52 protein-coding genes (2 of these 52 running past the window's edge) are annotated in these 57,671 nt (G+C 60.1%); 11 read left to right on the plus strand and 41 right to left on the minus strand.

What is annotated here, in order from left to right; translation table 11 throughout:
• Together rcsC and gyrA are read right to left on the minus strand one after the other, a co-directional pair.
• Positions 1-1,166, minus strand: partial view of a two-component system sensor histidine kinase RcsC gene (rcsC, locus tag BS626_RS04995; protein ID WP_075181295.1) — the 5' portion only. The gene continues 1,678 nt to the left of window position 1, outside the view; only the first 1,166 of its 2,844 coding nucleotides appear in the window; the start codon lies at positions 1,164-1,166; its stop codon lies off the left edge, out of view.
• 79 nt (positions 1,167-1,245) lie between these two features.
• Complete coding sequence (gyrA, locus tag BS626_RS05000) at positions 1,246-3,882, minus strand: DNA topoisomerase (ATP-hydrolyzing) subunit A (RefSeq protein ID WP_075181296.1); 2,637 nt, start codon at positions 3,880-3,882, stop codon at positions 1,246-1,248.
• Positions 3,883-4,083: 201 nt separating this feature from the next.
• Between gyrA and ubiG the strand changes: the two genes are divergently transcribed.
• The 4 genes from ubiG (at position 4,084) to yfaE (ending at position 9,065) form a co-directional block, all read left to right on the plus strand.
• On the plus strand, positions 4,084-4,809 hold the full coding sequence (ubiG, locus tag BS626_RS05005; protein WP_075181297.1) for a bifunctional 2-polyprenyl-6-hydroxyphenol methylase/3-demethylubiquinol 3-O-methyltransferase UbiG: 726 nt from the start codon (positions 4,084-4,086) through the stop codon (positions 4,807-4,809).
• Positions 4,810-5,318: 509 nt separating this feature from the next.
• The gene (gene nrdA / locus BS626_RS05010) at positions 5,319-7,604 is read left to right on the plus strand and encodes a class 1a ribonucleoside-diphosphate reductase subunit alpha (RefSeq protein ID WP_075181604.1); all 2,286 of its coding nucleotides are present in this window, start codon (positions 5,319-5,321) and stop codon (positions 7,602-7,604) included.
• Between the two features lie 69 nt (positions 7,605-7,673).
• Positions 7,674-8,804 carry a class Ia ribonucleoside-diphosphate reductase subunit beta gene (gene nrdB, locus BS626_RS05015; RefSeq protein WP_075181298.1) on the plus strand — a complete coding sequence of 377 codons (1,131 nt, stop codon included), beginning with the start codon at positions 7,674-7,676 and terminating at the stop codon, positions 8,802-8,804.
• 3 nt (positions 8,805-8,807) lie between these two features.
• Positions 8,808-9,065, plus strand: a complete 258-nt coding sequence (gene yfaE, locus BS626_RS05020; RefSeq protein WP_075181299.1) for a class I ribonucleotide reductase maintenance protein YfaE — start codon at positions 8,808-8,810, stop codon at positions 9,063-9,065.
• Positions 9,066-9,085: 20 nt separating this feature from the next.
• Here yfaE and BS626_RS05025 read toward each other — a convergent pair whose 3' ends face one another.
• Positions 9,086-10,273: a nicotinamide mononucleotide deamidase-related protein YfaY gene (locus BS626_RS05025; RefSeq protein ID WP_075181300.1), complete on the minus strand. Its 1,188-nt coding sequence runs from the start codon at positions 10,271-10,273 to the stop codon at positions 9,086-9,088.
• 156 nt (positions 10,274-10,429) lie between these two features.
• Complete coding sequence (elaB, locus tag BS626_RS05030) at positions 10,430-10,729, minus strand: stress response protein ElaB (RefSeq protein ID WP_075181301.1); 300 nt, start codon at positions 10,727-10,729, stop codon at positions 10,430-10,432.
• A gap of 199 nt (positions 10,730-10,928) precedes the next feature.
• Between elaB and BS626_RS05035 the strand changes: the two genes are divergently transcribed.
• Positions 10,929-12,590 (plus strand): glucan biosynthesis protein D, encoded by a 1,662-nt coding sequence (locus tag BS626_RS05035; protein ID WP_075181302.1) that lies wholly within the window; start codon positions 10,929-10,931, stop codon positions 12,588-12,590.
• On the opposite strand, the gene BS626_RS05040 is transcribed toward BS626_RS05035, so the two are convergent.
• The 17 genes from BS626_RS05040 to lrhA all read right to left on the minus strand — a co-directional run bounded on the left by BS626_RS05040 (position 12,583) and on the right by lrhA (position 32,323).
• Positions 12,583-13,068, minus strand: a complete 486-nt coding sequence (locus BS626_RS05040; protein ID WP_075181303.1) for a GNAT family N-acetyltransferase — start codon at positions 13,066-13,068, stop codon at positions 12,583-12,585. The genes BS626_RS05035 and BS626_RS05040 overlap by 8 nt on opposite strands.
• Before the next feature lie 26 nt (positions 13,069-13,094).
• Positions 13,095-14,213 carry an MFS transporter gene (locus BS626_RS05045; RefSeq protein ID WP_075181304.1) on the minus strand — a complete coding sequence of 373 codons (1,119 nt, stop codon included), beginning with the start codon at positions 14,211-14,213 and terminating at the stop codon, positions 13,095-13,097.
• A complete protein-coding gene (locus tag BS626_RS05050; RefSeq protein WP_075181305.1) occupies positions 14,210-15,574 on the minus strand; it encodes a hypothetical protein in 1,365 nt (454 codons plus the stop codon). Before BS626_RS05050 ends, BS626_RS05045 begins: the two co-directional genes overlap by 4 nt.
• Before the next feature lie 124 nt (positions 15,575-15,698).
• Positions 15,699-17,156 (minus strand): NADH-quinone oxidoreductase subunit NuoN, encoded by a 1,458-nt coding sequence (gene nuoN, locus BS626_RS05055; protein WP_075181306.1) that lies wholly within the window; start codon positions 17,154-17,156, stop codon positions 15,699-15,701.
• A gap of 6 nt (positions 17,157-17,162) precedes the next feature.
• Positions 17,163-18,683 carry an NADH-quinone oxidoreductase subunit M gene (nuoM, locus tag BS626_RS05060; RefSeq protein ID WP_075181307.1) on the minus strand — a complete coding sequence of 507 codons (1,521 nt, stop codon included), beginning with the start codon at positions 18,681-18,683 and terminating at the stop codon, positions 17,163-17,165.
• Between the two features lie 104 nt (positions 18,684-18,787).
• Complete coding sequence (gene nuoL / locus BS626_RS05065) at positions 18,788-20,626, minus strand: NADH-quinone oxidoreductase subunit L (protein ID WP_075181308.1); 1,839 nt, start codon at positions 20,624-20,626, stop codon at positions 18,788-18,790.
• Entirely contained in the window at positions 20,623-20,925 is a 303-nt protein-coding gene (gene nuoK / locus BS626_RS05070) for an NADH-quinone oxidoreductase subunit NuoK (RefSeq protein ID WP_075181309.1), read from the minus strand. Before nuoK ends, nuoL begins: the two co-directional genes overlap by 4 nt.
• Positions 20,922-21,470, minus strand: coding sequence for an NADH-quinone oxidoreductase subunit J (gene nuoJ / locus BS626_RS05075; protein WP_075181310.1), 549 nt, complete (start codon positions 21,468-21,470; stop codon positions 20,922-20,924). The genes nuoK and nuoJ overlap by 4 nt, the downstream gene beginning before the upstream one ends.
• Before the next feature lie 10 nt (positions 21,471-21,480).
• Positions 21,481-22,023, minus strand: a complete 543-nt coding sequence (gene nuoI / locus BS626_RS05080) for an NADH-quinone oxidoreductase subunit NuoI (protein WP_075181311.1) — start codon at positions 22,021-22,023, stop codon at positions 21,481-21,483.
• Positions 22,024-22,036: 13 nt separating this feature from the next.
• On the minus strand, positions 22,037-23,014 hold the full coding sequence (nuoH, locus tag BS626_RS05085) for an NADH-quinone oxidoreductase subunit NuoH (RefSeq protein WP_075181312.1): 978 nt from the start codon (positions 23,012-23,014) through the stop codon (positions 22,037-22,039).
• The gene (nuoG, locus tag BS626_RS05090) at positions 23,011-25,734 is read right to left on the minus strand and encodes an NADH-quinone oxidoreductase subunit NuoG (RefSeq protein WP_075181313.1); all 2,724 of its coding nucleotides are present in this window, start codon (positions 25,732-25,734) and stop codon (positions 23,011-23,013) included. The genes nuoH and nuoG overlap by 4 nt, the downstream gene beginning before the upstream one ends.
• Before the next feature lie 94 nt (positions 25,735-25,828).
• On the minus strand, positions 25,829-27,175 hold the full coding sequence (gene nuoF, locus BS626_RS05095; protein ID WP_075181314.1) for an NADH-quinone oxidoreductase subunit NuoF: 1,347 nt from the start codon (positions 27,173-27,175) through the stop codon (positions 25,829-25,831).
• Positions 27,172-27,687, minus strand: coding sequence for an NADH-quinone oxidoreductase subunit NuoE (gene nuoE, locus BS626_RS05100; protein ID WP_075181315.1), 516 nt, complete (start codon positions 27,685-27,687; stop codon positions 27,172-27,174). Before nuoE ends, nuoF begins: the two co-directional genes overlap by 4 nt.
• A gap of 2 nt (positions 27,688-27,689) precedes the next feature.
• Entirely contained in the window at positions 27,690-29,489 is a 1,800-nt protein-coding gene (gene nuoC, locus BS626_RS05105; protein ID WP_075181316.1) for an NADH-quinone oxidoreductase subunit C/D, read from the minus strand.
• 120 nt (positions 29,490-29,609) lie between these two features.
• Complete coding sequence (locus BS626_RS05110; RefSeq protein WP_075181317.1) at positions 29,610-30,287, minus strand: NADH-quinone oxidoreductase subunit B family protein; 678 nt, start codon at positions 30,285-30,287, stop codon at positions 29,610-29,612.
• A gap of 15 nt (positions 30,288-30,302) precedes the next feature.
• On the minus strand, positions 30,303-30,740 hold the full coding sequence (locus BS626_RS05115) for an NADH-quinone oxidoreductase subunit A (protein ID WP_075181318.1): 438 nt from the start codon (positions 30,738-30,740) through the stop codon (positions 30,303-30,305).
• Positions 30,741-31,399: 659 nt separating this feature from the next.
• Positions 31,400-32,323, minus strand: coding sequence for a transcriptional regulator LrhA (gene lrhA / locus BS626_RS05120; RefSeq protein WP_075181319.1), 924 nt, complete (start codon positions 32,321-32,323; stop codon positions 31,400-31,402).
• Positions 32,324-33,293: 970 nt separating this feature from the next.
• Between lrhA and BS626_RS05125 the strand changes: the two genes are divergently transcribed.
• A complete protein-coding gene (locus BS626_RS05125; RefSeq protein WP_075181320.1) occupies positions 33,294-34,517 on the plus strand; it encodes a pyridoxal phosphate-dependent aminotransferase in 1,224 nt (407 codons plus the stop codon).
• A 110-nt stretch (positions 34,518-34,627) separates the two neighbouring features.
• A complete protein-coding gene (gene yfbR / locus BS626_RS05130) occupies positions 34,628-35,227 on the plus strand; it encodes a 5'-deoxynucleotidase (RefSeq protein WP_075181321.1) in 600 nt (199 codons plus the stop codon).
• A 12-nt stretch (positions 35,228-35,239) separates the two neighbouring features.
• On the opposite strand, the gene BS626_RS05135 is transcribed toward yfbR, so the two are convergent.
• Together BS626_RS05135 and yfbV are read right to left on the minus strand one after the other, a co-directional pair.
• Complete coding sequence (locus BS626_RS05135) at positions 35,240-35,905, minus strand: sugar phosphatase (protein WP_075181322.1); 666 nt, start codon at positions 35,903-35,905, stop codon at positions 35,240-35,242.
• A 108-nt stretch (positions 35,906-36,013) separates the two neighbouring features.
• Entirely contained in the window at positions 36,014-36,469 is a 456-nt protein-coding gene (gene yfbV / locus BS626_RS05140) for a terminus macrodomain insulation protein YfbV (RefSeq protein WP_075181323.1), read from the minus strand.
• 338 nt (positions 36,470-36,807) lie between these two features.
• Between yfbV and ackA the strand changes: the two genes are divergently transcribed.
• A complete protein-coding gene (gene ackA / locus BS626_RS05145; protein ID WP_075181324.1) occupies positions 36,808-38,010 on the plus strand; it encodes an acetate kinase in 1,203 nt (400 codons plus the stop codon).
• A 97-nt stretch (positions 38,011-38,107) separates the two neighbouring features.
• Positions 38,108-40,255, plus strand: coding sequence for a phosphate acetyltransferase (pta, locus tag BS626_RS05150; RefSeq protein ID WP_075181325.1), 2,148 nt, complete (start codon positions 38,108-38,110; stop codon positions 40,253-40,255).
• A 68-nt stretch (positions 40,256-40,323) separates the two neighbouring features.
• On the opposite strand, the gene yfcD is transcribed toward pta, so the two are convergent.
• Together yfcD and BS626_RS05160 are read right to left on the minus strand one after the other, a co-directional pair.
• Complete coding sequence (gene yfcD, locus BS626_RS05155; protein WP_075181326.1) at positions 40,324-40,866, minus strand: NUDIX hydrolase YfcD; 543 nt, start codon at positions 40,864-40,866, stop codon at positions 40,324-40,326.
• A gap of 143 nt (positions 40,867-41,009) precedes the next feature.
• Positions 41,010-41,360: a hypothetical protein gene (locus tag BS626_RS05160; RefSeq protein ID WP_075181327.1), complete on the minus strand. Its 351-nt coding sequence runs from the start codon at positions 41,358-41,360 to the stop codon at positions 41,010-41,012.
• Positions 41,361-41,586: 226 nt separating this feature from the next.
• On the opposite strand from BS626_RS05160, the gene BS626_RS05165 reads away from it, so the two are divergent.
• The gene (locus BS626_RS05165; protein ID WP_075181328.1) at positions 41,587-42,480 is read left to right on the plus strand and encodes a TIGR01777 family oxidoreductase; all 894 of its coding nucleotides are present in this window, start codon (positions 41,587-41,589) and stop codon (positions 42,478-42,480) included.
• Between the two features lie 31 nt (positions 42,481-42,511).
• Here BS626_RS05165 and hisP read toward each other — a convergent pair whose 3' ends face one another.
• From hisP to BS626_RS05240, 15 genes are all read right to left on the minus strand, one after another.
• The gene (hisP, locus tag BS626_RS05170) at positions 42,512-43,285 is read right to left on the minus strand and encodes a histidine ABC transporter ATP-binding protein HisP (RefSeq protein WP_075181329.1); all 774 of its coding nucleotides are present in this window, start codon (positions 43,283-43,285) and stop codon (positions 42,512-42,514) included.
• An 8-nt stretch (positions 43,286-43,293) separates the two neighbouring features.
• The gene (locus tag BS626_RS05175) at positions 43,294-44,010 is read right to left on the minus strand and encodes an ABC transporter permease (RefSeq protein WP_075181330.1); all 717 of its coding nucleotides are present in this window, start codon (positions 44,008-44,010) and stop codon (positions 43,294-43,296) included.
• A complete protein-coding gene (gene hisQ, locus BS626_RS05180; RefSeq protein ID WP_075181331.1) occupies positions 44,007-44,693 on the minus strand; it encodes a histidine ABC transporter permease HisQ in 687 nt (228 codons plus the stop codon). Before hisQ ends, BS626_RS05175 begins: the two co-directional genes overlap by 4 nt.
• A gap of 88 nt (positions 44,694-44,781) precedes the next feature.
• Positions 44,782-45,564, minus strand: a complete 783-nt coding sequence (locus tag BS626_RS05185; RefSeq protein ID WP_075181332.1) for a lysine/arginine/ornithine ABC transporter substrate-binding protein — start codon at positions 45,562-45,564, stop codon at positions 44,782-44,784.
• 269 nt (positions 45,565-45,833) lie between these two features.
• On the minus strand, positions 45,834-46,403 hold the full coding sequence (locus BS626_RS05190; RefSeq protein WP_075181333.1) for a UbiX family flavin prenyltransferase: 570 nt from the start codon (positions 46,401-46,403) through the stop codon (positions 45,834-45,836).
• An 81-nt stretch (positions 46,404-46,484) separates the two neighbouring features.
• Positions 46,485-48,002 carry an amidophosphoribosyltransferase gene (purF, locus tag BS626_RS05195; RefSeq protein WP_075181334.1) on the minus strand — a complete coding sequence of 506 codons (1,518 nt, stop codon included), beginning with the start codon at positions 48,000-48,002 and terminating at the stop codon, positions 46,485-46,487.
• A 36-nt stretch (positions 48,003-48,038) separates the two neighbouring features.
• Complete coding sequence (gene cvpA / locus BS626_RS05200) at positions 48,039-48,524, minus strand: colicin V production protein (protein ID WP_075181335.1); 486 nt, start codon at positions 48,522-48,524, stop codon at positions 48,039-48,041.
• A 193-nt stretch (positions 48,525-48,717) separates the two neighbouring features.
• Positions 48,718-49,422 carry a cell division protein DedD gene (gene dedD, locus BS626_RS05205; protein WP_075181336.1) on the minus strand — a complete coding sequence of 235 codons (705 nt, stop codon included), beginning with the start codon at positions 49,420-49,422 and terminating at the stop codon, positions 48,718-48,720.
• Complete coding sequence (folC, locus tag BS626_RS05210; RefSeq protein WP_075181337.1) at positions 49,412-50,680, minus strand: bifunctional tetrahydrofolate synthase/dihydrofolate synthase; 1,269 nt, start codon at positions 50,678-50,680, stop codon at positions 49,412-49,414. Before folC ends, dedD begins: the two co-directional genes overlap by 11 nt.
• A gap of 59 nt (positions 50,681-50,739) precedes the next feature.
• Positions 50,740-51,654 carry an acetyl-CoA carboxylase, carboxyltransferase subunit beta gene (gene accD / locus BS626_RS05215; protein ID WP_075181338.1) on the minus strand — a complete coding sequence of 305 codons (915 nt, stop codon included), beginning with the start codon at positions 51,652-51,654 and terminating at the stop codon, positions 50,740-50,742.
• 256 nt (positions 51,655-51,910) lie between these two features.
• Complete coding sequence (locus BS626_RS05220; protein ID WP_075181339.1) at positions 51,911-52,570, minus strand: DedA family protein; 660 nt, start codon at positions 52,568-52,570, stop codon at positions 51,911-51,913.
• A gap of 28 nt (positions 52,571-52,598) precedes the next feature.
• The gene (truA, locus tag BS626_RS05225; protein ID WP_075181340.1) at positions 52,599-53,417 is read right to left on the minus strand and encodes a tRNA pseudouridine(38-40) synthase TruA; all 819 of its coding nucleotides are present in this window, start codon (positions 53,415-53,417) and stop codon (positions 52,599-52,601) included.
• The gene (locus tag BS626_RS05230) at positions 53,417-54,427 is read right to left on the minus strand and encodes an aspartate-semialdehyde dehydrogenase (RefSeq protein WP_075181341.1); all 1,011 of its coding nucleotides are present in this window, start codon (positions 54,425-54,427) and stop codon (positions 53,417-53,419) included. The genes truA and BS626_RS05230 overlap by 1 nt, the downstream gene beginning before the upstream one ends.
• Positions 54,428-54,513: 86 nt before the next feature.
• Entirely contained in the window at positions 54,514-55,644 is a 1,131-nt protein-coding gene (pdxB, locus tag BS626_RS05235; RefSeq protein WP_075181342.1) for a 4-phosphoerythronate dehydrogenase PdxB, read from the minus strand.
• A gap of 64 nt (positions 55,645-55,708) precedes the next feature.
• Positions 55,709-56,497: a helix-turn-helix domain-containing protein gene (locus BS626_RS05240; RefSeq protein ID WP_075181343.1), complete on the minus strand. Its 789-nt coding sequence runs from the start codon at positions 56,495-56,497 to the stop codon at positions 55,709-55,711.
• Between the two features lie 92 nt (positions 56,498-56,589).
• Between BS626_RS05240 and BS626_RS05245 the strand changes: the two genes are divergently transcribed.
• The gene (locus BS626_RS05245) at positions 56,590-57,495 is read left to right on the plus strand and encodes a DMT family transporter (protein WP_075181605.1); all 906 of its coding nucleotides are present in this window, start codon (positions 56,590-56,592) and stop codon (positions 57,493-57,495) included.
• On the opposite strand, the gene BS626_RS05250 is transcribed toward BS626_RS05245, so the two are convergent.
• Positions 57,407-57,671: the 3' end of a sensor histidine kinase gene (locus BS626_RS05250; protein ID WP_075181344.1), read on the minus strand. It continues 1,190 nt past the right edge of the window; the window shows 265 of its 1,455 coding nt (coding positions 1,191-1,455); its start codon lies beyond the right edge, outside the window; the stop codon is at positions 57,407-57,409. The genes BS626_RS05245 and BS626_RS05250 overlap by 89 nt on opposite strands.

Below are 57,671 nucleotides of genomic sequence, written 5' to 3' on the forward strand. Positions count from 1 at the left end.
AGGGTGAGATAATTGTGCGCCAGCTCGTTACTGAGAATATTACTGCCATCGCTGGTGCGCAGAATAGAGATACCGACCGGCGCGGAAGCGACGATTTTGCGGTTGAACTGCTCATGCTCTTCCAGCCGGTGGGCATTCTCTTCCGCCGGTAAAAACATCCGCCGCTCAAACAGCCACGCCAGCGAAAACAGCACCACACCGCTGACCAGATTGAGCAGCAGCGCGTTGAGGATCAGTATCTTGAGCTGGTCAAGCAGCACGCGGGTCGGCAGCGTATACACGACGCTGAGCGAGGTGGGCGCCAGCTGGCGTTTCATCACCAGCTGCTGATAGTTATCGACATAGCCGAACCAGGGATTCTCGTCTGGCAGCCCGTCGGTCCAGGGGGCCGGTCCGCGGCTGAGCAGCGTATTGCCGTCGTCGTCAATCAGCGAGACGCTCACCGGCAGGCTGCTGGCACTGAGAAACGCCTCCAGCCGGAGCGGTTGTTCAACCCCCAGCAGCGCGGCCAGCTTTCCGGCGACCCACACCGGCGTCAGCTGGGTTAAACTGCCGCTGCCGGGCTGATTATCGGCCACCACCCACCACTGACTGCGATTGCGCTGCTCTTCGCTGCCGTTGCGGAAAGTCAGCAGATGTTCATGCAGCGCGCTGAGCGCGCTGTCGCGATCCGCCACCGAGCCGCTGAGGTTAAAGTCAGTCATGCACTGGCTATCGCCGCCGATAAAGAATACCCGGCTGATCGCCCGCTCAGCGGAGACATTGTTTTTCCACCAGCGGATAAACGTGTTGAGGGAGGCGAGCGCGCTGCGCCAGCCGTGGCTCATCGCCGTACAGTCGGCCTCGTCAAACAGCGGGGTCAGCGGCGGCGTGGCGGATGGTGCGACCGGGGTGCGCACCGCCGCGCCGTCAGCGCCGCCGGTCAGCCGCTTTTCCGCCATGAACTTCAGTTCGCGCGTGACGTCGGCCGCGTGGCGTACATACCACTGCGCCTGATCGACGCTGGCATTGAATTCCTGCCGCACCTGCGATTCGCGTTCGTGCAGCACGTTAATAATGTAAAAGGTGGTGAGCAAGGCGCCCAGCGTCCACAGCATCAGCGCCAGCGCCCGAAACAGGTATCGCGAGATGCGCAGCGTGGTGCGAAACGATACGAGGTATTTCACGTCAGATCCCGCCGTCTTCTTCTTCGCCGGATAGAAAAAGGGCGGGAGTGCTCCCGCCCATGTGCTTCAGCCTGAGGGATCAGGCGTCGTCGTCTTCCGGCGCCTCATCGTCGCTGTCCACTTCAGGGGCAATATCATCCTCCCCCTCCGCCACGCTACCGTCAATAGCGTCCAGCTCCTCTTCGGCGACCGGCTCGGCGACCCGCTGCAGGCCAACCACGTTTTCCTCTTCCGCGGTGCGGATCAGAATCACCCCCTGGGTGTTGCGGCCCACCACGCTCACTTCTGAGACGCGGGTACGCACCAGCGTGCCGGCATCGGTGATCATCATGATCTGATCGCTGTCGACCACCTGTACCGCGCCAATAACCGGGCCGTTTCGCTCGGTCACCTTGATGGAGATGACCCCCTGGGTGGCACGTGATTTGGTCGGATACTCACTGTTGGCGGTCCGCTTGCCATAGCCGTTTTGCGTGACGGTGAGGATCGCCCCCTCGTCGCGCGGCACGATCAGGGACACCACGCGATCGTGCTCGGCGAGGCGAATACCGCGCACGCCGGAAGCGGTCCGGCCCATGGCGCGCACGGCTTGCTCGCTGAAGCGCACCACTTTACCGGCAGCGGAGAACAGCATTGCCTCATCCTGGCCGTTGGTCAGCGCCACGCCGATCAGCTCGTCGTCATCGCGCAGGTTCACCGCGATGATCCCGGCGCTGCGCGGACGGCTGAACTCCTTCAACGCCGTTTTCTTCACCGTGCCGTTGGCCGTGGCCATAAAGATATTCCAGCCGTCGGCATAGTCGCGCACCGGCAGAATGGCGGTGATGCGCTCGTTGGCCTCCAGCGGCAACAGGTTAACGATCGGACGCCCGCGCGCACCGCGGCTGGCTTCCGGCAGTTGGTAAACCTTCATCCAGTACAGCCGGCCGCGGCTGGAGAAACAGAGGATGGTGTCGTGAGTGTTAGCCACCAGCAGGCGATCGATAAAGTCCTCTTCCTTGATGCGCGCGGCCGATTTGCCTTTGCCGCCGCGACGCTGGGCTTCATAGTCGGTCAGCGGCTGATACTTGACGTAACCCTGGTGCGAGAGGGTCACCACCACGTCTTCCTGGTTGATCAAATCTTCGATATTGATGTCGGCGCTGTTGGCGGTTATCTCGGTGCGGCGGGCATCGCCAAACTGATCGCGCATCGCCTCCAGCTCCTCGCGGATCACTTCCAACAGACGTTCGGCGCTTTCCAGAATGCGAATCAGCTCTGCAATCTGGTCCAGCAGCGCTTTGTACTCCTCGAGCAGCTTTTCATGCTCAAGACCGGTTAGCTTCTGCAGACGTAAATCCAGGATCGCCTGCGCCTGCTGCTCGGTGAGGTAATATTTCCCGTCGCGAATACCAAATTCCGCGTCCAGCCACTCCGGACGGGCGGCATCGTCACCGGCGCGCGCCAGCATGGCGGAAACGTGGCCCAGATCCCAGGCGGCGGCGATCAGCGCGCTTTTCGCTTCGGCCGGGGTCGGCGCGCGGCGAATCAGCTCAATGATCGGATCGATGTTGGCCAGCGCAATCGCCAGCCCCTCAAGAATATGGGCCCGATCGCGTGCTTTGCGCAGTTCAAAAATGGTCCGGCGGGTCACCACTTCGCGGCGGTGACGAACAAAGGCTTCCAGAATCTCTTTCAGCGTCAGGATTTTCGGCTGGCCCTGATGCAGCGCCACCATATTGATCCCGAAAGAGGTCTGCAGCTGGGTCAGGGAGTAGAGGTTGTTCAGCACCACTTCTCCCACCGCATCGCGTTTGATCTCAATCACGATGCGCATGCCGTCTTTGTCAGATTCATCACGCAGGGCACTGATGCCCTCCACGCGCTTCTCTTTCACCAGCTCAGCAATCTTTTCAATCAGGCGCGCTTTGTTCACCTGATAAGGAATTTCATGCACGATGATCGTTTCGCGGCCGGATTTGGCATCCACTTCCACTTCGGCGCGGGCGCGAATATAGACCTTTCCGCGGCCGGTGCGATAGGCCTCTTCAATGCCGCGACGGCCGTTAATGATTGCCGCCGTCGGAAAGTCCGGCCCCGGAATGTGCTCCATCAGCCCTTCGACGCTGATGTTTTCATCGTCGATATAGGCGAGGCAGCCGTTGATCACTTCGGTCAGGTTGTGCGGGGGAATGTTGGTCGCCATCCCCACGGCAATACCGGACGAACCGTTGATCAGCAGGTTAGGGATTTTGGTCGGCATGACTTCCGGGATCTGCTCGGTGCCGTCATAGTTCGGCACAAAATCCACGGTCTCTTTTTCCAGATCCGCCTGCAGCTCATGGGCAATTTTGGCCATGCGCACTTCGGTGTAACGCATCGCAGCGGCGGAGTCACCGTCAATGGAACCGAAGTTACCCTGACCGTCGACCAGCATGTAACGCAGTGAGAAAGGCTGGGCCATACGCACGATGGTGTCGTAGACGGCAGAATCCCCGTGCGGGTGATATTTACCGATCACGTCACCAACCACGCGGGCGGATTTTTTATACGGCTTGTTCCAGTCGTTGCCCAGTACGTTCATCGCGTACAGCACGCGGCGGTGTACGGGTTTCAGTCCATCGCGGACATCCGGCAGTGCTCGGCCAACGATGACCGACATGGCATAATCAAGGTAAGAGTTCTTCAGCTCTTCCTCGATATTGACCGGTGTGATTTCTCTGGCAAGGTCGCTCATGGAGCCGTTATCCCTCTACAATATTCCCGGATTCAAAGGTGCGAAAGTATATCACACCGGCAGGCGCGAGGGGAAAGTAAAGCAGCCTGGCGTGCGGGGTTTTTCATCCGTTTGCCGCGGGCCGCAGGCGAAGGCGACGCCCCCGGCCCGCATGGGTTATACTGCTGCCCATACACGCTAATCTGCTGGAGTATCAGGATAATGAGTTCCCCCTCAACGGAAAGCGGTCACAATGTTGACCATCAGGAAATTGCCAAGTTTGAAGCGGTGGCCTCACGCTGGTGGGATACCGAAGGCGAATTTAAGCCGCTGCATCGCATCAACCCGCTGCGCCTGAACTGGATTGCGCAGCACGCCGGCGGACTGTTTGGTAAGAAAGTGCTGGATGTCGGCTGCGGCGGTGGGATCCTGGCGGAGAGTATGGCCCGCGAAGGCGCGGTGGTGACCGGACTGGATATGGGCGCCGAGCCGCTTCAGGTCGCGCGTCTGCACGCCCGGGAGAGCGGCGTTGACATCGAATACGTGCAGCGCACCGTGGAAGAACACGCCGACGCCTGGGCCGGCCAGTATGACGTGGTGACCTGCATGGAAATGCTCGAACACGTACCGGATCCCCGTTCGGTGGTGGCCGCCTGCGCCCGGCTGGTGAAACCCGGTGGCGAGGTGTTTTTCTCCACCCTTAACCGCAACGCCAAGTCGTGGCTGATGGCGATTGTCGGCGCCGAATACATTTTGCGCATGGTGCCGCGCGGCACCCACGATATTAAAAAGTTTATTCAGCCGGCCGAGCTGCTGAGTTGGGTAGAGGAGGCCGGTCTGCGCGAGCGCCGGATAATCGGCCTGCACTATAATCCGCTCACCAACCGCTTCAAGCTCGCCCCGGGCGTCGACGTCAACTACATGGTACACACGCACCGCGAGGCGTGATCCTTTTCGCTCTCGCCGCCGGCGGGAGCCCCCTCGCTATGGCGAGGCGTCGGCCATGCCTGTTTTCGCTCCCGCCCCGCCGGCGCGCACATTTCCCGCTGCCGCGATGTGCCAACAGTGATAACAATTTGATCTGAGAATGTGCAAAATTCGTTGCCACGTTAACGCGCTGACGCAGGGGTGATGACACGCAATGACGGCGCGCCCGTGCCCCCTGAATACTAATCATGCGCTTAATCAAATTTCGAAAAAAAAGTGCAGATGGATTGACAGCGGGTGCAGGCCTTATGGAATGGGGATCCAGGATTATCGCCACCCTACCACTCCCATTTTTTTGTGAAAATCAACTCTTGTGATGCACAGAATGCTGGCTAGAATACTCCCTCATATAGTTGTTCAAACTTCCCGCACCCCCAATATATAGTGTTTATCCACAGAGTTACTCACAATGAGTACCCTGTGCATAAATGGGGGATAGTTTTGTATTTCACGGACAGGTAAAACGCGACATGAATCAGAGTCTGCTTGTAACCAAACGCGATGGCCGCACCGAGCGCATCAATCTCGACAAAATTCACCGCGTGCTCGACTGGGCGGCAGAGGGCCTGCACAACGTCTCCGTTTCACAGGTAGAACTGCGTTCGCACATCCAGTTTTACGACGGCATTAAGACCTCCGATATCCATGAAACGATCATCAAGGCCGCCGCCGATCTGATCTCGCGTGATGCGCCAGATTACCAATACCTGGCCGCACGCCTCGCCGTGTTTCACCTGCGTAAAAAAGCCTACGGCCAGTTTGAACCCCCGGCGCTGTTTGCGCACGTAAAACGGATGGTCGATCTCGGCAAGTATGATCCACACCTGCTGACCGACTATAGTGAAGAAGAGTTTGCGCTGATGGACGGCTTTCTTGACCACTGGCGTGATATGAACTTCTCCTACGCCGCAGTGAAGCAGCTGGAAGGCAAATATCTGGTGCAGAACCGCGTCACCGGCGATATCTATGAGAGCGCGCAGTTCCTGTATATCCTGGTCGCCGCCTGCCTGTTCTCCGGCTACCCGCGCGAGACGCGCCTTGACTACATTAAGCGCTTCTACGACGCCATCTCGACCTTTAAAATTTCGCTGCCGACGCCGATCATGTCCGGCGTCCGTACCCCAACCCGCCAGTTCAGCTCCTGCGTGCTGATCGAATGTGGCGATAGCCTGGATTCCATTAACGCCACCTCCAGCGCGATTGTGAAGTACGTTTCCCAGCGCGCCGGTATCGGCATTAACGCCGGACGCATTCGCGCGCTGGGCAGCCCGATCCGCGGCGGTGAAGCGTTTCACACCGGCTGTATTCCGTTCTATAAACACTTCCAGACGGCGGTGAAGTCCTGTTCACAGGGTGGCGTACGCGGCGGCGCTGCGACGCTGTTCTATCCGATGTGGCATCTGGAAGTCGAAAGCCTGCTGGTGCTGAAAAATAACCGCGGCGTAGAGGGCAACCGCGTGCGCCACATGGACTACGGCGTGCAGCTGAACAAACTGATGTATCAGCGCCTGCTGAAAGGGGAAGATATTACCCTGTTCAGCCCCTCTGACGTGCCCGGGCTGTATGACGCTTTCTTTGCCGATCAAGACGAATTTGAGCGCCTGTACACGCAGTATGAGCAGGACAGCAGCATCCGTAAGCAGCGTGTGAAAGCGGTCGATTTGTTCTCCCTGATGATGCAGGAACGCGCCTCGACCGGCCGGATTTACATCCAGAACGTCGACCACTGCAACACCCACAGCCCGTTTGACGCCCGCATTGCACCGGTTCGCCAGTCTAACCTGTGTCTGGAAATTGCGCTGCCGACCAAACCGCTGGAAGACGTCAACGATGAGAACGGCGAAATCGCGCTCTGTACCCTGTCCGCCTTCAACCTCGGGGCGATTGACAGCCTCGACGATCTGGAAGAGCTGGCGGTGCTGGCGGTACGCGCGCTGGATGCGCTGCTCGACTATCAGGATTACCCGATCCCGGCCGCCCAGCGCGGCGCGATGGGCCGGCGTACCCTCGGAATTGGCGTGATCAACTTTGCCTACTACCTGGCGAAGCACGGCGTGCGCTACTCCGACGGCAGCGCCAATAACCTGACCCATAAAACGTTTGAAGCCATCCAGTACTATCTGCTGAAGGCCTCCAACGAGCTGGCGAAAGAGCAAGGCGCCTGCCCGTGGTTTAGCGAAACCACCTACGCGCAGGGCGTCATGCCGATCGACACCTACAAGAAAGACCTGGATGCGATTTGCAATGAGCCACTGCATCTCGACTGGGACGCGCTGCGCGAGCAGATCAAAACGCACGGCCTGCGCAACTCTACGCTCTCGGCGCTGATGCCGTCTGAGACTTCGTCGCAGATCTCAAATGCCACTAACGGCATTGAGCCGCCGCGTGGACACATCAGCATTAAAGCCTCCAAAGACGGCATTCTGCGTCAGGTGGTGCCGGAGTATGAGCGCCTGAAAGATCAGTATGAGCTGCTGTGGGATATGCCGAACAACGATGGCTATCTGCAGCTGGTTGGCCTAATGCAGAAGTTTATCGACCAGGCCATCTCGTCGAACACCAACTACGATCCGACGCGGTTCCCGAACGGTAAGGTGCCGATGAAGCAGCTGCTGAAAGATCTGCTGACGGCGTATAAGTTTGGGGTGAAAACTCTCTATTACCAAAACACCCGCGATGGTGCGGAAGATGCGCAGGATGACCTGGCACCCTCCATCCAGGACGACGGCTGCGAAAGCGGCGCGTGCAAAATCTGATCGCGCCGACGGGCCGGTGCACACCGGCCCTGCTCCGTTGCGCGTAACGACCTACTTTGGATTTGAATCATGGCCTATACCACTTTTTCACAGAACAAAAACGATCAGCTGAGCGAGCCGATGTTTTTCGGCCAGCCGGTGAACGTTGCCCGCTATGACCAGCAGAAATACGATATTTTTGAAAAGCTGATCGAGAAACAGCTCTCCTTTTTCTGGCGTCCGGAAGAGGTCGACGTCTCGCGCGATCGCATCGACTACCAGGCTCTGCCGGATCATGAAAAACACATTTTTATCAGCAATCTGAAATACCAGACCCTGCTGGACTCGATCCAGGGACGCAGCCCGAACGTGGCGCTACTGCCGCTGATCTCCATTCCGGAGCTGGAAACCTGGGTTGAAACCTGGGCGTTTTCCGAAACGATCCACTCGCGCTCATACACCCACATTATCCGCAACATCGTTAACGATCCGGCGCTGGTGTTTGATGACATCGTCACCAATGAGCAGATTCTGTCGCGGGCGAAAGACATTTCCGGCTATTACGACGATCTGATTGAGATGACCAACTACTGGCATCTGCTGGGCGAAGGTCAGCACCAGGTGAACGGCAAAACCGTGACCGTCAGCCTGCGTGCACTGAAAAAGCAGCTCTATCTGTGCCTGATGAGCGTCAACGCGCTGGAAGCAATTCGTTTCTACGTCAGCTTCGCCTGCTCCTTTGCCTTCGCCGAACGCGAGCTGATGGAGGGCAATGCCAAAATTATCCGCCTGATCGCCCGTGATGAAGCGCTGCACCTGACCGGCACCCAGCATATGCTGAATCTGCTGCGCAGCGGCACCGACGATCCGGAAATGGCCGACATTGCCGAAGAGTGTCGCCAGCAGTGCTATGACCTGTTTGTGCTGGCGGCGGAGCAGGAAAAAGAGTGGGCCGAATACCTGTTCAGCGGCGGCTCCATGATCGGTCTGAACAAAGATATTCTCTGCCAATATATCGAGTACATCACCAATATCCGTATGCAGGCGGTGGGGTTGGATCTGCCGTTTAAAACCCGATCTAACCCGATTCCGTGGATCAACAGCTGGCTGGTATCAGACAATGTGCAGGTGGCGCCGCAGGAAGTGGAAGTCAGCTCCTATCTGGTCGGGCAGATCGACTCTTCCGTCGACGCCGACGATCTGAGCGATTTTCAACTGTAAGCCATGGCCGCCACCATCATTCTGCGCGCCTCCGGTGCGCAGCTGGAGTGCCGTGAAGAGCATCCCAGCCTGTTAGACGCGCTGGAGTCGCACAATGTGCGCGTGGAATATCAGTGTCGGGAAGGCTACTGCGGCTCCTGCCGCACCCGATTGCTAAAGGGCCAGGTATGCTACCAGGCCCAGCCGTTGGCGTTTATTCAACAGGGCGAGATTTTGCCCTGCTGCTGCCAGCCCGACGGTGATATCGAAATCGAGCTGTAGCTGACGCCGCACCGGCGGCGTCAGCTGCGCAGCGTCTCCAGCACGTCAACCCAGCCTTCGCCAGCGCCCGGATCCATCTGCAATAGCCAGCGCCGCAGCAGGTTCATCGCCAGCATCGCCGCCGTTTCCTGCTGAATGCGCCGGCTGTGCTGCTGTACCGGCAGCCTGACCCGCAGCGCCCAGCCGCCCTCCGGCGTATGCAGCGCCAGCGCCAGCACGCCTGCGTCATCCAGCGTCCCAATGCTCAGCGCCAGCGCCGCGCCGCTGGCCGCCGTGCGCGCCGCCAGCGCGCGCAGCGAGACCGGCCCTTCCGCCAGCACTTCGCCGCGTTCCAGCGCGACCGCGCCGCTCGCCAGCTGCCACTGCAGCAGACCGGCGGTGAACTGTTCACTGACCCGCAGGCGCAATCCGCGCGCATCCAGCAGCCGGGCCAGGCGGGCCGGCAGCCCGACAGTACCCTCAAAGATCAGGCTCTCACCGGCGATGTCACGCACCTGTTGGAACAGGGCTTCCATGCGCGGGCGCTGCGATGCCGGGCCGGTGAGCTTCAGCTCAATGATCGGCATTGAGGAGCGGTAACCCAGCACCACGCCGTCCGGCAGCGCGAGGCGATCCAGCTCGCTGGCCAGATCGCTTTCGCCGCGGCCAAAGGTGGTCAGCCGCAGGCACAGTGGCGGATCGCCCAGCGTGTAGTGCTGCTGCAGGCGCGGAATAATCTCGTCCGTGACCATCTTTTTGAACTCGCTGGGCACGCCGGGCGTAAAGAACAGCCAGCAGCGGTTCAGCCGCAGGGCAAAACCACAGGCGGTGCCCACTGGGTTGTTGATCATCTCCGCTCCCTGTGGGATCTCCGCCTGCTTGCGGTTGCTGGCCGCCATCGCCCTACCGCGGCGGGCAAACCACGCCTCCATTTCTGCCAGCCAGCCCGCGTGGAGTTCCAGCGGTACGCCCGCCGCCTGCGCCGCCGCCTGTGCGCTCAGATCATCGCTGGTCGGACCGAGGCCGCCGTTAACGATCAGCACATCTGCCTGCTGGCTACGGTCAATCAGCGCCGCTACGAGGTCCGGTAGCGCATCGCCAACCGTGGTGCGGCTGCGCATTGGTAAGCCGCGTTCAAACAGCGTATCCGCCAGCCACGCGGCGTTGGTATCCACAATCTGGCCGTGCAGCACTTCGTCGCCGGTCGCCAGCATTTCCACTCTGATCATGTGTCTCTCCCGGTTATTGCCTGCGGCCACTTTAAAAACCTCACCGGCAGAAGACAACCACTTCTGCCGCTTCCGCCGACGCCGGCCCATCGTGCGGCCCGGCGTGCAAAAAAAAACGGCGCCCACAGGGCGCCGTAACGTGTCGGGCCGCGCCACTCAGCGGCGTAACAGTAAGCCAAATACGAGGCCAATAGCGGCACCGATACCCACCCCCTGCCACGGTTTATCGTGGACGTAATCGTCGGCGCGGGTCACCGCCTGGCGAGCGCGGTAATAGGTGCTGTCTGAGGCGTGGCTGACGCGGGATTTCACGTCGTTCAACGCCGCCTCCGCGCGGGCCTTCAGCTCCAGATACTTCTGATCGGCAGGATCGCCGGAAGACTTCAACACTTCTTCGAGGGTGTCGGTCAACAGCGTAATATCGTCATCCAGCGTGTTCTCGATCGGTTTAGCCATTTCTTCCTCCATGGTGTTATCGACTTCAGGTCACATTTACTATAGACCCTCTCACCGCGAACGGCGGAAATACCTGGGATTATTCGATTAATCTGATAAATTGCGGTGAGCTGAATTTTTAGAAAAACGGGCTGTCGTACCCTGTTCAGCTGGCTCAACAGCCTTACCATTCTGATCACCTGGGGAACGTATTTCTGGTATGAATCGAAGACTGTTTATGAAAGCATCCGTGGCCTGTGCGGCCGTTAGTAGCCTCTCCGGATTCTCCGCACTCTTCTCGCGCTATGCGCTGGCAGAGACCACCATCGCCGACGGGCGGGCCCGCGCCTTTGACTACGATGTGCTGCGTAACATGGCCGCAGACCTCGCCCGACAGCCCTGGAGCGGCGCACCGGGTCCGCTACCGGACACGCTGGCGACGCTCACGCCACAGGCTTACAACGCCATTCAGTACGACGCCAACCACTCGCTGTGGAACGGCAACGGCCCGGATCGCCAGCTGGATGCGCAGTTTTTCCACGTGGGTATGGGCTTTAAGCGCCGGATCCGCATGTTTGCGGTGGATGCCGCCAGCCGCGAGGCCCGCGAGGTGCACTACCGTCCCGAGCTGTTTAATTATCAGAAAACCGCGGTCGACGTGAAGCAGCTGGAAGGCAAAAACGATCTCGGCTTTGCCGGCTTTCGCGTCTTTAAGCGACCGGAGCTGGCGCGCCGCGACATTGTCTCCTTCCTCGGCGCCAGCTATTTCCGCGCGGTGGACGATACCTGGCAATATGGCCTGTCGGCCCGCGGGGTGGCCGTCAACACCTTCACCAACGGCCAGGAGGAGTTTCCGGACTTTACCGCCTTCTGGTTTGAAACGCCCGCGGCCGGTGACACCACCTTTGTGGTCTACGCCCTGCTGGACGGCCCCAGCGTCACCGGCGCCTTTAAATTCACCATCGATTGCGAAGCGCAGCGAGTGGTGATGGCAATCGACAATCACCTGTTTGCCCGCAAAGACATTGCGCAGCTGGGCATCGCACCGATGACCAGTATGTTCAGCTGCGGCACCAACGAGCGCCGGATGTGCGATACCATCCATCCGCAGATTCATGACTCCGACCGGCTGGCGATGTGGACCGGCAGCGGCGAGTGGATTTGCCGCCCGCTGAATAACCCGCAAAAGCTGCAGTTCAATGCCTATCAGGATAATAATCCGCGCGGATTCGGGCTGTTGCAGCTCGATCACAACTTTGACACCTATCAGGATGTGATGGGCTGGTACGATAAACGCCCCAGCCTGTGGGTCGAACCGCAGGGCAAATGGGGCAAAGGCGCTATCAATTTGATGGAGATCCCCACCACCGGCGAAACGCTGGACAATATCGTCTGCTTCTGGCAGCCGGACGAGCCGATCAAGGCCGGTAGCGATCACCACTTTGCCTATACGCTCTACTGGAGCGCCCTGCCGCCGGTGCAAAGCCAGCTGGCGCGGGTGAAAGCCACCCGGACCGGCATGGGCGGCTTTCCGGAGGGCTGGGCGCCGGGCGAACATTACCCGCAGGTCTGGGCGCGTCGCTTTGCCGTGGATTTTATCGGGGGCGATCTTGCCGCCGCGGCGCCGAAGGGCATAGAGCCGGTGATCACCGTCTCTTCCGGCACCGTTAAGCAGGTGGAGATCCTGTATGTTGAACCGATGAAAGGCTTCCGCATTCAGTTTGACTGGTATCCGACCAGCGACGCCAGCGGCCCGGTGGACATGCGTATGTTCCTGCGCGCCCAAGGCGAAACGCTCAGCGAAACCTGGCTCTATCAGTACTTCCCCCCGCCGGCCGAAAAGCGCCGCTACGTGGACGATCGGGTGATGACCATCAGCTGAGCCTGCCGGGTGGGATCTGCCCGTCGGGTGCAATGCGCAGCATGTCCAGATGCGGGATGTTATCTTCCAGATAGATCTCGCTCTGTGCCGCGAAGCCCAGTCCGGCATAGAATGGCTGCAGGTGCGCCTGTGCCGCCAGCGCTACCGGCCGCCCCGGCCAGTGCCGCTCGCAGCCGGCCAGCGCCTGCTGCATCAGCTGCCGTCCCAGCCCCAGCCCGCGCGCCCGGGGAGCAATCACCACTCGGCCGATCTTCACCGCTGCGCCGTCGCTATCCGGCGCCAGCAGGCGCGCGCAGGCCACCAGCTCACCGTTGCGCCGACCCAGCAGGTGACGGTTCTCCCCGGCCAGATCGGCGCCGTCAAGATCCTGATAGGGGCAGGCCTGCTCAACGATAAACACTGCGTTGCGCAGGGCTAACAGGGCATACAAATCCTCCTTGCTCAGTTCGCGCTGATGCAGGTCGTGCCACTGCAACATAACAGACTCCTTATCCTTTCATCGTTTCAGGTGCGCTGCGGGGAGGCGAACAGTGCCTGCAGGGTAAAGGCGCCGCAGCCGACCGCGGCAAACCACGCCAGCCCGTGCGGGGTCACGGTCATCGCCCAACCGGCCAGCGCCGGACCAATCAGTGCGCCCAGCCCCCACGCTACCGACAGCATCGCATAAACGCCGGCCAGCGTCGCACCCTGAAAACGCTCCCCCACCAGGGTGATGATCAGGGTATAGATCCCAACGAATACGCCCCCCCAAAGAAACAGCACGCTCCACGCCAGCACGGGGTGAGCCAGCACCAGCGGCCACGCCACCGCCCCGAGCGTGGAGATCAGGGCCAGGCCAGTCATCAGCGGACGGCGCGGCAGGCGGTCGGCGAGCCAGCCAATTGGCAGCTGCAGCACAATAGCCCCCAGCAGGAGTACCGCGATCAGCTGCGTCGCCGCTGCCTCTGACCAGCCCAGCGAGATGGCATATATCGCCAGCAGGTTCATGCCGGCGGACTCCAGCGCCGCGTTGAGTAGCGTTGCCCCCAGCGCCAGGGGGATCAGCCGCAGCCAGTGCACCAGTGAGCGGCGCGTCTCTCGTCCGGCGGGCAGTGGCGACAGCCGTACGCTAAGCAGACTGGCAGCAGCCAGCAGCGCCAGCGCCGCGGCGCTGAGAAACGCCGCTGCACCGCCGCTGCCCAACAGGCCGATCAGCAGCGGTCCGAGCGCAAACCCTAACGATAGCATCGCGGTATAGGCCGCCATGGTTCGCGCCCGCTGTGCGTCCACCGCCTGGTGGTTAAGCCAGGTTTCTGCTACCACCAGTATCACCTCGCTGGCCATGCCCACCAGCAGCCGCAGCAGAAACCAGCTCCACAGCGGCAACAGCGGAAACAGTAAAAACAGCACCACCAGCGACAACAGCGCCGTCAGCATCAGCGTTTTGGCCGCCAGGCGGCGGGCCAGCATCGGTAACGCCGGCGCGATCAGCAGGACGCCCAGCGCGTGCATCGCCGCATTGATACCGATCGCCGCTTCGCTGTAGCCCACGGCCGACAGCCTCAGTGCAATCAGCGGCGCGCTAAGGCCGTAAGTCAGGCCGAAGATCGCCACGGTCAGCATCACCGCCAGCGCCGCCCTCAACGACTCTCTCCTCGCCGGCCTTCTGCCTCGGCGATCATGGCGTCTATCTGCCTGATCACCCGCCGCCGTTCCCGCCATGCGGTGCGAAAGCGGCGATACCAGGCCAGCCGCCAGTCGACACCAATCACCCGCTCCAGCAGCACCGCGTAATCCAGCGCCAGCCCGGGCGTCCAGGTCATCGCTTCGGCCCGACCGCGCAGCACGCACAGCAGCCAGAAGCTGGGATTAGCCAGCAGGGTGAACACCGCAAAACGGCGTCCGGCCAGCACGCCTTCCAGCGCAACGTCCAGCGCGTGGATCACCGTCGTTGAGCAGTTGCGCGACGTCAGATTGTACGTGGTATCACTGGCGTACACCTGCCAGTAATTGCGCAGCGCCGCCGCGTTATAGTGCCGGAACGACACCCGCCGATCGGGCGCACACCATCCCGCCACCTCCGTCGCGAAATCCGACAGAAACCGGCCGGCGACATCATTCGCGGTGCTGGCATTCAGGGTTGCGCGAAAATCGACGCTGCTGCGGTCAAAGTCATCCAGCGGATAGTGACTGATATACAGCTGCGGGGGCATGCTCAGCGCGGCGTGCCCGGTGGCAATTGCACCGTTCTTATCGACCGCGGCAATGTAGCGGCCTATCAGCGGACGCCGCTCGCGCAGCTGGTAGGCCCCGGCCGGCGTCCAGACAACCATTTCCAAAGGCGCTGGCGGCGGGGTTGTGGGGAAGTCCGGATGCAAATAGCTCACCTCGCGCCACGGGCGCAGGCTACGATGGCGAAACAGCGGCAGCGTGGTCACCGAGGCATTGGTCGGGAGCCGCCAGACCTGGCGGGCCATTTGTACAATGTGGAGGCCGGAGAGCAGCAGCAGTAGCGAGAAGCAGAGCGGTACCGTGATGTGGTGATGGAACGGCCAGTTGCTGAACACCAGCGCACTGAGCAGGCACTCCAGCGCCCCCAGCGCCATGCCCCGGCGCCAGCCAACGCCGCGCAGCACCAGCGCCGATGCCAGTCGAAACAGGCCGTCGCCGAGAAAAGCGAGCCCAAACAGCAGCGAAGCCACTATGTTGTTGTCCCACATCACGTCCCAGAGTAAAAAAGCCAGCAGAAACAGCGCAATGCCTTTACCGATGCCGGGCAGCCAGACGCGATGCCCGACCAGGATGGCAATGCCAATCTCCACGCATCCGTCCAGCACCAGCAGCACCGCCAGCGTATCCAGCGGCACCGAGAGCAGTCCGTCATTGGCAATATCAATAAAAATCGCCACGCTGAACAGCAGGCAAACGCCACCCAGCGCCGCGAGCAGCTTCCAGCGCCGGCGCAGTACGCTGGCGCCCAGCAGCAGGCAAATCAGTCGAATCATAGCGTTACCGTTAAAAGCCCATATTGACTATAGCCTGGCAACAGTTTGCCGAATGGCCACCCCGTACAGACAAAAAAAATCAGGCCCGCAGGCCTGATTGTTATCACACGGCTGACCGCACGCCTTACATCATCGGCTGCGCCATCTGGACCAGCGATATCAGCGGCTGCGGGTATACGCCGAACAGCAGCACCAGAATCGCTGAGATCAGCACCACGATCCCGCCGGCGGTGGTCGCCCAGTTGTTAGCCGTGTCGCGCTGATGCAGCTCCGGCGGCGCCAGATAGAGGCTCACGGTCACGCGCAGATAGTAATAAAGACCGATGGCCGATCCCACCACTACTGCCGCGGTGAGCCACCACAGCCCGGCGTTAACGCCAACGGCGATCACGTAGAACTTACCGATAAAGCCGAGCGTCATCGGAATACCGGCCAGCGACAGCATCATGACCGTCATCACCGCGGCGAGGATCGGACGGTGCCAGAACAGGCCGCGATAGGAGTAGAGCGAATCGGCGTCGCGCCCGCGATAGGGGCTGGACATCAGGCTGACGATGCCAAAGGCGCCGAGGCTGCTGAACAGATAGCCGGCCAGATAGATCCCAGCGGTCTCGATCGGCAGCTGATGGCTCTGAACCGCGATCAGCGCAATCAGCAAGTAGCCGAGGTGGGCTATCGAGGAGAAGCCGAGCAGGCGCTTGATGTTGCTCTGGGTCAGCGCCATCAGGTTACCGAACAGGATGGAGGCAAAGGCGATCGCGCCCAGCACGGTGCGCACCGATTCGCTGTCTGCCGCCGGGGCATACATAAACAGGCGCATCACCACGCTGAAGATGGCGATTTTACTGGCGGTTGCCAGGAACGCCGATACCGGCGCCGGTGCGCCCTGATAAACGTCCGGTGTCCACAGGTGAAACGGCACCAGCGACAGCTTAAAGCCCAGGCCAACAATCATCAGGCCAATCCCGGTCAGCAGCAGCGGCTGATGCACCAGGCTGTCATTCAGGCTTTTGCCCAGCTCGGCAAAACCGAGGCTGCCGGACTCGGCGTAAACCAGCGCCATACCAAACAGCAGGAAGGACGAGGCGGCGGCCGACAGGATCATGTACTTGATGCTGGCTTCCAGCGAGCGCTTTTCATGAAACGCATAGCCAATCAGGCCAAACAGCGGCAGCGAAATTAACTCAATGCCAAGGAACATCGCCGCCAGATGGTTGGAGCAGGCCAGCAGAATGCCGCCCAGCGAGGCAATCAGCACCAGCAGATAGAACTCATCGCGGTTATCCGGAAAGCCGGCCAGCCACGGGTAAGCAAAGGTACAGGTGGCCAGACTGGCCAGCAGCACCAGGCCGGTGTACAGCATGGCATAGCCATCAACCCGCAGCAGCGGCGTGACGTCCATGGCGCCGGCCTGGCCGACAAACCACAGCGACAGCAGCGCGAGATTTAACCCAATGACCGTCGCGGTCGCGTTGACGAAGTGATTGCGTCGCCACGCAATGAGAAGCATGACCACCACTACCGTCAGGCCGACAATCAGCAGCGGCAGTAGAGCAATCAGGTGTTGTGCAGTTATTGTCATGGCGAATTACAACCCTGTTGTTGAAATTGAAGCGGTGAACCACTGCTGGATATTACTCATGGCAGCATGCGAGGTATCCAGAATGGGCTGCGGATAGACGCCCAGCAGCGTCAGCAGGACCACCAGCACCATAATCATGGAGAATTCACGGGCGCTCATGCCGGGCAGCGGGGCGTCTGATTTCGGCGCACCGTAGTAGGCACGCTGCATCATGATCAGCGAATAGACCGACGCAAAAACCAGGCCGAAGGTGGCAATGACGATGATCGTTGGAGCAACCGCAAAGCTGCCCGTCAGGATCATGAATTCACCAACAAAGTTACCGGTCCCTGGCATACCGAGATTGGCCACCGCGAAGAACAGCGACAGCCCTGGGATCCACTTAATGCGCGCCCACAGGCCGCCCATCTGACGCATATCACGGGTGTGCAGGCGCTCGTAAAGCTGACCGCAGAGGATAAACAGCGCCGCGGCCGACAGGCCATGCGCAATCATCTGTACCACCGCCCCCTGGTAGGCCAGTTGGCTGCCGGTGTAAATAGCAATCAGCACAAACCCCATGTGGGAGATCGAGGTATAGGCGATCAGACGCTTGATATCGGTCTGCGAGAACGCCATCCATGCGCCGTAGAAAATACCGATGATGCCGAGCCACATCGCAATCGGCGCAAACTCCGCCGAGGCATTCGGGAACAGCGGTAGGCTAAAGCGCAGCAGGCCATAGGCCGCCGTTTTCAGCAGGATACCCGCGAGGTCTACGGAACCGGCGGTCGGCGCCTGGCTGTGCGCGTCCGGCAGCCAGCCGTGCAGCGGCACCACCGGCATTTTTACCGCAAAGGCGATAAAGAAGCCCAGCATCAGCAGGTATTCCACGCCGTGCGACATCGGCGTTTTCAGCAGCAGCTCATAGTTAAAGGTCCAGACCCCGGTAGCGCGGTAGTGGACAAACACCAGACCCAGAATGGCGATCAGCATCACCAGTCCGCTCGCCTGGGTATAGATGAAGAACTTGGTCGCCGCAAAGATGCGGGTCTTCCCATCTGAGGAGCTGTGTCCCCACAGCGCGATCAGGAAGTACATCGGTACCAGCATCATCTCCCAGAAGAAGAAGAACAGGAACAGGTCGATGGCGAGGAACACGCCGATCACGCCGCCGAGGATCCACATCAGGTTCAGATAGAAGAAGCCCTGACGCTGAGCGATCTCATTCCACGAACAGAGTACGGCCATTAACCCCAGCAGTCCGGTCAACACCACCATCAGCAGCGACAGGCCGTCCAGCGCCAGGTGAATGGTGATGCCAAAGCGCGGGATCCACTGGCAGATGAACTCCGATTGCCACTGCGGCAGACCGGTCGCCTGAGTCAGGCTGTAGCCGCCCTGCATCCACAGTTGCAGACCCAGTACCAGCGTCAGGCCCATGGTGATCAGCGCAATCCAGCGCGGTACGCGCGTACCAAAGCGTTCAAACTGCCAGCACAGCAGACCGCCGATAAAGGGGATGAGTATTAGCCAAGGCAATAACATGGCGGGTATTTCCCTTCTTTTTACTCCTGAGTGGGCGCCAACGCCCGCCTCAGGATATGAATATTACAGTGTCCGGGGGCCAAAACCCCCTCGCTCACAAACCCTTAAACCGCCATCATCAGCGCCAGTACCAACACGGCACCGATGCCAACTGAGGCCACATACCAGCGCAGATAGCCGCTTTCACCCAACAGCAGCGCCTTCCCGGCCGCACGCGACAGGATTGCCGGCGCGTTCAGCAGGCTGTTCAACGGATCGCGCTTCAGCAGGCGCGCAATCAGCAGATAAGGCTGGACGAACACCTTGTCATACAACCAGTCGAAGCCCCAGGCGGCAAACCACCAGGTGCTGAAGAAGCGGCCGATCGGACTGTTGGCCACGCGGGTCACCAGACGACGCTTGCCCAGCCACAGCACGGCGGCCAGCAGGACGCCGGTCAGGGCGATAGTGCCGGAGATAATCTCCAGCGTCAGCACCCGGCCGTGCGCCAGCTCGGTGGTGGCCGGCAGGACGCCGCCCAGCGGCTGCACAATCATCGCGCCGACGAAAGTCGAGAGGATCATCAGCACGATAAGCGGCAGATGGTGAGTGATGCCCTTACCGGCATGCGCATGGATCTTCTCTTCACCGTGGAAGGCGATAAAAATCATGCGGAAGGTATAGAGCGAGGTCATAAAGGCCCCGACCAGACCGGCAACCATCAGGTTAATGTGACCATTGGCCAGTGCCCCGGCAAGGATCTCATCCTTACTGAAGAAGCCGGCGGTCAGCAGCGGCAGCGCGGAGAGCGCAGCCCCGCCGACGAGGAAACAAACGTACACCAGCGGGATGCTTTTGCGCAGGCCGCCCATTTTAAAGATGTTTTGCTCGTGGTGGCAGGCGAGGATCACCGAACCGGATGACAGGAACAGCAGCGCTTTAAAGAACGCGTGGGTCATCAGGTGGAAAATCGCCGCGTCCCAGGCCTGTACGCCCAGCGCCAGGAACATGTAGCCAATCTGGCTCATGGTCGAGTAGGCCAGCACGCGCTTGATGTCGGTTTGCACCAGCGCCGAGAAACCGGCCATCACCAGTGTGACGGCGCCGACGATCCCCACCAGATGCAGCACCTCCGGGGTCAGCAGGAACAGGCCGTGGGTGCGGGCAATCAGGTAGACACCGGCGGTCACCATGGTCGCGGCGTGGATCAATGCTGAAACCGGCGTCGGACCGGCCATGGCGTCCGCCAGCCAGGTTTGCAGCGGCAACTGCGCCGATTTACCCACCGCGCCACCCAGCAGCATCAGGGTCGCCCACTGCAGCAGGCTATTGTCCGCAGCAAAGTGCTGCGGCGCCAGTTCCACCATTTCGCGGAAATTCAGGGTGCCCAGCTCGTTCCACAGAATAAACAACGCAAAGGCGAGGAATACATCCCCTACGCGAGTGATGATAAAGGCTTTCATCGCCGCCGCGCCGTTGTTCGGATGGGTATAGTAAAAACCGATCAGCAGATAGGAACACAGCCCTACCCCTTCCCAGCCGAGGTACATCAGCATCAGGTTATCGGCCAGCACCAGAACAACCATGCTGGCAATAAACAGGTTAGTGTAGGCGAAGAAGCGTGAATAGCCCTCCTCACCGCGCATGTACCAGGAGGCAAACATGTGGATAAGGAAACCGACGCCGGTTATCACTGACAGCATGGTTAACGACAGGCCATCCAGCGTCAGGTTGACGCCGATATGGTAGTTGCCTACGTTCATCCAGGTCCACAGCGCCTGGTTGTACACCTGCTGACCGTTATGGAAGAAGTCGATCCCGACATTGAGGGTCACCAGCGCCGCCAGCCCTACCGAGCCGATGCCCACGGTGGCGGCCAGGTTTTCTGACCAGCGACCGCGGGAAAAGGCCAGCAAAATAAAGCCGATCAGCGGGAACAATATGGTTAAGTAAAGAAGGTTCATCCGCGCATCTCACTCACTGTATCAATGTTCAGGGTCTGACGACGGCGATGAAGCTGGAGCAGCAGCGCCAGGCCAATACTGGCCTCGGCCGCCGCCAGGCTGATGGCAAGGATATACATTACCTGACCGTCCGCCTGGCCCCAGTAGCTCCCCGCCACCACGAAGGCTAACGCCGCAGCGTTAATCATGATTTCGAGACTTATCAACATAAACAGTAAGTTACGACGAATAATCAACCCTGTCAGTCCGAGAACAAACAGGATTGCCGCAAGAATAAGTCCGTGTTGTAGTGGGATCATACCCGGTCCTCCTGATGGCGCTTCGCATCCGCTTCACGCTGGCTAATCACTTCGCCGATGCGGTCTTCCCGACCAACGTGGAACGCCACCACCAGCCCGGCCAGCAGCAGCATCGACGCCAGTTCAACCGCCAGCACGTATGGACCGAACAGGCTGATACCGACCGCCTTCGCATCGATCATCGTGCCATCGATCCCTTGGTCGTTTACCGACAGGATGCCGTGGACCACAATAGCCAGCAGCGCCAGCGCCAGCACGCCCGGTCCGACCCACAGTGAGGGCTTCAGCCAGTCGCGCTCCTGATGTTCAGTGCTGCCGAGATTCAGCATCATCACCACGAACACGAACAGCACCATGATAGCCCCGGCGTAGACGATGATCTCCAGCGCACCGGCGAAATAGGCCCCGAGAGAAAAGAATACCCCGGCTACCGCCAGCAGTGAGATGATCAGGTACAGCAGCGCATGCACCGGACTGGTATGCGTAATCACCCGCAGCGTGGTGAGTACCGCAATCAGTCCACAAAGATAAAACGCTAATTCCATGCCTGGCTCCTTAAGGTAACAAGCCTTTGACGTCGATCGGTTTCGCTTCGCTTTCCGCGTCGCCCTTGTCTTTTCCGTCGATCGCCATCCCCGCCATCCGGTAAAAGTTATACTCCGGGTATTTACCCGGACCGGAGATCAGCAGGTCCTCTTTTTCGTACACCAGATCCTGACGCTTAAATTCACCCAGTTCAAAATCCGGGGTCAGCTGGATAGCGGTGGTCGGACAGGCCTCTTCACACAGTCCACAGAAGATGCAGCGCGAGAAGTTGATGCGGAAGAACTCCGGATACCAGCGGCCATCCTGCATTTCGGCTTTTTGCAGCGAAATACACCCCACCGGGCAGGCTACGGCGCAGAGATTACAGGCCACGCAGCGCTCCTGGCCGTCCGGATCGCGCGTCAGTACGATCCGTCCGCGATAGCGCGGCGGCAGATAAACGGGTTCCTCCGGATACATCTGGGTTTCACGCTTGGCAAACGCGTGCATCCCAATCATCCAGATACTGCGTACTGTCGTGCCAAACCCAACGACAATATCTTTTAACGTCATTTTGCTAACCCCTTTACTGCGCGTTGTACAGAATCACTGCGGCGGTCGCCAGCAGGTTCAACAGCGTCAACGGCAGACACACTTTCCAGCCGAAGGACATAACCTGGTCATAACGTGGACGCGGCAACGCAGCACGAATCAGGATGAACATCATCATGAAGAACGCCGTCTTCAGCGCAAACCAGACGAACGGTGGCAGCCACGGGCCGTGCCAGCCGCCAAAGAACAGCGTAACGATCAGCGCAGACACCGTGACGATACCGATATATTCACCGACGAAGAACAGACCGAACTTCATCCCGGCATATTCGATATGGTAACCGTCCGCCAGCTCCTGCTCGGCTTCCGGCTGGTCAAACGGATGGCGGTGGCAGACCGCGACGCCGGCAATAGCGAAGGTCAGGAAGCCAAAGAACTGCGGAATGATGTTCCACAGATGTGCCTGACTGTTGACGATGTCCACCATGTTGAAGCTGCCCGCCTGCGCAACCACGCCCATCAGCGACAGGCCGAGAAACACTTCGTAGCTCAGGGTCTGCGCCGAGGCGCGCATCGCGCCGAGCAGCGCATATTTGTTATTGCTCGACCAGCCGGCAAACAGCACGGCGTATACCGCCAGGCCGGCCATCATCAGGAAAAACAGCAGCCCGATGTTCAGGTCAGCCACGCCCCAGTTTGGGGTGATCGGCACAATCGCAAACGCCAGCAGCAGCGAAGTAAAGGCAATCATCGGCGCCAGGGTGAAGATCACCCGGTCGGTAAACGGCGGGATCCAGTCCTCTTTAAAGAACATTTTGATCATGTCCGCCACCAGCTGGAGCGAACCGCCCCAGCCGACCCGGTTGGGTCCGTAGCGGTTCTGGAACAGCCCCAGCAGGCGGCGCTCGCCAAACGACATAAAGGCGCCGCAGATAACCACCACCAGCAGAATAACGATCGCTTTCAGCACGGCAATCAGACTGTCGATTACCTCGGGTGTTAACCAACTCATTGCGCAGCCTCCTGCAGGGAATCAAGGGTGACGCCGGCCAGATACGGCGGAACGCCCGGCATCCCCAGCGGCAGTCCGACCTGTCCTGCCTGCAGCGCATCCGACAGGCGAACCGGCAGAGAAAGCGTCAGCCCGGCGGCGCGCAGCGTCAACTGGCTGTCCGCGTTGACCCCCAGTCTGGCCGCATCGACCGGATTGACGACAGCGTACGGCTGCGGCATGCGGCTCTGCATCACCGGCGCGCGCTGCGAGAGCTCCTCGCTGCCGAACAGGGTGAAACACGGCGCCACTCGCCAGCGCTCGCCGCCGACAAATGCCTCAGGGATCCCGCTGAACCAGTCCAGCTGGCCGGTGCCGGCTTCAAACAGGCGCACGCCCGGATCGCCATTGCGCAGGTGGCCGCCCACTTCAGCCTGGAATTTGTTCCACGCCTGCGGGGAGTTCCAGCCCGGTGCCCAGGCAAACGGAATCTGCGAGCGCGGCGCTTCCGGCTGGTTGTTCCCTTCCATCGAGAACGCGAACATGGTGTCGCGATCCTGCGTCTGCCGCGGTTCATGCACGCTGATATTCGCGCGCATGGCGGTACGGCCGCTGGAGCGGTGCGGTGAACGTGCCAGCTTCTGACCGCGAATGCGGAACGTGGCATCCGGCGCCGCGTCCTTGATCGCCGCCAGCTGCGGCAACGCCGCGATGCAGGCATCAATCACGTGGTCAAGCTGGGTCCAGTCCATTTCGCGACTCTCGACCGTGCTGTGCAGCGAGTGCAGCCAGCGCCAGCTTTCCAGTACCTGAACCTGGGGATTGTAGAAGGCCGGATCGTACACCTGGAAGTAGCGCTGGGCGCGTCCCTCCTGGTTGATCACCGTGCCGTCACTTTCAGCAAAGCTGGCGGCAGAGAGCACCAGACCCGCTTTATCGCTGGTGTCCGTGCGTTGATGATCGAGAACAATCACATTCGGGGTGTGTTTTAACGCCGCGTCGACGCGCGCCGCCGGCGCCTGGCGATAGAGATCGTTCTCCATCACAATCACCGCGTCCGCCGCACCGCTCGCCAGCTCATCCAGCGCCTCATCCAGCGTTTTCCCGCCGATCATTCCGAGGCCAACGCTGTTAACCGCATCGGCAATCAGGCTGATACCTACGTCGGCACCGCGGCCTTTTAAGGCTTTGGCAACGTTGGCCGCGGCCTCAATCATCGCGGTTGAACCGGAGTGGGTACCGGAGATGATCAGCGGCTTTTTCGCCCCGGCCAGCGCCTGCACTACCACGTCGATTTTGCCCGCCAGTTCGCGACTGATGCCGCTGACCGCCGGCGCGCTATCGTCCAGCGCATGGGCGATAGCGAAGCCGAGACGCGCCTGATCCTCCACCGGAGCGCGGTAGCTCCACGCGGCGATATCATCAAGGCGCGTACTGTCGACGTGGGTGACAAACAGCGGATGTTTAGCGTGCTGACCGATATTCATGATCGCGGCGATCTGCCAGTCCGCCACTTTCTGCGCGGCGGCCATGTCGCGGGCCTTGCCCTTCACCGCCTGGCGCACCGCCAGCGCGATGCGCGCGCCGACCTGCGTCAGATCTTCGCCCAGCACCAGCACGGCGTCATAGCTTTCCATCTCGCGCAGCGCCGGCGTATGGATGCCTCCATCGCGCAGCACCTGCAGCATCAGCGTCAGCTGCGCCTGCTCATTTGCCGGCAGACCGGTTGAAAAATTCTCGGGCCCGACCAGCGTCCGCAGCGCGTAGTTGCTTTCGAGGCTGGCGCGCGGCGACCCGATACCAATGATTTTGTTTGCCTGACGCAGCACATCCGCCGCCCCCTGCATCGCCTGCTCGGCATTGAGCGCCACCCGGTCGTCTCCGCGACGGGCCTGCGGCTGACGTGGGCGGTCCGCAAGGTTGACGTAGCCGTAGCCAAAGCGGCCACGGTCGCAGAGGAAATAGTGGTTTACCGAGCCGTTATAGCGGTTTTCGATGCGGCGCAGCTCTCCGTAGCGCTCGCCCGGGCTGGTGTTACAGCCGACGCTGCACTGCTGGCAGATGCTCGGGGCGAATTGCATATCCCATTTACGGTTGTAGCGCGCGGAGTGGGTTTTGTCGGTGAACACCCCGGTCGGACAAATTTCGACCAGGTTACCGGAGAACTCGCTCTCCAGCGTGCCATCTTCCGGACGGCCGAAGTAGACGTTGTCGTGCGCGCCGTATACGCCCAGGTCGGTGCCATCAGCGTAATCTTTGTAATAACGCACGCAGCGATAACAGGCGATACAGCGGTTCATTTCATGCGAGATGAACGGCCCCAGTTCCTGGTTACGGTGGGTACGTTTAGTAAAGCGATAGCGGCGGAAGCTGTGGCCGGTCATCACCGTCATATCCTGCAGGTGACAGTTACCGCCCTCTTCGCACACCGGGCAGTCGTGCGGATGGTTGGTCATCAGCCACTCGACCACGCTTTCACGAAACTCGCGCGCTTCGCCATCATCGATAGAGATGAAGGTGCCGTCAGAGGCCGGAGTCATGCAGGACATGACCAGACGCCCACGGGTATCTTCGGCATTTTGATACTGCTTCACCGCGCACTGGCGGCAGGCACCGACGCTCCCCAGCGCCGGATGCCAGCAGAAATAAGGAATATCAAGGCCGAGGGAGAGACATGCTTCAAGCAGGTTATCCGCCCCGTTCACTTCATACTCTTTACCGTCTACATGGATTGTAGCCATAGTGAACATGCTTCCGTAAGGCCCGCCTTGCAGCGGGCGTTAAACACAATGCTTTTTCTGTTCCGTAGCCCGCAGCCCACTGGCTGCGGCGCGGTTACCAGCGGGCTTTCAGCAGGTTAGGCTGAATACCGCCAATCGCGCGGGCGTTGCTCAACGTCTGCGGGGCGATACCGGCTTCAAACTCTTCACGGAAATATTTAATGGCGCTTTGCAGCGGCTCAACGGCACCCGGCGCGTGTGCGCAGAAGGTTTTACCCGGGCCGAGCTGACGGCAGAGCTGCTGCAAGGTTTCGATATCGCCCGGCTGCCCCTCGCCGCGCTCCAGCGCGCGCAAAATCTTCACGCTCCACGGCAGGCCATCGCGGCACGGCGTGCACCAGCCGCAGGACTCGCGGGCAAAGAACTCTTCCAGGTTGCGCACCAGTGATACCATGTTGATCTCGTGGTCAACCGCCATCGCCAGCGCCGTGCCCAGACGGCTGCCCGCTTTACCGATGCTGGCAAATTCCATGGGCAGATCGAGGTGCTGCTCGGTCAGAAAGTCGGTCCCTGCCCCGCCGGGCTGCCAGGCTTTAAATTTCAGGCCATCGCGCATGCCGCCGGCATAATCTTCGAGGATCTCACGGGCGGTGATACCAAAAGGCAGCTCCCAAACGCCGGGGTTTTTCACCCGACCGGAGAAGCCCATCATTTTGGTGCCGGCATCGTCGCTCTTCGACAGGCCTTTGTACCACTCCACGCCGTGGGCGAGGATAGCCGGGACGTTAGAGAGGGTCTCCACGTTGTTCACGCAGGTTGGCTTACCCCATACGCCGGCACTGGCCGGGAACGGCGGCTTGGAGCGCGGATTGGCGCGGCGTCCTTCGAGCGAGTTGATCAGCGCGGTCTCTTCGCCGCAGATGTAGCGGCCGGCACCGGTATGCACAAACAGCTCAAAATCAAACCCGGTACCGAGAATGTTTTTACCGAGGAAGCCGGCGGCTTTTGCTTCTTCAATCGCGCGGCGCAGGTGCACCGCCGCTTCAATATATTCGCCACGCAGGAAGATGTAGCCGCGGTAGGCTTTCAGCGCGAAGGCGCTGATCAGCATCCCTTCTACCAGCTGATGCGGCATCTGCTCCATCAGCAAGCGGTCTTTATAGGTGCCCGGCTCCATCTCATCAGCGTTACACAGCAGGTAACGGATGTTCATGGATTCATCTTTTGGCATCAGGCTCCATTTCAGGCCGGTGGAGAAGCCCGCCCCGCCGCGGCCTTTTAATCCGGCATCTTTCACCAGATTGACGATTTCGTCAGGCGCCATGCCTTTTAACGCCTTTTCCGCCCCGGCATAGCCGTTTTTGCTGCGGTACTCATCGAAAAAAACCGGCTGCTGGTCGTCACGCATACGCCAGGTCAGTGGATGGGTCTCCGCAGTACGAATGATCTGTTTGGCTGTCATTGATACTGCTCCAGTAAAGTCGCGATGCCATCCGGGGTCAGGTGGACGTGGGTATCTTCGTCAATCATCATGGACGGACCCTTATCGCAGTTGCCGAGGCAACAGGTCGGCAGCAGAGTAAAGCGACCGTCACCGGTAGTCTGGCCCGGTTTGATCTTCAGCTGCTGCTCCAGCGCCGCCTGAATGCCCTGATAACCGGTGATGTGGCACACCACGCTGTCGCAGTAGCGAATCACGTGACGCCCCACCGGCTGGCGAAAAATCTGGCTGTAAAAGGTGGCCACGCCCTCAACGTCGCTGGCGGGGATCCCCAGTACCTCGGCAATGGCGTGAATAGCGCCATCGGGTACCCAACCGCGCTGCTTCTGCACGATCTTCAACGCCTCAATCGAGGCGGCGCGTGCGTCTTCATAATGGTGCTTTTCGTGTTCGATGGCATCACGTTCTGCCGCGCTGAGCACGAAAGCCTCACTGTCATCGATCGTTTCAATCGCAATACGTTGATCGTGCATAGTTAGCGGTCCACATCTGACATTACAAAATCGATACTACCGAGGTATACGATCAGGTCGGATACCAGGCAGCCGTTGATCACCGAAGGGATCTGCTGCAGGTGCGGGAAGCTGGGCGTCCGCACGCGGGTGCGATAGCTCATGGTGCTGCCATCGCTGGTCAGGTAGTAACTGTTAATTCCCTTCGTCGCCTCGATCATCTGGAATGATTCGTTGGCGGGCATCACCGGTCCCCACGACACCTGCAGGAAGTGGGTAATCAGCGTTTCAATATGCTGCAGCGTACGCTCTTTTGGCGGCGGCGTAGTCAGCGGATGATCCGCCTTGAACGGGCCTTCCGGCATATTGTTAAGGCACTGCTCAAGAATACGCAGGCTCTGGCGCATCTCTTCCATTTTCAACATGACGCGCGAGTAAGCATCGCTGATGCCGTCGCCGACCGGGATCTCAAAGTCGAAGTTTTCGTATCCGGAATAAGGACGCCATTTTCGCACGTCAAAATCCAGACCGGTGGCACGCAGGCCGGCACCGGTGGTGCCCCAGGCCAGCGCTTCCTGCTGGTTGTACGCCGCAACGCCCTTCGAGCGGCCAATCAGCACGCTATTTTTCAGCGCGGCAGTTTCATACTCTTTCAGGCGCTTAGGCAGCCAGTTGAGGAACTCGCGCAGCAGCCGCTCCCAGCCCTTCGGCAGATCGTGTGCTACGCCGCCGATGCGGAACCACGCCGGGTGCATACGGAAGCCGGTGATCGCTTCCACCACGTCATAAATTTTCTGACGATCGGTAAAGGCGAAGAACACCGGGGTCATCGCGCCGACGTCCTGAATAAAGGTCGAGATATACAGCAGGTGGCTGTTGATGCGGAACAGCTCGGAGAGCATCACGCGGATCACGTTAACGCGATCCGGCACCACGATGCCCGCCAGCTTCTCTACCGCCAGCACGTAGGGCATCTCATTGACGCAGCCGCCGAGGTATTCGATACGGTCGGTATACGGAATGTAGCTGTGCCAGGACTGGCGCTCACCCATTTTTTCCGCGCCGCGGTGGTGATAGCCCACGTCCGGCACGCAGTCGACGATCTCCTCGCCATCGAGCTGCAGAATGATGCGGAAAGCCCCGTGCGCTGACGGGTGGTTCGGCCCGAGGTTGAGGAACATAAAGTCTTCATTGGCCGTGCCGCGTTTCATGCCCCAGGCTTTCGGATTGAAGGTCATCGCCTCCATCTCCAGATCCTCTTTCTGCTTGGTCAGCACATAAGGATCGAATTCGGTGGCGCGCGCCGGGTAGTCCTTACGCAGCGGATGCCCTTCCCAGGTCTGCGGCATCATAATGCGGGTCAGATGCGGGTGACCGGTAAAGGTGATGCCGAACATTTCCCAGGTCTCACGCTCATACCAGTTGGCATTCGGAAACAGTTTGGTCAGAGTGGGCAAGTTCAGATCGTTTTCGGACAATGCCACCTTGAGCATAATGTCGCGATTGCGTTCAATGGACAGCAGGTGGTAGAAAACAGAAAAGTCCGCCGCTGGCAAGCCGTTGCGGTGGGTGCGAAGACGCTCGTCCATGCCATGCAGATCATACAGCATCACATAGGGTTTTGGCGCTTTACGCAGGAAGGTCATGATCTCCAGCAGCTGTTCGCGCTTGATCCAGACCACGGGGATCCCGGTGCGGGTAGCCTGTACCGTAAAGGCGTCAGGTCCAAAGCGATTACGCAGCTCACCGATCACCGGGTCATCCAGATGATCGCGGGTTTGCCATGCTGGCTGAGCGAGCTCTTGCGCGTTCAAATCAGTCATAAATTACTCACCATTCTGGCCTGCAGACAGGCGCAACGTCGTTGGCGTCGGGGCGCGCTTCACCGCATAAATTGTGCTCTTTTTGCGCGATGAATCGGGTGGCGCCCCGAAACGGATTAATTACACTTCATCAGGGGTACGGAGGTTGGTCACCGCGATGCGCTCTTCGCGTTTACGTTCGCGCTCGGACTGCATGTTCGCGCGATAAACGCCCTGATCGCCGACGACCCAGGAGAGCGGGCGACGCTCTTTGCCAATCGACTCCCGCAGCAGCAACAGCGCCTGCATATAGGCCTCCGGACGCGGCGGGCAGCCGGGAATATACACATCGACCGGCAGGAATTTATCCACGCCCTGCACCACCGAGTAGATGTCGTACATCCCGCCCGAGTTGGCGCACGCGCCCATTGAGATCACCCACTTTGGCTCCAGCATCTGGTCATACAGCCGCTGAATCACCGGCGCCATTTTGGTAAAGCAGGTTCCCGCCACCACCATAAAGTCTGCCTGACGCGGCGAGGCACGTAATACCTCAGAACCAAAACGCGCCACGTCGTGCACGGCGGTAAAGGCAGTGGTCATCTCCACGTAACAGCAGGAAAGGCCGAAGTTATACGGCCACAGGGAATTTTTACGGCCCCAGTTCACCATGTCATGCAGCGCGTGTTCGAGTTTCCCCATATACACACTGCGGTGAACATGCTGCTCCAGAGGATCGGTCACGATCTCCTGTTTTTGTAGGGGGTAACGGTCGTTCTCACCACCGTTCGGGTCTATGCGGGTGAGCGTATAGTCCATCTGAATGCCTCGCTTTTACTGCGTATGATGGTTGGTGTGCGAACCGGGGGATTTCACCACGACGCGGCGCGAACGCACCGGCGTCCAGTCCAGCGCGCCAATACGCGCGAGGTAAACCAGTCCGGCTAACAGCACCAAAATGAAAATAGCGGCTTCTGCGAAGCCCACCCAGCCGCTTTCGCGGATAGAGGCTGACCACGCATACAAATAGAGGGCTTCTACGTCAAAAATGACGAAGAACATGGCGACCAGATAGAACTTGGCAGACAGGCGTAATTTTGTCGTACCCACCGGCGCAGCGCCGGACTCGAAGGGGGTATTTTTGTAACGTCCGCGGGCGCGACCGCCTAAAAACCATGCTCCCGCCAACATCGCGCAGCACATACCCACGGCGACGACCAAAAATACAGCGAATGCCCAGTGATGAGCGATGACTTCTGTGGTTGTTGACATACTCTCTGCTTACTCATCAAAAGTGGCGCTATGCGTCCTGCTGTAATTATGTTCTGGCAGTTCCACACCACATCGATTGAAGGGAAGGATAAAAAACCGTATAAACGCTACTGTTATTCTGTTTAAGCAGCAATTTTATGGGGTTTTTTACTCCTTTCTATAACCTTTTGTCAACTTTGACAAAAGTATCCACACACTATTTTACACCCGCATCATTTTATTAACATATGGTGCCTGAAAACCAGGCTAAATCGAGTCAGTTACTCACCAGCAGGATGCCAGGCAGGCTTTACGCCCCCGCTGAAATGTGTCCACAGCGCAGGTATTTTGACAGGATCACACGGCTTTTCCTGTACCTTTACAGGGTTATTTTTTTGATCTGGCACACACTTCAGGCCTTTTTGGTTAAAAAACAACCACCCCCCTTCCGGTGTCTTGCTGCTTTTTATTCGCGCGATTCGCGCAAAAAAAAAGCCTGACCTCCCTACCGGGCCGAGCGCAGGGCCGCTGACGCCGCCGGTCACCACCGTTCCGGCTCACCGGCTTTAAGCATAGGCAAAAAAAAACGCCTTTTGCCGTGTTAACACAACAAAAAGCGTTTTTGTTCCGGTTTATATCCTGCTCACCTCGATCGAAAAGCGTCAGGCGCCGGATATCCGTTACTCTTCTTCATCTTCAAAGGCGTTTTCCTGCGGCGTGAGCGACAGGTTATAGGGATCGTTGCTGGCTTCCATTGCGTTAAAAATGGCGATGGCCAGCTCGTTGTCGCTTTCCGGGTTGCGACACAGCAGATACTCCGTGTCGGGCAGTACCGGCAGGCCTTCCACTGCTCCCATTACCCGCAGCTCGGGACTCATCATCTCTACCGGACGCGCGGTAACGCCCAGACCGGCTTTGACCGCGGCGCGCACGGCGGCCAGCGTGGAGGCCACATAGGAGATGCGCCAGGGGATCCCCGCCTCGTTCAGGTGATCGATGGCCATATCGCGATACGGGCTGGGTTCGTCCAGCAGCACCAGCGGAATCGCTTCTCCCGGTTGGAAAATATAGTCGGCGGCGCAGTACCACAGCGTCGGTGAAGTCCGCAGCACCTGCGAGGTAAAGTGTCCCGGGCTGGAGGTGGTGACCACCAGATCGACTTCATTTTGATGCAACATTTCCATCATGAAGGGCTGGCGTTTCACCCGCACGTCGATCGCCAGCTTGGGGTAGACCGAGGTGACGCGATTGAGCAGGAACGGCAGGATGGTATCCGACGTGTCATCTGAAGCCCCGATTGTCAGTACCCCCTGAACATTGCTGTACATCAGCGACGTACAGGCCTCATCGTTAAAGCGCAAAATTTTGCGGGCATAGCCCAGCAGCTGAATGCCGTGCTCGGTCAGCAGTTTATTACGACCATGGCGGGCAAACAGCTCTTTGCCCACCAGCTGCTCGAGGCGCTGCATCTGCTGGCTGACGGCAGACTGGGTACGGCACACCGCGGCGGCGGCGGCGGCAAAGGTGTTGAGGTCAGCAACCGCGACAAACGTTCTGAGCAGATCGAGGTCAAGGTTCAGGATCGGACGATTTGCGTTAGTCATATTATGTTCTTCACTTTATAAGATTTTTAACAACTACTACCCTGGTGTTTCCCCGCGGTCACAACGGTGACCGATGGGTTGCGCCGCCCGCCGCCGGTTGGGCGGGCATGCGGCAATGCTGGTTGTCATCCCCGCCCGCGCCGTTGCCAACGGCAACAGACCGTGGCCCCGGCGCGTTATCGTCGCGCGGTCACTACACAGTGACGAAAACGCGACGGATTAATCCATTAGCCACGCAGGTGCAGCGTGACGCAGATAGCGGGAGGACAGCGCCCGCTATACGGCGGGATAATGAGAAGGTAAGGCGATGGTTTCGGCGTAAAATCAATTATCAGTATGCTGCAATTACCCGGCAAAATATTAAACAAAACTTAATTAAAACCGACTTAATTTGCCAGTCGAATTTTTAGCGAAAACTGCCCTACACTCCGACAATGCTACTGCTCTCTATCCTGCCACACTGGCGGCTACTTTTTAAGCCTTTCCGACCGGATTCTTTTCAGTAAAGCAGGATTTTATTGGCCATGTCGCAGGAATTTACATATCTCGAGATAAAATTGATGGGTACTGACCGGGATGGGATAAAATTCAGACGCCAGATAAGAATAAGACGCAAGTCCCACAGCGCTATCCGCGCCGGTGGTTCGCGATATCGCCGGCCTTTTTTTGTAAGCTATGATTAACTGTTTCACCGTGCACCGATCGAACCACACCGCGGCACGACGCGACCGGTGATGCCGCCGCGGCGGCATCACGCGCAAAGACAGATTATTATTTTTTTAAACACCATTAATTCAGAACATTAGCTTGCTTTATTGAGCAATCCATACATCAATCGCTGGTCAGGGGAAGAAAAACCTGTAGAAGCACCAAAGCCTGGCGCAGCCCTTCAAAACCCCTGACCAGAGGAGTACATTAGGCGGGTTTCGATTCCACGGCAGGAATACACCACAAGTCAAAGGCGATACTGATGACCCTCCCCCTGATTGAAAAATCCAGCAAGCTGGACAACGTCTGTTATGACATCCGCGGCCCGGTGCTGAAAGAAGCCAAACGGCTGGAAGAAGAAGGTAATAAAGTCCTCAAGCTCAACATCGGCAATCCGGCTCCGTTCGGCTTTGAGGCCCCTGATGAAATTCTGGTGGACGTGATTCGGAATCTGCCCAGCGCTCAGGGATACTGCGACTCGAAAGGGCTCTATTCTGCGCGCAAAGCGATCATGCAGCACTATCAGGCGCGCGGCCTGCGTGATGTCACCGTCGAAGATATCTATATTGGTAACGGCGTGTCTGAGCTGATTGTGCAGTCGATGCAGGCCCTGCTGAACAGCGGCGATGACATTCTGGTTCCGGCGCCGGACTACCCGCTATGGACCGCGGCGGTCTCTCTCTCGGGCGGTAACGCCGTGCACTACCTGTGCGACGAGTCCGCCGGCTGGTTTCCGGACCTCGCCGATATCCGCAGCAAAATCACCCCGCGCACCCGCGGGATTGTGATAATCAACCCCAACAACCCCACCGGTGCCGTTTACAGTCAGGCGCTGCTGATGGAGATTGTTGAGATCGCGCGCCAGCACAACCTGATCATCTTTGCCGACGAGATTTACGACAAAATTCTGTATGACGCCGCGCAGCATCATTCGATCGCTGCTCTCGCACCGGACGTCCTGACCATCACCTTCAATGGCCTGTCAAAGACCTACCGCGTGGCCGGATTTCGCCAGGGCTGGATGGTGCTTAGCGGACCGAAACACCATGCCAAAAGCTATATTGAAGGCCTGGAAATGCTCGCCTCCATGCGCCTGTGCGCCAACGTGCCGGCGCAGCACGCCATCCAGACCGCACTGGGGGGCTATCAAAGCATCAGCGAATTTATCGTTCCCGGTGGCCGGCTGTATGAACAGCGCCAGCGGGCGTGGGAACTGATCAACGATATTCCCGGCGTCAGCTGCGTGAAGCCGGACGGTGCGCTGTATATGTTCCCGCGCATTGATCCGAAGAAGTTTAACCTGCACGACGATCAGAAAATGGTGCTCGACTTCCTGCTGCAGGAGAAAGTGCTGCTGGTGCAGGGAACCGCCTTTAACTGGCCGTGGCCGGATCACGTTCGTATCGTTACGCTGCCGCGGGTTGACGAACTCGACATGGCAATCCAAAAATTTGGCCGCTTTCTCGAAGGCTATCGTCAGGCCTGATCGCCGCGCTATACTGAGGACCGTCGCCTCCCTGCCCTGCGCGGGGAGGCCGGTTGTCACTCTGACGGCGCTGCGGCGTCGCCACCCGCTGTAAGGAATCCGCCGTTCCCATGACCGAGAGCCATTTTTTTGCCCACCTGTCCCGCCTGAAGCTGATAAACCGCTGGCCGCTGATGCGCAACGTGCGCACGGAGAACGTCTCGGAGCACAGCCTGCAGGTCGCCCTGGTTGCCCACGCGCTGGCGGTGATTAAAAACCAACAGTTTGGCGGTGAACTGAATGCGGAGCGCATCGCACTGATGGCCATGTATCACGATGCCAGCGAAGTGCTCACCGGCGATCTGCCAACGCCGGTGAAATATTTCAACGCGCAAATTGCTCACGAATATAAAAAAATTGAGCAGATCGCTCAGCAGAAACTGGTGGAAATGCTGCCCGAGACGCTACAGAACGCGTGGCGACCGCTGCTCGACGAGAAGTATCACAGCGCGGAGGAGACCGCGCTGGTAAAACAGGCGGATGCCCTGTGCGCCTATCTTAAGTGTCTGGAGGAGCTCTCCGCCGGTAATAATGAATTCCGCCTGGCAAAAGCGCGTCTGGAAAAAACCCTGACACAGCGTCGCTCGCCAGAAATGGACTACTTTATGGCGGTGTTTGTCCCGAGCTTCACCCTGTCGCTGGATGAGATTTCTCAGGACTCACCGCTGTGATCCTCACGACACTCAGCGGGGGGGCGCAACCGTCAGCGCTACGCTTCCGTCTGGGCGGCGGCGCACCGTCAGCTGGGCCAGAGAGTTAAGCAGCAGCGGCAGTTCACCCCGCCGCGCGGCTTCTGCCGGTACGTTAACGCCCGCCACGTAGCAGCCGGCGTCCAGCGCGGAGGCAATCCCCGCGGCGGCATCCTCAACCACCACGCACGCTTCGGGCGGCAGCTGCAACCGCGTTGCTCCCAGCAGATAGGGCTCAGGATGCGGTTTGCCGCAGGTAATATCCCCGGCGGTAACCCATATCGCCGGCTCGGGTAATGCCGCGGCCCGGTGGCGCGCCCGGGCCACCGGCACGCTGCCGGAGGTCACGATCCCCCACGGAATGCCCTGCGCGTCCAGGCTGTTGAGCAAGGCCAGCGCGCCCGGCAGAGCGACGATGCCCTCGACGGCCGCCGCTTCAGTCTCTTCCAGCGCGAGAAACTGCTGCTGGATCGCCTCTTCGCTGCAGCCGGCCATAAAATGGCGCAGCGAGGCCATCGCCGGCTTGCCGTGGATGAACGCCAGCAGCGTGTCGGCCTCCAGTCCCCGTCGGGCGCCCCACGCCACCCAGGCCTGCTCTACCATCGCCAGTGAATCAACCAGCGTCCCATCTAAATCAAATAAGAATCCCCGATGCGCCACGCGCCGCTCCCGTTCGTTGATTGAGCCCGGATCAGTGTGCCACAGCGGCCGCCGCGGGAACAGTCACAGCGCACCGCCGGGCGGGGCTGCGGCGCTGCCTGCAAGACATCACAGATCGTCGAGGAAAGTTTTATCCAGCTGCTTAAAGGCCCGCTTCAGCAGATCGGCCAGCGCCTGATAAGTGGGCTTGCCCTCTACCGGGGCAATCGCCTGCCCCGACTCGGCCAGCCGGGCGCGCACCTCATGAAACCACTGCAGCAACGTCGGCGGCAGCGGGGTTATCGAACGCTTGCCCAGCCACCACAGCCCCTGCATCGGCAGGCTGCAGGCGAACAGCGCGGTGGCAATCGCCGGCCCCAGCTGACCGCCCAGCGCGATTTGCCAGCTGAGCGTAAAAATGGCCAGCGGCGGCATCAGGCGAATGGCAAAGCGGGTCGCGGTGGTGATGCGGTTTTCCGGAAAAACCGGTGCCAGACGCTTATCATTCGGCCAGCTCTTCATGTAGTGCTGCCCGCGCTGGAACAGGCCAAACCAGCCCACGGAACCGAAGTCGTTATTCGCCATGGCTGACCTCAACTTATGTAATAAAAAATAAACAAAATGAGTAATGCGACAACTTTACTTAACTTGATTCAAAACCTTTTGTCTTTAAGGGTGACTGTGGTTATGCTGAGCGCGTTTTAGGCGGCCCGGGCTTGCTGTCGACACCGGCGACACAGCGCGTTTCCAACCGTAATTCACGTAGTCAACCGCAAAGAAACGGTCCGCTACAAGACCTTTCTTCGCCCCCGTACACAAAATTCTGACTGCGATGACGTGAATCATAAATATCCCCGCTGTTATGCGCTACGCTGATAAGCGGATTGATTTATTTTTAGCCACTTTCAACAACAGGACTTTTCATGTCGAGTAAGTTAGTACTGGTTCTGAACTGCGGGAGCTCCTCGCTCAAGTTTGCCATCATCGATCCCGCCAGCGGTGACGAATTTCTCTCCGGGCTGGCCGAATGTTTTCATCTGCCCGAGGCGCGGATCAAATGGAAATGCGATGGCAGCAAACACGAATCGGCTCTCGGCGCCGGTGCGGCCCACAGCGAAGCGCTGCACTTTATTGTTAACGATATTCTGGCACAAAAACCTGAGTTGTCAGCACAAATCGCTGCAATAGGCCATCGCATTGTCCACGGTGGCGAAGCGTTCACCCAGTCTGCCATCATCGACGCGGAAGTGCTGCAGGGCATCAAAGATGCCGCCTCGTTTGCACCGCTGCACAATCCGGCTCACCTGATTGGCATTGATGAAGCCCTGAAAAACTTTCCGCTGCTGGCAGATAAAAATGTCGCCGTTTTTGATACGGCTTTCCATCAAACGATGCCGGAATCGTCCTACCTGTACGCCCTGCCCTACCGTCTCTACAGCGAGCACGGTATCCGCCGCTACGGTGCGCACGGTACCAGCCACTTCTACGTCTCACGCGAGGCGGCCCGCATGCTGAACCAGCCGGTGGAACAGCTCAACGTGATCACCTGCCACCTCGGCAACGGCGGCTCGGTCACCGCAATCCGCAACGGTGAGTGCGTCGATACGTCGATGGGCCTGACGCCGCTGGAAGGGCTGGTGATGGGTACCCGCAGCGGCGATATCGATCCGGCTATCGTGTTCCACCTGCATGACGCGCTGGGCATGAGCGTCGATGCGATCAACACGATGCTGACCAAAGAGTCCGGTCTGCTTGGCCTGACCGAAGTGACCAGCGATTGCCGCTATGTGGAAGATCATTATGCCAGCGAGGCTGACGCCCGACGCGCCATGGACGTGTTCTGCCACCGCCTGGCGAAATACATCGGCAGCTACAGCGCGCTGATGGAGGGGCGTCTGGACGCGGTCGTCTTCACCGGCGGTATTGGCGAAAACTCGGCGCTGGTGCGCGAACTGACGCTGAAGCAGCTCGGCCTGCTGGACATTGCCGTCGATGCCGAACGCAACCTGGCCGCCCGCTTCGGCAAAGCGGGTTTCATCAACCGCGAAGGTAGCCGTCCGGTGCTGGTGATTCCCACCAATGAAGAGTGGGTGATTGCCCAGGACGCTGCGCGCCTGACCGCGTAATCACCTCGCCCCGGCCAGCGATGCGTTTTCCGGCCGGGGCGTTTCCGACAGAGGGGCAGCGCGCCGTTGACCCTGCCCCACGCTTAAGAGGTTTATTGTGTCCCGAACCATAATGCTCATTCCAACCGGCACCAGCGTTGGCCTGACCAGCGTCAGCCTGGGAGTTATCCGCGCGATGGAACGCAAGGGCGTGCGCCTGAGCGTGTTCAAACCGATCGCCCAACCGCGCAGCGGCGACGATGCGCCGGATCAAACCACCAGCATTATCCGCCGCAACTCCACCATCTCCACCGCTGAACCGCTGCAGATGGGCTACGTGGAGTCGCTGCTGGGATCCAATCAGCAGGATGTGCTGATGGAAGCCATCATTGCCAACTACCACAGCAGCGCGCACGACGCCGAAGTGGTGCTGGTGGAAGGCTTAGTGCCTACGCGAAAACATCAGTTTGCCAACGCGCTGAACTATGAAATTGCCAAAACCCTGAACGCCGAGATCGTCTTCGTGATGGCGCTGGGCAACGACTCGCCGGATCAGTTGAAAGAGCGGATTGAGCTGGTGCGCAGCAGCTTCGGCGGCAGCAAAAACAAAAACATCACCGGCGTGATCATCAACAAGCTCAATGCGCCGGTTGACGATCAGGGCCGTACCCGCCCGGATCTGTCAGAAATCTTTGATGATTCCACCAAAGCCAGCATCGCCAACGTCGATCCGAAACAGCTGTTTGCCAACAGCCCGCTGCCGGTGCTCGGCTGCGTGCCGTGGAGCTTTGAACTGATTGCCACCCGCGCCATTGACATGAGTCGCCACCTGAACGCGCGCGTCATTAATGAAGGGGATATCGCCACCCGTCGGGTAAAATCCGTCACCTTCTGCGCCCGCAGCCTGCCGCATATGCTGGAGCATTTTCGCCCCGGATCGCTGCTGGTGACCTCGGCCGACCGGCCTGACGTGCTGGTCGCCGCCTGCCTGGCGGCGATGAACGGGCTGGAGATTGGTGCGATCCTGCTGACCGGCGGCTACGAAATCGATCCGCCGATTCAGAAACTGTGCGAACGCGCCTTCCAGACCGGCCTGCCGGTGTTTATGGTCAACACCAACACCTGGCAAACGTCGCTCAGCCTGCAGAGCTTCAATCTGGAAGTACCGACCGACGATACGCAGCGCATTGAAAAAGTGCAGGAGTACGTTGCCAGCCACATTGACGCCGGGTGGATTGATTCGCTGAGCGCCGCCTCCGAGCGCAGCCGTCGCCTGTCGCCGCCGGCGTTCCGCTACCAGCTGACCGAGCTGGCCCGCGCGGCCCGCAAGCGTATCGTCCTGCCGGAAGGCGACGAACCGCGGACGGTCAAAGCGGCGGCGATTTGCGCCGAGCGCGGCATTGCCACCTGCGTGCTGCTGGGCAATCCGGATGAGATTCAGCGCGTTGCCGCCGCACAGGGCGTCGAGCTCGGCGCCGGCGTAGAGATCATCGATCCGACGGTGGTCCGTCAGCACTATGTCCCGCGCCTGGTCGAACTGCGTAAAAGCAAAGGCATGACCGAAGTGGTCGCCCAGGAGCAGCTGGAAGACAACGTGGTGCTCGGTACCCTGATGCTGGAGCGCGGCGAAGTGGATGGGCTGGTCTCCGGCGCGGTCCACACCACCGCTAACACCATTCGCCCGCCGCTGCAGCTGATTAAAACCGCGCCCGGCAGCTCGCTGGTTTCGTCGGTGTTCTTTATGCTGCTGCCCGAGCAGGTGCTGGTGTACGGCGACTGCGCCATCAACCCGGATCCCACCGCCGAACAGCTGGCCGAAATCGCCATTCAGTCAGCGGATTCCGCCACCGCGTTTGGCATTGAGCCGCGGGTTGCGATGATCTCCTACTCCACCGGTAATTCCGGTGCCGGCAGCGACGTTGAGAAAGTGCGCGAAGCCACCCGCCTCGCGCAGGAGAAACGTCCGGACCTGGTGATCGATGGCCCCCTGCAGTACGACGCGGCGATCATGGAAGACGTGGCGAAATCCAAAGCGCCCAACTCGCAGGTGGCCGGTCGCGCCACGGTGTTCATCTTCCCGGATCTCAACACGGGCAATACCACCTACAAAGCGGTGCAGCGCTCGGCAGATCTGATCTCTATCGGCCCGATGCTGCAGGGGATGCGCAAGCCGGTTAACGACCTGTCGCGCGGTGCGCTGGTGGATGATATCGTCTACACCATTGCCCTGACGGCAATTCAGTCAAAGCAGGCTGAAGGCCAGTAGCCGGCGCGCATGGCGTAAAAAAAGGGGCGTTGCCCCTTTTTTATTTCGCCGGCCTGTCCCCGCGGAGGCTACGCTTTATCCGACGGAGTACGGTTCTGTTCAGTATTGCGGCTCATCCACAGCGACAGCGCTTTCAGTGAGTCGGGCGTGAACTCATCGCAGCGCGCGGTAATCGCCTCCGGCGTCATCCAGAACACCTCGGCCACTTCGGCTTCCTGCATGGCAAACGGCCCGTGTGAGACGCAGCTAAACAGGCTTCCCCATACCCGACAGTGCGGGTCCTCAAAATAGAACTGCCCGTGATCGGCGAACGGCACGGCGGCGATGCCCAGCTCCTCCTCCGCTTCGCGGCGGGCGGACTCCAGCAGCCCCTCACCGCTCTGCACCACGCCCCCGGCGGTAGCGTCCAGCATTCCCGGCAAAAAGTCCTTGGTGTCAGTGCGCCGCTGGACCAGGATATTGCCCATGCCATCGTGCACCACAATATAGCTGGCGCGGTGGCGCAGGCGCTGCGCGCGCATCTGCGCCCGGCTGGCCTGCGCGATCACCTCGTTATCTTCAGAAACAATGTCAACCCACTCTTCCGTCGCGGCCTGATTTTGCTCGCCCATGTTTAAACCTTCATCATCGATTGTCAGCGCTCATTAACATAGTTATTTCCCTCGGGCGACGCAATCATCACGGATGCCTTTTCATCGAAAGGGTTAGCCAGCGTTGCACTGAACGGTGCCGGTGCCGACTCGCCGGCTGCTGATCAATCGGCAAGGCACCGCGCATCCGGCTGCTGGCCGTCAGCACGGGGCACCAGCCGACCGGCGGCGGCAAACGCCCGCCACGCTGCCTGCCGCGACGCAAACCGCTGCCAGGCCCGCATCAGCGCGGCGGAGCCGCCTGACGAAGGACGGTAAAATCGCCTGCGGCCGCCACGAGGCGCCGGACAGGGCAGCGGGAAGCGCTCTTCACGCTGGCCGGTCATAGCTGGTGGTGCAGGCAGCGCGGCCTCGCCCTGCTGACGTTTACCGCGGCCTGATTCCAGCTGGTGCAAACTGTCCGGCAGCGGCTTTTCACTCAGGCGGCGGGCAGCGAGATTCTCTCGGGCGGACAAACTCCGCGCCTGAGCGAGGCGGCGTTCATGACGCGCCCAGTCGCGGTCAGGACGGCGTACGCGGCGCCCCGGACGCGCGGGCCGTGGCCATACCCCAGCGCCTAACCGCGCTACCCGCGCTCACCCGCGCGCAGATTTTCTGCAACGATTCACCGCGAGCGCCGCCACACCGGCGTAACCTCTTCTATGCTTATTCACGTCGAGAGTCGCGAGAAGAAGAGTGAAAATGAAAATATTACTGACCGGAGCAACCGGGCTGATTGGCACCCACCTGGTGCCGCGCCTGCTCGAGCAGGGCCATGAATTGTGCATCCTGACCCGCAACGTTGCCGGGGGAAAACGGCGGTTTGGCGACCGCGTCAGCTGGTGGTCAGGGCTGGATCAGCAGCAGGATTTAAACGGCATCGATGCGGTGATTAACCTGGCCGGCGAACCCATCGCCGATAAACGCTGGACCCCGGCGCAAAAGCAGCGCCTGTGCGACAGCCGCTGGACGCTCACCAAACGCCTCAGCGACCTGATTCGCGCCAGCAGCACGCCGCCTGGCGTGGTGCTATCGGGATCGGCTACCGGTTACTACGGCGACGCCGGAGAGACGGTGGTCACCGAAGAGGACAGCGGTAAACAGGAGTTTACGCACACGCTCTGCGCCCGCTGGGAGACCCTGGCACAGGAGGCGGAAAGCCCGCAAACCCGGGTCTGCCTGATGCGTATCGGCGTGGTGCTGGCGCGTGAAGGCGGCGCGCTGGCAAAAATGCGCCTGCCGTTTAAGCTCGGTCTTGGCGGTCCAGTTGGCAGCGGTAAACAGTATATGCCGTGGATCCACGTCGATGATGTGGTCGGCGCGATGCTGTTTCTGCTCAACGATGCCCGTCAGCACGGCCCGTATAACCTCGTTGCCCCCTACGCTGTGCGCAACGAGCAGTTTGTCGCCACGCTGGGGGAGGTCATGCACCGCCCGGCGATGCTGCCGATGCCGGCGCCGGCGCTGCGCCTGCTGATGGGCGAAGGAGCCGCGCTGCTGCTGGCCAGCGCCCACGTGCTGCCCAGGCGTCTGGAAGAGGCCGGTTACCGCTTCCGCTGGTACCGGCTGGAAGAGGCGCTACAGGACGTGGTGTAACGTCGGCGGCGGCATATCGCCGCCGCCGGGCTTACTTGAGCGAGCCGGAGAGAAACTGCTGCAGCCGCGCGCTTTTTGGCGCGTCAAACAGCGCCTGCGGAGGGCCCTGCTCCTCAATTTTGCCCTGATGCAGAAAGATCACGTGATGAGAGACGTGACGAGCAAACTCCATCTCATGGGTCACGACCACCATGGTTTTCCCCTCTTCCGCCAGCTTCTGCATGATGCGCAGCACCTCCCCCACCAGCTCCGGATCCAGCGCAGAAGTGGGTTCATCAAACAGCAGTACCTCTGGCTCCATCGCCAGCGCGCGCGCAATAGAGACGCGCTGCTGCTGACCGCCGGAGAGGTTGACCGGGTACTTCGCCCGGGCGCGCTCATCGATCCCGACTTTATCCAGATAGGTGATGGCCCGCGCCTTCGCCTCGGCCTTACTGAGCCCAAGCACCTGAACCGGCGCCTCCATTACGTTCTCCAGCACCGTCATGTGGCTCCACAGATTAAAGTGTTGAAACACCATGCTCAGGCGGGTGCGCAGCCGCCGCAGCTGCTCGGCGTTAGCCACCTTCAGCTGACCGTCGGTGTCGCGCACCAGGCCTATCGGCTGGTTATTGACGCTGATAGTGCCTTCGCTGGGCTTCTCCAGAAAGTTAATGCAGCGTAAAAAGGTGCTTTTACCGGAGCCTGACGAGCCAATAATGGAGATCACGTCTCCGGCGTTGGCGGTCAGTGATACCCCTTTCAGCACCTCATGTTCGCCATAGCGCTTATGTAATTCAACGACGTTTAATTTATTCTCGGCCATCATGTCACTCAGTGGGTAGACGAAGGGGTTACGTGCGCCATCCAGCGCTTTTCCGCTTTGCGGAACAGGCTAATCAGCACGTAAGAGATGATCAGATAGAGCACCGCGGCAATGCCAAAGGCGGTAAACGGCTGGTAGGTGGCGGCGTTAATGTCGCGCGCAATCTTCAGCAAATCCGGCACCGTAGCGGTAAAAGCCAGCGCCGTGGAGTGCAGCATCAGAATCACCTCATTACTGTACGCCGGCAGCGCGCTGCGCAGCGCCGACGGTAAAATGATGCAGCGATAGAGTTTAAAGGTGGAAAACCCGTAGGCGCGCGCGGCTTCGATTTCACCGTGCGGGACGCCGCGGATCGCCCCGGCAAAAATTTCTGTGGTATAGGCGCAGGTATTCAGCGTCAGCGCCAGTAACGTGCAGTTAAGGCCGCTGCGAAAGAAAGCGCTCAGCCAATCGCTGCCCTTGACCACGTCCAGCGTGTAAAAGCCAGAGTAGAACACCAGCAGCTGTACATAGAGCGGCGTACCGCGAAACACCCAGGTAAACAGCCAGACCGGAAAGCGCACGGCGCGGATCGACGACACCCGGGCAATGGACAGCAGCACCGCCAGACAGCCACCCAACAGCACGGAGATCACCAGCAGCCAAAGCGTGATCGCCACCCCGGTAAGGCGATAGCCGTCGCTCCACAGCAGCGCTTTCCAGTATTCATGCAGAATCTCTATCATAATTCGGCCCTCTTCACCCCAACCGAGTAGCGGCGTTCGAGCCACCAGAGTACGCCGCCGGACACCGTGGTAAACAGCAGGTAGATGAGTCCGGCCACAATCGCAAACCAGAGCGGCTGCCAGGTGCTCTTGCCGGCAAGCTGGGTGGCTTTGACCACGTCCTCCAGGCCGAGCAGCGACACCAGCGCCGTGGCTTTCAGGATCACCTGCCAGTTATTCCCAATGCCGGGCAGCGCAAAGCGCATCATGCCGGGAAACAGGATGCGCCGAAACGTCTGGCTCCGGGTGAAGCCAAAAGCGGTCGCCGCTTCAATTTGCCCTTTCGGCACCGCCAGCCAGGCGCCGCGAAAGGTTTCAGTAAAGTAGGCGCCGTAGATAAAGGCCAGGGTAATGATTCCCGCGACCATGGGATCGATATCAAACTGGGAAGCCCCGAACGCCTCAGTGAGGTGGTTGAGGGCAATTTGTAAACCGTAAAAGATCAGCAGCATCAGGACCAGATCCGGTACGCCGCGAATCAGGGTGGTATACATCGTAAACAACCCGGAGAGGAGCCGGCTGGAAGAGAGCTTACCGCCGGCGCCGATCAGACCAATGATCACGGCAAGGACCAGCGAGCTGAGTGCCAGCTCCAGCGTCACCATTGCCCCCTGGAAAATGACCTCAGAATAGCCATACAGCATAGTTGCGTTCCTGTCTTATTCTCTGCGTATTCTTTTGCCCGCCTGACGGCGGGCAAACGGGGGAGCTGTTCCCCTCGACAGGCAGGCGTTAACCGCCGTAAATATCAAACGTAAAATATTTTTTTGCGATCTTGTCGTAGGTGCCGTCTTGACGCATCTCGTTAAACGCCTTATCGATGGCCGCTTTCAGTTCGGCATCGTCTTTGCGCAGCCCCATCCCGGTCCCCACACCAAAGATCTTCTCATCTTTCACCGCCGGACCGGCAAACGCATAGTCTTTGCCCACCGGCTGTTTCAGAAAGCCTTCCGCAGCCTGCACTTCATCCTGGAAGGCGGCGTCAATACGGCCGGCAATCAGATCCTGATACACCAGATCCTGATTCGCGTACGGCGTGATGGTCACGCCTTTACTCCGCCAGTACTCGTTGCCGTAGGTTTCCTGCGTGGTTCCCTGCAGCACACCAATGTTTTTTCCTTTCAGCGAGGCGACGGTGGGCGCAATGTTTGCCCCTTTTGGCGCCACCAGACGGGCATTGGCCGCATACAATTTTTCAGAGAAGGCGATCTCCTGCTGACGCTTTTCGGTGATCGACAGCGAAGAGATAATCACGTCAATCTTCTTTGCCTTCAGCGACGGGATCAGCGCGTCAAAATCACTTTCCACAAAGTTGCACTGGGTTTTCAGACGCTGGCAGATTTCATTAGCCAGGTCGATATCAAAGCCCACCAGTTCCCCCTGGGCATTTTTGGATTCAAACGGCGGATAGGTTGGATCGGTACCGATTTTCAGCGTGGCCGGCAGCGCGGCCCAGGCGCCACCGATGCCGGAAAAAACCATTGCCAGGGAGAGAGCCAGAGCCTGCTTTTTCATAGATTACCCTCAAAAATGCGTTGTATTTTTCTGTGATGTGATGTGTGTGCTTACCGCTGTGATTGACTGTTCTTATTGCAGTTTTCGTGCCAGGATGGCCGTAAACCGGCTGCAGCGGCGCGCTCCGCGCGGTTAACCGCAGGGGGCGTGGAGAAACTTATAGCAGGATTGTATCGGGCTGGTAATGACTATGTGAGAAAATGGTGCGCCGGATGCACGATTAGTGATCCAGCGCGAAAAAACGCACCGAAGGGGGGCGTCCGGCGGCGTCAGGCCCCCTGCCAGCGGGCAAACAACTCTTCCGGCAGGGTGATATCAAACTGATCAAGCACGCGGTTAACCGTCTGATCGACAATGTCCATCACCGCCTGGGGACGATGATAAAATGCCGGCAGCGGCGGCATGATCATCGCGCCCATCTCCGCGGCGGTGGTCATCAGCCGAAGGTGGCCGAGGTGCAGCGGCGTTTCGCGCACGCCCAACACCAGTCGGCGCTGCTCCTTCAACACCACATCGGCGGCCCGGGTGAGCAGACTGTCGCTGTAGCTGTGCACAATACCGGAGAGCGTTTTCATTGAGCAGGGCATGATCGCCATCCCCAGCGTTTTAAACGATCCCGAGGAGACGGAGGCGGCAATGTCGCGGGAATCATGCACTACGTCGGCCATCGCCTGTACCTCGCGCACCGTCCAGTCGGTCTCCAGCGTCAGGGTCTGACGGGCCGCGGGGCTCATCACCAGGTGGGTTTCCACGTCCGGCAGCGGTTGCAGCACCTGCAGCATCCTTACGCCGTACACGGCGCCACTGGCTCCGGATATGCCAATAATCAGTCGTTTCATTCGCCTGCCCTATCATAAGCTAAGGCCGGAATTATCCGGCCTTGAGACAGAAATGCAAGCCGCACGCGGCGAAGACCGGCGTTATCCTTCGTTATGCAACTCGAGATTTTCGACCTCATTCTGACGCGCCAGCGCTTTAGCATCGTCGTTGCGCAGCGTCATCAGGTAATCCAGATAGCGCTGATCGACATCTTTGGTGACGTAGACGCCGTTAAACACCGAGCACTCAAACTGAACGATTTCCGGATTCTCTTCGCGTACCGCCGCAATCAGATCGTCGAGATCCTGGAAAATCAGGCCGTCGGCTTTAATCAGCTGACGAATCTCTTCCACTTCGCGGCCGTGGGCAATCAGCTCGGTCGCGCTCGGCATATCAATCCCGTAGACGTTAGGAAAGCGAATTTCCGGCGCCGCCGAGGCGAGATAGACTTTTTTCGCGCCGGCTTCGCGCGCCATTTCAATGATCTGCTCGGAGGTGGTGCCGCGAACGATGGAGTCATCCACCAGCAGCACATTTTTATCCCGGAATTCGGCACGGTTAGCGTTCAGTTTACGGCGGACCGCGCTGCGGCGCAGCTGCTGCCCGGGCATGATAAAAGTGCGTCCCACGTAGCGGTTCTTCACAAATCCCTGACGATAAGGCTTATCCAGAATGCGCGCGATCTCCAGCGCCACATCGGTGGAGGTCTCCGGAATCGGGATCACCACGTCAATATCAAGATCGTCCCACTCGCGGGCGATTTTGGCCCCGAGTTTGGTGCCCATGCGCACGCGCGCGCTGTAGACGGAAATTTTGTCGAGGAACGAATCCGGTCGGGCAAAATAGACGTATTCAAACAGGCAGGGGTTACTCTTCGGATTGTCTGCACACTGGCGGGTAAACAGCTGGCCTTTTTCGGTGATGTAGACCGCTTCGCCCGGTGCCACATCGCGCAAAAACTCAAAGCCGAGCGTATCCAGCGCCACGCTTTCCGACGCCACCATGTATTCGGTGCGTTCGGCATCCAGCGTGCGCTTACCCAGCACCAGCGGACGAATGCCGTTCGGGTCGCGAAACGCCACCAGCCCGTGACCAATGATCATCGCCACGACGGCATAGGCACCGCGCACCTGCTGATGCAGCGCGGCGACCGCGGCAAAAATGTTGTCGGCCTCCAGCGGGTGGTGCTGAAAACGATCCAGCTCCTGCGCGAAGATGTTCAGCAGAATTTCGGAATCTGAAGTGGTATTGACGTGGCGGCGACCGCGTTCAAACAGCTGCTTACGCAGTTCATGCGCATTAGTGAGGTTACCGTTGTGGGCCAGCGTGATGCCCCAGGGGGAGTTAACATAGAAGGGCTGCGCCTCGGAAGCGCTGGAGCTGCCGGCGGTGGGGTAGCGTACGTGGCCGATCCCCATGGTCCCCTGCAAACGCTGCATATGACGCGCTTCGAACACATCGCTGACCAGGCCGTTTGCTTTCCGCAGGCGGAAACAGTTCAGCGCATCGATGGTACAAATGCCTGCGGCATCCTGCCCACGGTGCTGCAGCACCGTTAACGCGTCATAAATCGACTGGTTTACCGGCATGAAACCGGTGATCCCGACAATACCGCACATGGTGTCATTTCCTCATAAGCCGCTGCCCCGGCGCACTTACCGGGGGATAAAACTCGACGTGCTTTGCAGATAGTCAAAAAACCATCTGATGATATAGCTGAACTGGGGAATCAGCTGAGAGCGCTGCCACTCGTCGCTTTTGGCCAAGCCGGTGAACGTATCCAGAAAAAAGAGGATGGCTGAGACGATTAACACCCCGCGCAATGCCCCGAAACAGATACCCAACACCCTGTCGGTCCCCGACAGGCCGGTTTTTTCAACCAGCGAGCCAATCACATAATTGACGATTGCCCCGACGATCAGCGTGGCAATAAACAAGGCTGCGATAGCGATTCCATTTCGAACCAGTTCGTCTTCAAACCCGGTGAACCAGACCGCCAGATAGGGGTAGTAGTGGCTGGCAATGTAAAATGCACATCCCCAGGTCACCAGCGACAGCGCCTCGCGTACAAAGCCGCGAATGACGCTAATCAACGCGGAGAAGGCTATGACGCCAATGATGGCGTAATCAATCCAGACCATGAATCTCTTCCAGCGTCATCGCCCCTGCATCCAGTTCGGGGCGCATTCTAACAGAAAAAGAAAACGTTTGCGTAGGCTTTTCCTTTGCCACACAAAAATTTCACTTCGTGCAAAAAAGAGGCAGGAAGCGCGTCAGTCGCGGCTCCTGCCCTCCCCATCGCCGCAGCAGAAAACGGGCAGCGCCCGCTCCCCACTAGCGCGCCGAATAGGGCTTCACGACGCCACCGAGGCCGGAAATCCCCTTCAGCTCCCCCACGGCCGACTGCATCTTCGCCTTCGAGGCATCGGGGCCGACGTAGATGCGGGTAATCTGCCCCTGCACCGGCGTCGACGGCACCGTCCAGGCACGGTAACCGGACAGGCGCAGCTTCGCCACAATCTCGTTGACCTTATCGGCGTTTTTCAACGCGCCCAGCTGCACCATCCATGCCTGACCGATTGGCGCCTCGGCGGGCGTCGACTCCGGCGCCTTCTGCTCAACCGGCTTTCGCTCAGCCGGCTTCTGTTCGACGGGCTTCTGCTCGATCGGTTTTGGCTTCGGTTTTTCCACCGCTTTCGGCTTGTCTACCGCCTTCGGCGGCGCCTGCGTGACCGGCGGCGGCGCGACCACCGTCGGGGCGCTGTTGTTCTGCGGACGCTGGCTGCCGCTGTTGGCGCTAACGGTGTTTTCACCCGGCGCGGCACTTTCGCCCTGCGGCGGCTGCGCCGGCAGGGGTTGCGTCACCGGCGGCACGATTTCCGCATCCTGTTCATCGTCCTTATCCGGGACCAGCGGAATGGCCGCAAACTCCTCTTTATAGTGTTTCTTTTCACCGTCCAGCAGGCCGGGCAGCACGATAACCCCCAGCGCCACCAGAATAACGGTGCCAACCAGCCGGTTTTGAAACTTACTCGCCACGCTGCTTCTCCGTTTCTCTCTCGCTCATGACCGCGGCAACCGTATGGAAGGAGCCGCATACCAGCACCGTGTCGTCGGGGCCGGCATCGGTGCGGGCCGCCCGCCAGGCACTGGCCACGCTGGCGTATGCCGTCCCGCCGCCGAGCTGAGACAGCAACGTGGCGGCATCGGCCCCGCGCGGTCCCGTCAGCGGCGCGCAGTACCAGGCATCGACCTGCGGCTGCAGGCAGGCCAGCGTGCCGGGAATGTCTTTATCGTGCAGCATACCCACCACCGCCAGCACCCGCCCCTGTCGCGGCAAAGCGGCCAGCCGCGCGGCCAGCCAGGCCGCAGCGTGCGGATTGTGGGCGACGTCAAGAATCACCCGCGGCTGCCGCGCCACTACCTCAAAACGCCCGGGCAGCAGCGCGCGCGGCAGCGCCTCGCGCAGCGTCGCCTCATCGACGACCAGTCCACTGGCGCGCAGCGCCGCAACGGCGGTCGCCGCATTCGGCAGCGGCACCTGCGGCAGCGGCAGATCGCGCAGCTCGCCCGCCGCATCGCGGTAGTGCCAGCGATCCCCCTCCTGCTGCAGATCCCAGTCAACGCCGCGGCGCAGCAGGCTGGCTCCCTTCTCCTGCGCCACATCGGCGATGGTATGCGGCATATCCGGTTCACCGACCACCGCCGGCCGCCCCGGACGAAAGACGCCGGCTTTTTCGCGGCCGATACTTTCGCGATCCGGTCCCAGCCAGTCGGTATGATCGAGGCCAATGCTGGTGATGACCGCCACATCCGCGTCGACGATATTGGTGGCGTCAAGGCGTCCGCCCAGACCCACTTCGAGGATCACCACATCCAGCGCCGACTGACTGAACAGCCGCAGCGCCGAGAGCGTGCCAAACTCAAAGTAGGTCAGTGACGTGTCACCGCGCACCGCTTCAATGGCGGCAAAGGCGGCAGTGTGCGCCGACGCCGGCAGCTCTTCGCCCTGAATACGTACCCGTTCGGTATAGCGTACCAGATGCGGCGAACTGTAGACTCCAACGCGGTAACCGGCCGCCATCAGCACCGTTTCCAGCGTGCGGCAGGTGGTGCCTTTGCCGTTGGTGCCGGCCACGGTAAAGACGGTCGGCGCCGGGGTTAACACGTCCAGTCGCTGCGCGACCTCGGCGATCCGCGCGAGGCCCATATCAATGGCGCTGCTGTGCAGGTTTTCAAGATAGCAAAGCCACGTGGCCAAAGGCGACGTGGCTTGAGGAAGTGGAAGCTTTTCCATGGGTCCGTTCAACTTGTTACGGTTCATCGGAAAACGGCCCCACAGGGGCCGTTCGCGGTTCAGGCCTCGTGATTGCCCGGCGCCGGCTCGGCGGCGTCGGTCTCTTCCGTCAGCGCCTCCGGTGCCGGCTGGTTCATCATCTTAGCCAGCAGGCGCGCCAGTTTATGACGCATTTCCGGACGGCGAACGATCATGTCGATCGCGCCTTTTTCAATCAGGAACTCGCTGCGCTGGAAGCCCGGCGGCAGCTTTTCACGTACCGTCTGCTCGATCACGCGCGGACCGGCAAAGCCAATCAGCGCTTTCGGCTCGGCGATGTTCAGGTCACCCAGCATCGCAAAGCTGGCGGAAACGCCCCCCATGGTCGGGTCGGTAAGCACCGAAATATAGGGCAGGCCACGCGCCTGCATTCTGGCCAGCGCCGCGCTGGTTTTCGCCATCTGCATCAGCGACATCAGCGCTTCCTGCATGCGGGCACCGCCGGAAGCGGAGAAACAGATCATCGGGCAGTTGGCTTCCAGCGCCGCTTCCACCGCGCGCACGAAGCGGGCGCCAACCACGGAGCCCATTGAGCCACCCATGAAGGAGAACTCAAATGCCGCCGCCACCACGGGCATCCCGCACAGGGAGCCTTTCATGACGATCAGCGCGTCTTTTTCGTCCGTTTGCTTCTGCGCCGCCACCAGACGATCTTTGTACTTTTTGGAATCTTTGAACTTGAGCAGATCTTTCGGCTCCAGCTCGCTACCCAGCTCCACCGGGCTGCCTTCATCCAACAGACTCAGGAGGCGATCACGCCCATGCATACGCATGTGGTGGTCACATTTCGGACACACCTCGAGGTTACGCTCCAGTTCGGCGCGGTACAGGACCTGGCCGCAGCTGTCACACTTGGTCCATACCCCTTCCGGGATACTGGCTTTGCGTGATGGGGTAATAGTGCTCTTGTTGAGAATGCGTTCAATCCAGCTCATTGATGACCTTTCTGTTTGAACCTGTCAATCCGCGCGCCCGACGTTGCAGACATGACAACGCCCGTTATGAAGCGGCGCAGACCGGATAAACCAGTTGCTCTTTCTCTGCCAGAACGGATTCCGGCAGACCATAAATGTCGCTCATTAAACCATAACAGCCCGCCGCTGTGGATAAAAATCTGGTCGTACCGCGATGGTTTATCAGCGTGCGTGGCGGCAAAACGCCGCGGAGCCGCCCGCGATCGGGCGGTGTGCATTAGCGCGCTGCGCGCCGGGCCGCACGGCGATGGCGCCACACTTCTATCACGCCCGGCAGCACCGACACCAGAATAATCCCGACGATCAGCAGCTTCAGGTTCTCCTGCACCACCGGCAGGTCGCCAAACAGGTAGCCTGCATAAGTGAACAGCAGCACCCACAGCAGCGCGCCGGTCACGTTGTAAAAAGCGAAGTGTCGGTATGACATGTGCCCCATTCCGGCCACAAAGGGCGCGAATGTGCGCACAATAGGCACAAAACGCGCGAGAATGATCGTTTTGCCACCGTGGCGATCGTAGAAGGCGTGGGTCTTATCCAGATAGCGGCGGCGAAAAATTTTTGACTGCGGATTGCTAAACAGCTTTTCGCCAAACAGCCGGCCAATGGTGTAATTCACCGCATCGCCGAGAATGGCCGCCACAATCATCAGCGCCACCATGGTGTGGACGTTCAGATCGTTAGACGGCAGTGCCGCCAGCGCGCCGGCCACAAACAGCAGTGAATCGCCCGGCAGGAACGGCGTGACCACCAGCCCGGTTTCACAGAACAGGATCAGGAACAGAATGGCATAAATCCACAGGCCATACTGTGCCACCAGCTCCGCCAGGTGCACATCAATATGCAATATGAAGTCGATGACAAAACGAATCAGATCCATAGGTCTTTCCTAATGAAAACCGGGAAGTTCACTCCCCGAGAAATAAAGGGCCCATCGGTGGACGGGGTAAGGCAAAACATTCCGGGTAGTCAACGGAGACCAGATACAACCCCTGCGCTTTGGCGGTGGCCGCCGCCCGGGTGCGATCTTTTGCCGCCAGCAGCGCTGCCATCCACTCCTCGGGTTGATTACCGCAGCCGATTTCCATCAGGCTGCCGACGATATTACGCACCATATGGTGCACAAAAGCATTGGCTTTAATGTCCACCACCACGTACGCCCCATGGCGCTTCACCGCCAGGTGCATCAGGTTACGCCACGGCGTACGCGACTGGCACTGCACCGCACGGAACGAGGTAAAATCGTTCTCGCCCAGCAGACACTGCCCGGCGCGATCCATTTTGTCAGCATCCAGCGGATGATAGAAATGCGTCACCCCCTGGCTGAGCACCGCTGGCCGCAGCCGCTGGTTGTAGATAACATAGCGGTAGCGCCGCGCGGTAGCGCTGAAGCGGGCGTGAAACGCCTCCGGCACTGCCTTGACCCAGCGCACGGCAATATCGGACGGCAGATTGGCATTTACCCCCAGCGTCCATGCGGCGTCTTTCCGCTGCGCCGGAGTCTCAAAATGGACCACCTGGCCCGTGCCGTGGACGCCGGCGTCGGTGCGTCCGGCACAAAACACCGTCACCGGATGGTTGGCCACCGCCGACAGCGCCTTTTCCAGCGCCGCCTGCACGCTGCGCACTTCCTGCTGACGCTGCCAGCCGTAATAGCGGCTACCGTCATATTCAATCCCCAGCGCCAGCTTCTGCATCGCGGGCTGCGGGTGCTGCGGGCCGTTCATCAGTAGAGATACTCCCGCACCAACCGCTCAGCGGTCTTCACCGCCATCAGCGCGCCGCCAAAGCGGACGTTATCCGCCACGCTCCAGAACTGCACCAGATCCGGACTGCCATAGTCATTGCGCAGCGCGCCAATGCTCAGGCGATCATTATCCGAAGCGTCACCGACCTGGGTCGGGTAGTCCTGCTCGTCCGACAGATTCAGATCGTCAACGCGGGCCAGCTCATCCCGCGCCTCTTCCGCCGACAGCGGACGCAGGCCGGCAAAGTGAACAACTTGTGCACTGCCGTAAAAAACCGGGGTCTGTACGGCACTGACCGACAACGGCAGGCCCTCATCCTGCAAAACTTTGCGCACCTGATCGACCAGTGCGCGCTCCTGGGCCACGCTACCGGCGCTGTCACTCAGCAGCGGCAGCAGGTTAAACGCCAGCTGGCGACCAAAATAGTGCTCATCGGGCGGAATGCCGTTCAGCAGGCGCGCGCTCTCTCCCGCCAGCGCATCCACCGCCGCTTTTCCGGAGGCAGATGCTGGCAGCAGCTGCGTCACCTGCAAACGCCCCAGGCCGGCGGCTTCCATCAGCGGCTTGATTGCACACAGCAACTGACAGGTCGCGCTGTTAGCAACGCTGATAATGTTACGATTCCGGTAGTCGGCCAGCACCTGCGGATTCACCTCCGGCACCACCAGCGGCACGTCCGGATCGAGGGCAAAGCGATCGCTGCTGTCGATGATCAGGCAGCCGGCGCTGGCGGCCTCTTCGGCATACTGCGCGGCAGCGTCTGCCCCGGCGGCGAAAAACGCCAGCTGCGCCTGCGACCAGTCAAATTCGCGGGCATCAAGGACCTGCAGCGAACGACCGCGAAAACGCAGTACTTCGCCGGCCGAACGCTCGCTGCTCAGCAACCAGATCTCACCCACCGGGAATTCGCGCGCCTCCAGCGTTTCCAGTAATGCATTTCCTACTGCGCCCGTGGCACCCAGTAGCGCAATATTCCAGCCGTCAGACATGTTGCTGTACTCCAGACAATGACGTAAAAACAGAAGGCGGTGATCTCACCGCCCGAACATTCAGACGGCTCCCCAGCGGGAAGCCGCTATCCGATCGCCTGCGCGCTGAACCCTAAGGCGGTCAGCAGCGCGGCGCTGGCCGGATCGTCACACTGCACCCGCAGCGACGACCACTCGCGACGCTCATCATACTGCTTACGCAGACGATCAAACTCGCCCGACTGCCCGGCTACCTGACGCAGCAGGGCATCGTCGCGGCGCACATCATACACCAGATGCACCAGTCGTTTCAGCGTAGGCTGATCCAGCGCGCCATGCAGGCGTACCGACGGCACGGTCGGCGGCGGCAGCAGCGTCTCCAACGCCACCTGCTGCGCGTCACCCAGAAAGGCGGTCCACGCCTCAAAGACCTGGGTAGTGCCGCGCGCTTTGCCCTCAAGGGTATAGCCGGCAATGTGCGCCGTACCGATATCCACCTGCGCCAGCAGCGCCACATCGAGATCCGGCTCCGGCTCCCACACATCGAGCACGCAGCGCAGATCGGGGCGGTCGGCCAGCACGCGGCGCAGCGCGGCATTATCCACCACTTCGCCGCGGCAGGCGTTGATCAGAATCGCGTGGGGGCGCAGCGCGCGCAGCAGTGCATCGTCCGCCAGGTGCAGGCTTTGCCAGGGACCACTGAGATGCAGCGGCGTGTGAAAGGTCAGCACGTCGGCCTGCGCCACCAGCGTCGACAGCGGCAGAAATTCACCTTCATCACCGCGCGCGGCGCGCGGCGGATCGCACAGCAGTGTCCGCACCCCCCAGGCCGCCAGACGCGCCTGCAGGCGCGCGCCGACATTGCCAACGCCAACAATGCCCACGGTGCGATCGCGCAGAGCAAAACCATCGCGCTCCGCCAGCGCCAGTAGCGCAGAGAAGACATACTCCACCACCGCAATGGCGTTACAGCCCGGCGCGGCGGAGAAGCCAATGCCCTGCGCCGCCAGCCACGCCTGATCGATATGATCCGTACCGGCGGTCGCGGTGCCAACAAATTTTACCGGCGTGTCGGCCAGCAGCGCCGCATCCACCCGGGTCACGGAGCGTACCATCAGGCCATCGGCTTCCTGCAGCGCCGCCGGTGGAATCGGCCGGCCGGGCACCGCCGTCACCTCGCCGGTGCGGCCAAACAGTTCGGGTGCGTAGGGCATATTTTCATCGACAAGGATTTTCACGCGCTATTCCTGGCTTGGGTCACGGTTAGGGAGCGCCATTTTGCCACGTCCCGCCGCGTAGACGCTATCCCTGATGGCGCAGTCGTTGCCGGTAGCGCTCCGGCGTGGTCCCCGCGTGCTGCTGAAACATGACGATCAGCGCCGAAGCGGTGCTGTAACCCAGCTGCAAGGCGGCCTCCTGCACCGTTTTTCCCTGCTCCAGCAGCGCAATAGCATGGATAAAGCGCAGCCGCTGCCGCCACTCGCTAAAGCTCATGCCCAGTTCGCGCCGCGCGCGCCGGGCCAGCGTACGCTCGGTGGTAAAAACGCGTCTGGCCCACTCGACCAGCGGCGTATTGTCAGCCGGATCCTGCTCCAGCGCCTGCAGAATGGGCGCGAGGAAGCGATCCTGCGACGTCGGCAGATAGCTCTCCTGCGGCGTCGCCAGCCGTAGCTGATCGCACATGACCTCGCACAGCCGCAGATCGGCCGGCGCTGTCGGCAGCGCCAGCTGCCGCCCGGCGCAGTGATCAACAATCGCGGTGACTATCGGGCTCACCCGCAGCAGACAGGCGCGCGTCGGCAGCCCCTCACACGCCGCACGGCAGATATTGAAGGTGCGAAAACCCACCTGACGGTGGTTGTAACAGGCGTGCGGGCTGTCCGGCGGGATCCACACCGGAAACGCCGGCGGAGTCAGCAGTCGCTCCCCTGCCACCTGCATCTCCAGCACGTGGCCCTGGACAAAGATCGCCTGTCCCCAGGGATGCTGATGCAGCTCATATTCCGTGCGGGCATTCGCCTGCTCGTAGCGTAGAAAAAAGCGAAAATTATCGCCGTGTTCAGGGGGGTGGTACGTCAGTTGATTCCGCATTGTCGGTTCAGGAAAAGCGTCTGTCTGGTTATCACTATCTGTTTATGTTCAGACATGCGTACACTGCCGTCAACCTGATATTGGAGAAGCGTATGCCGTTTTTATTTCCGGTGATTGCCGTACTGATTTGGTCGGTCAATGCCATTGTGAACAAGCTGGCGGCCGGGGCGATTGATCCGGCCGCCATCGCGTTTTATCGCTGGTTGCTGGCGCTGCTGGTCTTAACGCCGCTGGCGCTACCGGGCGTGTGGCGCGCCCGGGCCACGGTGCGCCGCCACCTGTGGCAGCTGCTGATTCTGGGGCTGCTCGGCATGGTGCTGTATCAAAGCCTTGCCTACTATGCCGCCCACAGCGTCAGCGCGCTGTTGATGGGGATCCTGAATTCACTGATTCCACTACTGACGGTGCTGTTCAGCGTGCTGCTGTTGCGCCATACCCCGACGCTGGGCGTGGTGCTCGGCGGTCTGCTGTCGCTGGGAGGGCTGCTGTGGCTGATCAGCGAAGGCCAGCCGGCGCGGCTCCTGAACTACGGCATCGGTCGCGGTGAGCTGATGATGCTGGCGGCTTCGGCCTCCTACGCGCTGTACGGCGTCCTGACCCGGCGCTGGGCGATTCCGCTGAGCGGCTGGAAAAGCCTGTGGGTGCAGATCCTGTTTGGCGTGCTGCTGCTGCTGCCGGGCTTCTTGCGCGTTCCCGATGCGGCGCTGACCCGCGAATCGCTGCCGCTGGTGCTGTTCGCCGGACTGTTTGCCTCGCTGCTGGCGCCCTGGCTGTGGCTGAAAGGCGTGGCGCTGCTCGGCGCCAACCACACCAGCATTTTTATGAATCTGGTGCCCATTTTTACCGCCGCCATCGCCGTGCTGTTTCTCCATGAGCAGATGCACGGCTACCACTATCTCGGCGGCGGCCTTACGCTGGTGGGCGTGCTGCTCTCTCAGCGCCTGCGCCGCCCGTTCGCTCTTCGCCGTCGTCCGCAGGCGGATCCGGCAGAGGGGTAAAGCGTATCAATACCCGCAGCCCGCCCAGCGTCGGGCTGCGATCCAGCCGCGCCTGGGTGCCGTGCCACTCGGTAATGTCTTTCACCAGCGCCAGTCCCAGCCCGCTGCCGGCCACCGGCGTCTCCTGCGGTAAACGGCCAAACGGCTCCATCGCCTGCTGGTGCAGTGCCGGCTCA

This window comes from Pantoea sp. 1.19 (genome assembly GCF_001922585.1).
Taxonomy (GTDB): domain Bacteria; phylum Pseudomonadota; class Gammaproteobacteria; order Enterobacterales; family Enterobacteriaceae; genus 1-19.

Coding starts and splice junctions, on each gene's coding strand:
- gyrA (WP_075181296.1), bottom strand. CDS start 3,882: ATGAGCGACCTTGCCAGAGAAATCACACCGGTCAATATCGAGGAAGAG.
- ubiG (WP_075181297.1), top strand. CDS start 4,084: ATGAGTTCCCCCTCAACGGAAAGCGGTCACAATGTTGACCATCAGGAA.
- nrdA (WP_075181604.1), top strand. CDS start 5,319: ATGAATCAGAGTCTGCTTGTAACCAAACGCGATGGCCGCACCGAGCGC.
- nrdB (WP_075181298.1), top strand. CDS start 7,674: ATGGCCTATACCACTTTTTCACAGAACAAAAACGATCAGCTGAGCGAG.
- yfaE (WP_075181299.1), top strand. CDS start 8,808: ATGGCCGCCACCATCATTCTGCGCGCCTCCGGTGCGCAGCTGGAGTGC.
- BS626_RS05025 (WP_075181300.1), bottom strand. CDS start 10,273: ATGATCAGAGTGGAAATGCTGGCGACCGGCGACGAAGTGCTGCACGGC.
- elaB (WP_075181301.1), bottom strand. CDS start 10,729: ATGGCTAAACCGATCGAGAACACGCTGGATGACGATATTACGCTGTTG.
- BS626_RS05035 (WP_075181302.1), top strand. CDS start 10,929: ATGAATCGAAGACTGTTTATGAAAGCATCCGTGGCCTGTGCGGCCGTT.
- BS626_RS05040 (WP_075181303.1), bottom strand. CDS start 13,068: ATGTTGCAGTGGCACGACCTGCATCAGCGCGAACTGAGCAAGGAGGAT.
- BS626_RS05050 (WP_075181305.1), bottom strand. CDS start 15,574: ATGATTCGACTGATTTGCCTGCTGCTGGGCGCCAGCGTACTGCGCCGG.
- nuoN (WP_075181306.1), bottom strand. CDS start 17,156: ATGACAATAACTGCACAACACCTGATTGCTCTACTGCCGCTGCTGATT.
- nuoM (WP_075181307.1), bottom strand. CDS start 18,683: ATGTTATTGCCTTGGCTAATACTCATCCCCTTTATCGGCGGTCTGCTG.
- nuoL (WP_075181308.1), bottom strand. CDS start 20,626: ATGAACCTTCTTTACTTAACCATATTGTTCCCGCTGATCGGCTTTATT.
- nuoK (WP_075181309.1), bottom strand. CDS start 20,925: ATGATCCCACTACAACACGGACTTATTCTTGCGGCAATCCTGTTTGTT.
- nuoJ (WP_075181310.1), bottom strand. CDS start 21,470: ATGGAATTAGCGTTTTATCTTTGTGGACTGATTGCGGTACTCACCACG.
- nuoI (WP_075181311.1), bottom strand. CDS start 22,023: ATGACGTTAAAAGATATTGTCGTTGGGTTTGGCACGACAGTACGCAGT.
- nuoH (WP_075181312.1), bottom strand. CDS start 23,014: ATGAGTTGGTTAACACCCGAGGTAATCGACAGTCTGATTGCCGTGCTG.
- nuoG (WP_075181313.1), bottom strand. CDS start 25,734: ATGGCTACAATCCATGTAGACGGTAAAGAGTATGAAGTGAACGGGGCG.
- nuoF (WP_075181314.1), bottom strand. CDS start 27,175: ATGACAGCCAAACAGATCATTCGTACTGCGGAGACCCATCCACTGACC.
- nuoE (WP_075181315.1), bottom strand. CDS start 27,687: ATGCACGATCAACGTATTGCGATTGAAACGATCGATGACAGTGAGGCT.
- nuoC (WP_075181316.1), bottom strand. CDS start 29,489: ATGACTGATTTGAACGCGCAAGAGCTCGCTCAGCCAGCATGGCAAACC.
- BS626_RS05110 (WP_075181317.1), bottom strand. CDS start 30,287: ATGGACTATACGCTCACCCGCATAGACCCGAACGGTGGTGAGAACGAC.
- BS626_RS05115 (WP_075181318.1), bottom strand. CDS start 30,740: ATGTCAACAACCACAGAAGTCATCGCTCATCACTGGGCATTCGCTGTA.
- lrhA (WP_075181319.1), bottom strand. CDS start 32,323: ATGACTAACGCAAATCGTCCGATCCTGAACCTTGACCTCGATCTGCTC.
- BS626_RS05125 (WP_075181320.1), top strand. CDS start 33,294: ATGACCCTCCCCCTGATTGAAAAATCCAGCAAGCTGGACAACGTCTGT.
- yfbR (WP_075181321.1), top strand. CDS start 34,628: ATGACCGAGAGCCATTTTTTTGCCCACCTGTCCCGCCTGAAGCTGATA.
- yfbV (WP_075181323.1), bottom strand. CDS start 36,469: ATGGCGAATAACGACTTCGGTTCCGTGGGCTGGTTTGGCCTGTTCCAG.
- ackA (WP_075181324.1), top strand. CDS start 36,808: ATGTCGAGTAAGTTAGTACTGGTTCTGAACTGCGGGAGCTCCTCGCTC.
- yfcD (WP_075181326.1), bottom strand. CDS start 40,866: ATGGGCGAGCAAAATCAGGCCGCGACGGAAGAGTGGGTTGACATTGTT.
- BS626_RS05165 (WP_075181328.1), top strand. CDS start 41,587: ATGAAAATATTACTGACCGGAGCAACCGGGCTGATTGGCACCCACCTG.
- hisP (WP_075181329.1), bottom strand. CDS start 43,285: ATGGCCGAGAATAAATTAAACGTCGTTGAATTACATAAGCGCTATGGC.
- BS626_RS05175 (WP_075181330.1), bottom strand. CDS start 44,010: ATGATAGAGATTCTGCATGAATACTGGAAAGCGCTGCTGTGGAGCGAC.
- hisQ (WP_075181331.1), bottom strand. CDS start 44,693: ATGCTGTATGGCTATTCTGAGGTCATTTTCCAGGGGGCAATGGTGACG.
- BS626_RS05185 (WP_075181332.1), bottom strand. CDS start 45,564: ATGAAAAAGCAGGCTCTGGCTCTCTCCCTGGCAATGGTTTTTTCCGGC.
- BS626_RS05190 (WP_075181333.1), bottom strand. CDS start 46,403: ATGAAACGACTGATTATTGGCATATCCGGAGCCAGTGGCGCCGTGTAC.
- purF (WP_075181334.1), bottom strand. CDS start 48,002: ATGTGCGGTATTGTCGGGATCACCGGTTTCATGCCGGTAAACCAGTCG.
- cvpA (WP_075181335.1), bottom strand. CDS start 48,524: ATGGTCTGGATTGATTACGCCATCATTGGCGTCATAGCCTTCTCCGCG.
- folC (WP_075181337.1), bottom strand. CDS start 50,680: ATGGAAAAGCTTCCACTTCCTCAAGCCACGTCGCCTTTGGCCACGTGG.
- accD (WP_075181338.1), bottom strand. CDS start 51,654: ATGAGCTGGATTGAACGCATTCTCAACAAGAGCACTATTACCCCATCA.
- BS626_RS05220 (WP_075181339.1), bottom strand. CDS start 52,570: ATGGATCTGATTCGTTTTGTCATCGACTTCATATTGCATATTGATGTG.
- truA (WP_075181340.1), bottom strand. CDS start 53,417: ATGAACGGCCCGCAGCACCCGCAGCCCGCGATGCAGAAGCTGGCGCTG.
- BS626_RS05230 (WP_075181341.1), bottom strand. CDS start 54,427: ATGTCTGACGGCTGGAATATTGCGCTACTGGGTGCCACGGGCGCAGTA.
- BS626_RS05240 (WP_075181343.1), bottom strand. CDS start 56,497: ATGCGGAATCAACTGACGTACCACCCCCCTGAACACGGCGATAATTTT.
- BS626_RS05245 (WP_075181605.1), top strand. CDS start 56,590: ATGCCGTTTTTATTTCCGGTGATTGCCGTACTGATTTGGTCGGTCAAT.